The sequence below is a fragment of the Collinsella sp. OF02-10 genome (assembly GCF_003463445.1).
Classification (GTDB): Bacteria; Actinomycetota; Coriobacteriia; order Coriobacteriales; family Coriobacteriaceae; genus Collinsella.
On sequence record NZ_QSCW01000001.1, the window covers coordinates 57,672 to 115,342 of the forward strand.

Genomic DNA, 57,671 nt, shown 5'->3' on the forward strand with positions numbered 1-57,671 from the left:
CAACCTCAAAGTAACGCTGCGCGGGAGCATAGGTGTACACGTAAAAATCGCGCGCTTTACCAAATGTGCCCAGATACCACTCACCGCTGTCGTTAACCAATCTGACCTTACCAGCCAGGCAACGCTCCTTAATGCCGTTGACAACGATGGCATCCGTCGCAGGCAAATCGAACACGCCTGACACGGCGGGCTCAACAGCGTTGGTCGCAACGACCTTACCGTCGTTTTCGATCACGATATTGCCGCTATCGATGGTCTCATAACCATCGAGCAAGCTCTGCAACTTGAGCGTATTGCTCGCGACCGCCTTGGCGCTCTGGTGCCTCACCGCGACAACGATGCCCTCACCGTCCCGCCGGGCCACGCAGCCAATGCCTGCGACCGAATCGTCCGCAAGCGTAATGCGAGCGGTATAGGACTTAAGCGGATGGGCTGCCACCTCCAGCACAGGCGCCTCTTTGAGATTCGCGGCGAGCGACTCGTAGCCCACGTCATCCTTCGAGGACTCGGACACCAAGTTGCCCGATGCATCCGTTACGATCAGCGCTGTCACATTAAACTGGTCAGCATATTGCTCCAACGTAGCGTTATCCACCGAGCCGTCGCGCTCCATATCGCGCGCCGCCTCTCCGGCGATCTCCATAACGCGAATCAGGTTTTTGGTCGCATAGGCGCTGTTGAACGCATCGTAGGAAAGGCTCTGTGTCGCCACGTAATCGACAACGTCGGCAAAGCGCTGCTCGGCCTGAGCTGTCGTGTAGGCGTAGCTCGTCACGCCGGCAACAATCGAGAGCGCTATCCCCAACAGGACGACGATGAGCCATTCCCGTGCCGAACGATCGCCCCGCTCCTGAGCGGTGTGGTCGGACGCATCAATCATGACAGGCCCTCCACATTCAAAAAGGGCGAAGGGTCATCAAAATACTTTGACACCAGGCGCTCCATGGTGCCATCGGCAAGCATTTCTTGGTAGGCATGGGTGAGCTTAACGTCGATGCCGCGTGTGTCGTTGATATCGAAAGCGGTGCCCAAACCAACCTCTAGCAGCGGCTCAGACAAAATGCGATACGTCACGCCATAGTCTTTTTCGTAGGTGAGCAGCGAGGACTCATGCGCGGCGATGGCGTCGACTAGGCCCTCGACAAGCGCCGGGTTCAGGTACGAGCGGTCCGAAAAGCTGTAGAGCTCCTTAATCTGCGGAACGTTTTCATTGGTGTGATTGAGCAGAATCGATTCGGGCTTGGTGGTGGACTGGACCGCCACGACCCTACCCTCAAGATCGGCAAGCGTGTAGATATCGCTTTCGGGATCGACAGCAACCACCTGTCGGCTCGCAAGGTACGGCCCCGCCCAGCGATACTCGCCTTCGCGGCCCGTCATACTAAAGCTGCCCATGACGCAATCGAGCTCGCCGCTCGCCAGCAGCTCTTTCTTCTTTTCCCAGTCGATCAGCTGGTACTTTGGCTTGTAGCCAATGCGGCCCAAAGCCTCGGTCAAAATATCGACATCCAGGCCAACAATATCGCCGTACTCGTTGCTATACACAAACGGTGGATAGAGGTCGCTGCCAACGTTGAGCGTCTTAAGGTTGTCGTCTTTGACCTGCGAGGCGGCCGCGCCTTCTGATGCAGACGCCGCGGCCCCATCATTCAACCCGGAACAGCCAGCTATCGCCACGACAAAGGCGCCCACCACTGCAAGCGCAACAAACAACGATATGGCGGCCGAGCGACGAGGTCTTTTCATCGAGCTCCAGACGATCCTGTTTACAGACTCAAGAGCAAAGATATTAGCAGACAAAACCGCGCTTGCGCTCAATGGTTACAGATGCTTTACCATACGGGGCCTTCCAGCCAATCTGGCAGACAGCCCCGCATGCAGCACTCACTTACCGTGCATTAAAAACGTAGCGGTCCAAGCGGTCGCACGCCTCCCTTACACGCGAAAGCGGCAGCGCCAGATTCACGCGAATGTGGCAAGGTCCATGGAATGGACGGCCGTCCTGATAGCCCACGCCCACACGCGCCCCCTCGTCGAGCAGCCACTGAATATCGTGCCCATGCACGCAGCACCACTCCGTGCAGTCCAGGAACACCATATAGGTGCCCTGCGGGCGCGAATAGGACACGCCCTCAAAATGCTCGTCCACGTAATCGCAGAAGTAGTCAATGTTGCCCTCGATAACCTCGTTGAGCTCATCGAGCCACTCGTAGCCCTGCGGCTGGTAGGCGCCGATAAGCGCATGCATCGAAAGGACATTCATCTCGTTGTAGTGGGTCTTATTGGACACGGCGCACACGCGGTCGCGCAGCGTCTCGTTATAGATGATGTGGTAGCTGCCGACCAGGCCCGCCAGGTTAAACGTCTTGCTGGGCGCATAGAGGGCGACCGTGCGCATGCGGGCATCCTCGCTCACCGACTGCGTCGGGATATGCTTGTGACCGGGCAAGATGATGTCGGACCAAATCTCGTCCGAAATCACCACGCAATCGTGCCGGCGATAGATGTCCATGGCGCGCTCGATCTCGTCGCGCTCCCATACGCGGCCACAAGGATTGTGCGGCGAGCAGAACACCGCGGCGTGGATGTGGTTTTGGGTGAGCTTGCGTTCCATGTCCTCAAAGTCCATGCGCCACACGCCCTGGTCGTCGAGCTTAAGCGGGCTGTGGACAATGCGATAGCCCGCGGCTTCGATGGACTTGGTAAAGCCGATGTAGGTAGGGCTGTGGACCAGCACCGCATCGCCCGGCTGGACATACGCCCGCAGGGTCGACACGACACCGCCCAGCACGCCGTTTTCGTAGCCGATATGCTCCGGGAGCAGACCCTCGACGCCATTACGTCGGCTCTGCCATTCGATGATGCGGTCGAAGTACTCGTCGCGCGGATCGAAATAGCCAAACATGGGATGCTGGGCGCGCTGAATGATGTGCTCCTGGACCGTGGGCACCGTGGCAAAATTCATGTCCGCCACCCACATGGGGATGCGGTCGAAGCCCTCGTCGGGCGCGTTCGGAGCCATGCCAGGGATCTCGCCCCAGGAGTCAACGGCGATGGCGTCCATGCCGTGGCGGTCGATAAGCGAAGTAAAGTCGTATTTCATGCTGAGCTCCCGTGCAAAGCGGATTGTTTTGATAGGCGTTATTGTCCACCAGCGTGGGCGATTTTGGCACGGGGTTTGGCGTTGAATTTGGCGAGCGCCATCGAATGGCTGGCTAGTCCCGCGCGTCGTTGACGGCGGTTACCGTCAACTTGGATCCGTCAACCGTAAAGGATATGTCGAGCCCAGCGTAAGCCAAGTGGTAAATGCGGTTTGGCTCGTGCTTGCTACCCGCGCGGCGCGGATCTTGGCGAAGGACCTCGACCAACCCGGGGAGCTTCGTGGGCGGGACCATCTCCTGCAGCGCTTGCGGGAAGTCAACGTCGAGCTCTTGCCACGGCGCATCCTCAATCCAGCCGCCGGTCGCATCCGAGTGGCAGTCCGCAAACGGAATGTAGGGCTTAATGTCGTAGATGGGCGTGCCGTCACGCAGATCGGCCCCTAGCACATGGATGATGGGGCCATCGTCGGTAAGCCCGACATGATCGAGTTTGACGCAGGTAAGCCCAATGGGATTAGGTCGAAACGGGCTGCGCGTGGCAAATACGCCCACGCGCTCGGCTCCACCCAAGCGCGGCGGACGCACGGTCTTCGACCACTTGGCGTTGGTGCCGGACCTATCCTGTGTCTTGGCATCGGCGGCGATGTCTTCGGCCGCGCCGCCGGGTGTTCCGTTTTCAAAGCGCCAGAGCAGCCACAGGTGAGAGAAGGAGTCCAGACCCTCAACTGCCGCGCTGGAGGCAAATTCCGGCTCAAAGACGATGCGTCCCTCAAGATGGAGCGCCAAAAAGCTGTTGCGCGGGATGCCGAACTTTTGCGGCAGGTCGGTATGTATGTGTGCAATAGGTTTCATGCCGGTCATTGTACGGCATGAGGGCATGCGCGATGCGCGTAATCCCTCACCGCGACCGCCCCTTTTGCAACCAACGGTTGCTTGGAAGGGCGTCGGCCGCCGCGTATGCTTAAGCCAACAAGCAGCAGAAAGGAGCCGTTATGGCCTTTGCAGAAAAACTCATCGCCGTCCGTCGCGCCAACAACCTTACCCAAGAGCAGCTTGCCGCCAAGCTCTATGTCACGCGCCAAGCCGTCAGCCGCTGGGAGCACGGCGAAGTCACCCCGGGCATCGACATGATGAAGCTCATTGCCGCCGTAACCGGAGAACCGCTGTCCCACCTGCTCGAAATGCCCGAGCACTATTGCCAGAGCTGCGGCATGGTGCTCACACCCGACGACTGCGGCACCGATGCTGCGGGCACCGCGACCGATCATTACTGCAAGTGGTGCTACGACCACGGCAAGTACACCTACGACACTACGATGGAGGCAATGATCGAGGATTGTGCCCCGCGCCTGGCACAAAACACCGGTATGTCGCTCGACGAAGCTGTCTCGCTCATGGGCGCCGTGCTGCCGCAACTGGAACGCTGGCGCGCCGTGCAAGAAAACGAGGAGCGCTACGGCGCCGAAGCGCGGGCGCGCTATGGCGATGAGGCTATCGATGCAGCAAACGAAACGTTACTGGATATGGATCCTCAGACATGGAACGACATGAAGGAACTTGAACGCGCTATTCTGGGCCAGCTCTCGATTGCCATGAGCGACGGCGAACCGGATGGAAGCGAGGCTCGCAAGCTTGTCGCGATGCATCGTCGCTGGATTGCTCTCAACTGGGGATGCGAGCCCCAAGACGAGGCGTACTTGGGCCTCGCCCACGGCTATCTTGCCGACCAGCGCTTTGTTGACTACTACGACAAGCCCTGCGGCACCGGCGCCACGGCGTTTCTGGTACAGGCAATCGAGTCGTCGTTGACGCGTGCATAGACCGCGGCGGCTTTGGGTATTTCAATCGAAACCTCAACCGATTGGAGACCTATGGCTACTGATCACGAGCTCGCGCTCTACGTTATGACCGGCTGCCCGTATTGCATAAAGGTCAAGCGTTTCCTGGCCGATAACGGCGTGACCATCCCCGAGCGTAATATCTCGACCGATTCCGATGCCGAGCAGACGCTCATCGCCGTCGGCGGCAAGCGCCAGGTTCCCTGCCTGTTCATCGACGGCAAGCCACTCTACGAGTCGAGCGACATTATCGCCTGGGTACAAGAACATCTGCTCTAGCACTCATTGGGTCATTGGGGACGCACTTAAATGAGCAGTTTCACTCATTGGGGACGTACTTAAATGAGTAGTCGTTAAAGAACGTCCCCAACGACTAACTAGCCGTGAAAGCGGGCTACGGGCGCAAGTGGCTGTTCGCGGAAGACGTACTCGACGGCGGCGCGGTATTCGTCGACCTTTTTGGTCTTGCGAACGAGCTTGTGAACGGTCGCGGGATCGGCGAAGGCGCATTTGGCGTAGAACCACCACTCCTTCATGCGAAAGACCGCGTTGCCCCCAATCTCGTCCGCATAGGCCGCAAACAGCATGTCGTGGAAGCGCTGCAGCTCAGCGGCCGTGGCAGCAGGGCCGCCCTTAACCATGCGAGGCAGCGCGGGGTTCGCAAGCAAGCCACGCCCCAACATCACATGGCGCGTGCCGGGATAAGCCTCCACCAGCGCATCCATGTCCCCTAAATCAAAAATGTCACCGTTATAGGCGACCGAAAACGGCGCCCGCTCCAGCGTCTCGCCATAAAACTCTTTGCGCGGCGAGCCCGTATAACGGTCCTTTTGCACGCGCGGGTGCACAATCAGCTCTGCTAACGGCATGCGACAGTAGAGGTCGAGCACGCGCTTGTACTCGTCGTCGCTTTCCAACCCCAACCTGGTCTTGACCGACACCGGCAAGGGCGAGCGTTCGCACACGTCGCTCAAGAACAACTCGAGCTCATCCAGGTTGTGCAGAAAGCCCGAACCCTTACCCTTCGCGACAACCGTGCCCGAGGGGCAGCCAAGGTTAAGATCGACCTCGCGGTAACCCATGTCGGCGAGCACCTGCGCCGCCCACACAAACTCGTCCGCGTTTTTGGACATCAGCTGAGGCACCACGTTGAGCCCCTGGTTATTGGCGGGATCGACCTCTTTAAACGCCTTGCCGCCAAAGCGGTTGCCCACCCGTGGCGGAGGCAAAAACGGCGTGTAATAACAATCGAGCGCACCGAAGCACTCCGCATGCACGCGACGGAACACATGCCCGGTAATCCCCTCCATAGGGGCCAGCGATAAATACATCAACATCCACTCTCAACTCAATGTGACAAAGGGACAGTCCCTTTGTCACATTGCAAATCATCATACGAGTGCTTATTTTGGCACACATACGTATCGGGCGGCATCATCGCGTGGGCACAGGAGCACCCGCTCTAAACCAGGGCAGTCGTGGCACTTTTGCCGTATGACCATGCGCTCATCGATGGCGGGATTCCCTATACTGAGTCACATATGACGGCATCGCGCCACAACGACCGCCACGACACCAAGGACCAGCTATGGCAACACTCTCCGAACAAGAACGTAAGCGCATCCAGCGATACTGCATCTGCCCCAAGGTTGCCGGCGCGGCGCTTGCCATGGCATTCGTGCTGCCCTTATCGATCATACCTTTCGAAATGATCGACGACATCGTCTTCCATCACGAAGGCTTCCATGAGACGGGCATGATGACCGCCTTGGTGCTCACCGCCATCGAGCTCGTCATATTCTGTTATTGCGCTCTCGCCCCGCGCTTTGGCATGCGTGGCAAGCAGTGGAAGGAAATGCAGTATCGGCTCGCCGTCGAGCAGAGCGAGAAAGACCGCTCGACACAGATCGCGAGCGTTGTTGGCACGCAGGCCGCCGCACGCCTGCTCAAGAACAGCGACAACGAGGCTGCACGCAACCTGGGCGGCGCGGCAGAAGTCGCCGCTGCCGCAGGCGCCGTCGCCACCGCGGCAGACGTGCTTGCCGAGAGCTTTGCCAACGCGAAGGCCATGGCAGAGGCCTGTGGCGTGCCCATCCCCCATGCAAAAAAGTGGATCGTCGCGCTTGTGGCGCTGCCCCTCGCAATCGTGTGCGGCGTCTATATCCCACAGCTGGCGCAGGGAAACATCGAGATGCAAGAAAACGCCGCAGCCGCGGCCGAGCAGATCGCCATCGCTCGCAAGGCGCTCGAGTCCTCATGCGAGTACGTGTCCGCCGATGACCCCTACGAGCGATATCAAGACTACGGCTATCACGTCCGCGGCTATCTGCACGACGGCGGCTCCGATGCCCAGAAGACCTATACGTACCTGGATTTTGACAACAAGGGAACGCTCACGGAAGTGAGCTACGCGGCAGAAGTCGACCCCGGCGCGAGCCTCGAGGACAACCTTACCCGTATCGAGCTCGACCTTGACGAGCTTTCCTCTGCCGTCCAAACCATAGACGTCAAGACCACAAGCCCCGAGCTCCTAGCAGCGCAGAAGCTCCCCGAAGAGTTTAGGCAGGCTTTTTTGAACGGCTCGCTCTACGAGAGAATCTCTATCAGGACGAGTGACGACCCCATTAAAGCGTATTACTCGTTTGATACGGATCCTAAGGACGAGTTTGACGAGTACACCCATCCAACCATCCGCATTACGCTGATGAGCAAAACGAACTAGGTGTAGGGAGATGAATGTGACAAAGGACTGTCCCTTTGTCACATTATTCGGAGCGCAGGGCTTCTACGGGGTCTTTCTTGGATGCGCTACGGGCCGGCAGCAGGCCGGCGACAACCGTCAACAGCACCGAAATCGCGATGAGCACCAGCGCATCCTGCACGGGCAGGCTCATCAGGTTGGGGACCTGTTTGGCCGCAAGCGCCCAGGCATTGACCGGGAAGCTCACGAGCACCACAACGACAATGGCAAAGACGCCGGCAATGAGGCCTTCAATAAAGGTCTCGGCATTGAATACGTTGGCCACGTTGCGCTTTGACGCGCCGATCGCGCGCAGGATGCCAATCTCCTTTTTGCGCTCCAGCACGCTGATGTAGGTGATGATGCCGATCATGATGGAGCTCACCACCAGACTGATACTCACGAATGCGATGAGCACCAAGCTGATGGTGTTCACGATGTCGGTCACCGAGCCCATGATGATACCCATGTAGTCGGTGTACGAGATTGTCTGCTCGTCGTGGCCAGCGGCTTTGGCCTGCTTGTTGTACGCGTCGATGTGATCAAGCACGCGCTCCTTGGCCTCAAAGTCGCGCGGGAAAATCTTGACCGAGATGGGGTCCGCCTCGTCCGCATAGCCCAACGTGGTCAGGTTGTTGTCGTAGGTGAGCTTTGACGCCTTGGCATAGCTCATCATGAGCGAACTCAGGTCCTCGGCGTCCATGTTGAAGTGGATGGCACGAGCAAAGGCGCTCGCATCCACGCGCATGGCGCTCGCCAGGTTAGCAAAACTCGAAGACATCTGCGTCGCCATCTGGTCCATAAGCCCTGCCGCGCCCGCCTTGAGCTGAGCCGATACCGTCGTCGCGATCTGCTCGCTAATCGTCCTCATCACCTGATCCATAGCCTGCTGCAGATACGGAGCCAGCTGCTTTTGCACATAGTCGGTCATCGCCTGCTGCAGACGCTCGGCCAGGGCATCACCGCCCAGCGCCTTGAGCTGAGCCAGGCGTTGCTGGGCTGCGGCATCATTCTCAAGATACGCCGAGAATGCGGCGGCAAGCTTTGACGCGTCCTTAAGATCTTCGGGCGACAGCGCCTTAAACTGATCGGACTGCAGAAAGCCCTCAAACAGCTGGTTGGCAAGCGTTCCGACCTGCTGCATTTGCTCGGGCGTGAGTTCCAGACCGTCAAAGATGCCCGAGAAATCTGGGGCCGGTGCTTTTGCCATAATGTCGCTGAAGTCGATATCCTTACCTACGCCCGAAAGGTCAATGTCCAGCCCGGACAAGTCAAGACCCGACAGGTCCATACCGCCGGCAGTGCCCGAGAGCGCAGACGTATCGAACGAGAACGCGCCCTTGAGCGCCGCCTCGTCCACGCTGAACATGCTGCCCAGATCCACGCCTTGCTTGGCCTCGCCCTGCAGTTCATCGAAAGACTTGCCCGTAAAGACATCCGTCTCGGGATGGGCAAGTTGCTCTTTTACGATCTGCGAATTGGCGGCGCGCTCCATAAGCTGGCGAGTCAGCGCGTGCGTATAGGCAATACCCGGGGACAACGCGCTCGCGTTGGCCGTCTCGTTCGGTCGCACCACGCCCACAATACGCACGTCAATACCGTCGGCAACCTTGGCCGTCATAAAGTCGGCGTCGCCAGACATGTCAGTCCACATGCCGGTCTCTTCGTTTTTGCGATACGCATCGGCCGGCGACAGCACCTTAAACGTCGTGGACAGCGCATCGTCGTAGGTAAAGTCGGTACCGGTCTCGGGCGCTCCGACGCCACCGTCAGCCGTCATAGCGCTGTTAACCAGGTCGTTGAGCTCATTGATATCCAGCGCACCGATGCTGTAGAGCGTATAGTCGCCCACCGTGCCACGACTCGAAAGCACCATCACGGCTTCGTTGGCAGACGTGGGCCAATGACCGGCGACGACATCGTACTGGCTGTCGAGCAGGCTCTGGTCGTCAATCATCTCGTTAAAGACCGAGGTTCCCATGGATTCCATGCTCACCGTTGCTGCCGAGCTCGCGCCTCCGCTCATGGCCTCGGTCATGGCGTTGGGCACCAGCCGGACAGGCTTCTCATCGCCCTTGCCGGCACGATAGACAACCGGCGATACACCGTAGCCGTACTGAATGGCGTTGACCTCTTTATCGATGCCATCGCCACCGGCATCGAGCCATGCCTTAAAGCTCGTCATGTCGTTGGACTTAACGCTCGCAAACATATCCTTTACGGCCGTGACCACAGGAATCTTATCGGTTCCCTTAGCCTTGCCGCCGGCACTGTCGTCGGACGAATCCACGTTTTCAGGCGAGTCATCATCCGCAGCCCCCTGCCCGCCCATCATGGACGACAGGTCGTAATCCTGCTTGGAAATGGTGAGCGGGTAGCTCGAGAGCGTATCCTCCTCGACCTTTTTGATGTAGCCGTTTACGCCATTGGACAGCGCCAGAATCGCCGCGATACCGATAATGCCAATCGAGCCCGCAAAGGCAGTCATGGCCGTACGGCCCTTCTTGGTCATGAGATTTCGAGCAGAAAGCCCCAGCGCCGTCACAAAACTCATCGAGGTTTTTCGCGTAGGCTTAGCCTCGCGACGCGCGGCCTTGGCAACTTCAAAAGGGTCGGAATCGTCGGTAATCTTGCCGTCCGCCAGGTTGACGATGCGCGTAGCGTATTGGTACGCCAGCTCGGGATTGTGCGTGACCATGATGACCAGACGGTCGCGCGCAACGTCTTTGAGCAAATCCATGACCTGCACGGACGTTGTGGAATCCAAGGCGCCGGTCGGCTCGTCTGCCAACACGATCTCGGGATCGTTGATCAGAGCGCGGGCGATGGCCACGCGCTGCATCTGCCCACCCGAAAGCTGGCTCGGGCGCTTGTTAACGTGCTCCCCCAGGCCGACTTTCTCCAACGCCTCGCGCGCACGCTGGCGGCGCTCGGCATGCCCCACACCCGTGAGCGTGAGCGCCAGCTCCACGTTTTCCAAAATGGTCTGATGCGGAATGAGGTTATAGCTTTGGAACACAAAGCCGATGCGGTTGTTGCGGTAGGCATCCCAATCGCGATCGTGAAAATCCTTGGTCGAAATACCGTCGATCAGCAGGTCGCCCGAGTCAAAGTGGTCGAGTCCGCCGATAACGTTGAGCATCGTGGTCTTACCCGAACCCGAGGGGCCCAGAATGGCCACGAACTCGTTATCGCGAAAAGACAGGCTCACGCTGTCGAGCGCCACCTGCGTAAACGACTGCGTGACGTACCTTTTGCAAATTCCTTTGAGCTCCAGCATGGACGGCAACCTCTCCTGCGCAGGCACCCTGCCCGCTCTCCCCCGCCGTTCGTATTCGACGCGTTTGTCCTACTCTATCCCCATTTTTTGCCGGCGCCAGTGAGGAATGTAGGGAACCGCATCAAAAAACGAACGGGACGGTGCCTAAAAGAAGAGGTCCCGAGCGGGACCTCTATATGGTGGAGATTATCTTGAAAGGCAGCGGACTACTCCGCACAGCGGCGCACGATCCTCGCCATGCTTTACGCGTTTTCTACTGCTCGCTCTTAGCAAGCGCCTGATCGATCAGCTTGTTGAGCGCCTCTCGCTGCTCGGCGGAGTTGATGCCGCCCATGATTGGCTCTCCCACGATGTTGCCGTTCTGGTCGATCACGTAGGTGGTCGGGAACGAGTACAAGTTGGAGGTGAACTTGCCGGCCTCGCTATCCGACTTGAACCAGATGTTCTTGTACGTCACGCCCTTCTTGGAAAGTACGTCCTTGGCGTCTGCCACCTCGTCTTTGTTGCCATCGAGCGTAAAGGAATTAACGCCCACGACCTGGCCGCCCTTCTCGGCAAGCTCCTTGTTGAGCTTCTCCAGATCGCCCAGCTCTCCCACGCACGGCTTGCAGGTGGTAAACCAGAAGTTCATGACGGTGACCTTGTTCTTGGAGAACAGCTCGTCGCTGTTTACATCGTTGCCGTCCAAGTCCTTGCCCTTAAAGCTGGGGAACTTCGTCTCCCCGCTCTCGTCGTTGGTCATGCCTGCGGTCGAGGCATCGACGCTCTCCCCCTCGCCGGGCGTGCTGCCGCATCCGGGAAACTCCTTCTCCAGCGCCATGAGCTTATCCTCGATCTCCTTGATCTGCTGTGCACCGGCCTTGAGTGTCTTAAGCTCATCCGCCGTGAACTCATCCTTGGCGCCGTCGATGGTCTTGAGCAGGAAATCGCCGTAATTGCTGCCGTCCTCAATCATTGCCGAGTCTTTATTTGCCGCATTGAATACCTTTTCCCACAGCGCGTTATCACTCGAAAAGATCTCGTTCTCCTTCTGCATGAGCTTTGCATACAGCTCGGCGGCCTCGTCGGCATTGGCCGGCTTCTGCGCAGTGAGTTCTGCGATCTTAGGATCGGAGCTCGCAGATTCGCTCACATTGCCACCGGGCGCCGAACATGCCACAAGGCACAAGGCCAATACCGGCACCATAAACAGGGCCGCAATCTTAGAAAGCTTCATAGTCATTCCTCCGTTTTGTCGAAGCTTGTTTACTTTTTATCGGCGGTCAAGGGAAGTTTTTCCGCCGACACATCCAGGCCATAGCGATAGCTGATGGCATCGACGGGACAGGCCCCGATGCACTTTCCGCACCGGATACATTCGGCATGATTGGGCGCGCGGACCACATCAACGTCCATCTGACAAACCCTTGAACACTTGCCACACGAGACGCATTTGCACGCGTCAACCTGAATCCCCAGTAGGGATACCTTATTCATGAGCGCGTAGAATGCGCCGAGGGGGCAGATCCATTTGCAGAAGGGGCGGTAGAACAACACGCTCAGCACCGCAACCGCAATGAGAATCGCGAGCTTCCAGGTAAAGAGCTTTCCCAGCGCGGAGCGGATTCCCGTATTCATGATGGACAGCGGAATCGCACCCTCGAGCACGCCCTGCGGGCAGATGTACTTGCAAAAGAACGGGTCGCCCATGCCCACATCGTTGACCACCAAGACAGGCAGCAGCACCACGGCAAACAGCAGCACGGCATACTTGATGTACGTGAGCGGCTTGAGCTTTTTCGTTGATAGCTTTTTGCCGGGAATCTTGTGTAGAAGTTCCTGCAGCCATCCAAACGGGCACAAAAAGCCGCATACAAAACGCCCCAACAGCACACTGATCAGAATGAGCGTTCCGGTGACGTAATACGAAAAGCTAAACTTAGACGAGCCCACCACCGACTGAAACGAGCCGATGGGACACGCACCCGAGGCCGCCGGACACGAGTAGCAGTTGAGTCCCGGCACACAGACGGCCTTGCCCGCCCCTTGGTAAATGCCTCCCTTGGCAAAATTGGGCAGATGAATATTGGTCGCAAGCGTCGCCGCCGCCTGAATGAATCCGCGAAATCGGGCCAAAACATGCGACGCAGTGTTTTCTCTTTTATCCAATTCCGATACACTCCAAGCACAGCCTAATCGCTTTGGCCAGCACGGCATCCGCCTCGCCACGCATAACACCAAAGCACACCATGGTAATTCCGACGATCAACAAAGCGACCTGTACCACGGGTTTTACCGCTTTGAACAACACGACCACTCCTTTCGTTACGCGACCATTGGACCATATCGGCTATAAAATCCGTGTTAAGCGCGATATGGAATGTGCAAGGAGACTGTTATGCGTATTTTGATCGTCGAAGACGAGCGAGCACTGTGCGATGCAATCGCGCGCAGCTTGCGAAACCAGGCGTACAGCGTCGACTGCTGTCACGATGGACAGGAGGCGCTCGACCTGCTGGGCGTCGAAGTCTTTGACCTCGTGGTGCTCGACCTCAATCTCCCCCGTATCGACGGCATGACCGTGCTCAGGGAACTTAGGAAAACCGACTGCGAGACCAAGGTACTGATTCTGTCCGCACGTGGCGAAGTATCCGATAAAGTCGCCGGACTCGATGCCGGCGCCAACGATTACCTTACCAAGCCGTTTCATCTGGACGAACTTGCGGCAAGGATCCGCAGCCTTACCCTCAGGCGCTTCGCACAAAGCGACATAGTATTAACCTGCGGAAAGCTCAACTTTGACACCAAGGCGCGCATCGCTTCCGTGGACAGTGAGGCCCTATCCCTCACACGTAAGGAGACCGGCATCTTGGAATACCTGATGCTTAACCAGGGGCGACCGGTGAGCCAGGAGGAGCTCATCGAGCATGTATGGGACAGCAGCGTTAACAGCTTTAGCAACGCAACCCGCGTGCACATCTCGTCGCTGCGCAAAAAGCTGCGCGGCACTTTGGGATACGACCCGATTCGCAATCGGATTGGAGAGGGCTACGTTATGGAGGATGGAGAATGAAAGGGCTTTCGCTGCAATGGCGCATAACGATTATGACGGCACTGCTGACGTGTGCGGCATGCGTACTGACGAACTGCTTGGTCGGCTATACGGGCATGCGCTACATGGATGCCATCGGCAGCGACATCTCGGCCTTTAACGCAACCGGCGAAGATTCGCTCCAGGCGTTCGACCCAACGAAAGCGGCCCTCGATGACAAGGTCACAATCGTCGTAAATGACGCACAGGAGTCTTTTGGCACGACAGCCTGGTACATCACGGCTGGAGTCACACTCCTTGGCGGCGCGCTGGCATACTTTGTGAGCGGCCGTGCACTCAAACCGCTACGGGCTTTTGCAGCTCAGGTTGAGCGTGTGCAGCCTGACAACCTAAGCGAAATCAGACTCAATGAAGATGTGCCCACCGAGCTACAACGATGCAGCGCCTCTTTCAACGACATGATCGCTCGTCTTGGCGAAGGGTTCTCTGCACAGCGTCAGTTTACCGGCAACGCCGCACACGAGTTGCGCACCCCGCTCGCCCTTATGCAAGCACAGATTGAACTATTCATCTCCGAACACTCCGGTTTGCAACCCGAAACAGCCGAGCTGCTCGGCCTGCTACAAGAACAAACTGAGCGGATGTCGCGGATGACCAAGGTGTTGCTCGAGATGAGTGAGCTCCGCAGCGTTCCTTGCGAGGACGATGTGGAACTTGGTCCCTTGTCCGAAGAGGTCCTCACCGACCTTGCGCCACTTGCCGAAAAAAAGGGCATAGCCCTCAATTGTGCTGGAGACGCTTTAGTAATCGGGAGCGACACGCTCCTCTATCGGCTGGTGTTTAACCTGGTCGAAAATGCCATCCGTTACAGCCGCCCCGGCTCGACTGTCAACGTCTCCATCTGCGACAACAACAGCCGCGTGTTCCTGCGAGTCGAGGACCAGGGCCCGGGAATACCCAAGCAGTACCGCGAGAGCATCTTCCAACCGTTCTTTCGCCTGGATAAATCCCGCTGCAGGGCATACGGCGGCGCAGGACTCGGGCTAGCGCTTGTTTGGGAAATTGCAGCGCTTCACGGTGGCACGGTAGAGGTCGAAACAAGTTCCGAGAACGGGACCACTATGCTCGCAAGCCTTCCAAAACGATCCGCAGCATTAACCGAACAGTAAAACGAAAGGGGTCCCGCACACGTTTGCGCGGGACCCCCTCCCTGTCAATGCAATTCGCCCAAAAGAGTAGAAGCCTACTCAAACTCTACAAAGACTAACGCTTTTTGTTTAGGAATTATTCTCTGTAATGTTTCTCGTTCTTTTGATTATTTGATATATCCATATTATCCTGCCTATACGAGCTAATGTTATCATTTTGTTATCGGCATTGATAACACCTACTCGATAACTGTGGATAATAACTATATGTAGCATGTCAAATTATAAGCTATTTTGCTTAGAGATTCAACACAAAACTGAAATTTTACTTTTCCTTATATTCATCTGGTATTGCTATTTGAAATGTTTCACACAACAGCATCACATCATGCACATCATTTTTATCGTGTTCATATCCCAAATGAAGCATTACCTGACTCAATGGTTCAATACAAGAAACAGTTATATCTCCAACTTTTCCAATACCGGAAAAAGTTTTTGATGGAAATATATCTCCCTCATAAACAATTCCGTCATCTGTAAATTCAAAACAATGTAAATCAATGATTCTTTGTTTATCATCTTTCCAGACAGTATGACCATCCGTTGTATAATCAGTATTTACTTCCTCAAATCCATGCTGCTTAATCACATAAATATAATCATGATAATGTTTCAGTTCAACAAACAAATCAATATCATTGTGTATTCTTGATTCTCTTTTAAGAAGTGCATCAACACCCCATCCGCCATCTAAATATACTTTAATTTCGTTTTGCAAAGCATATTTTATAATTTCACATGCATCTTCTGTACGTACCATAATCTATCCTCCAAATTCAAATCTTTGTATGCTTTCCAACTCACTAAAAGCCTGAAATTTGTCAGTCTTTCATCCTTTTTGTTATCAATCACCAATTAGCTGTAATCCATTAGGATTTAGCTGATATATTTTATCGCACACCTCTTCAATATACTTTCTATCGTGAGAAATGCTAATGACAGCCCCCGGAAATTCTCGGAGCATTTTTCTTATTACCGGACCGGACAATGGTGAAAAATTTCTTGTCGGTTCATCCAGAATAAGAACATTTGCACCACTTAAGCTCATCCTCAAGAGAAGCACTTTCGCCTTTTGTCCGCCTGATAACTCCCGAATCGGATGCTCCATTTCATCTGGTGTGTATTTAAGTGAACCAAGGTATGTTCTAATTCTTGTACGCTCTTCTTTATCTCCTGTTTTATCAAGGTAATCAACCGGTGTAACATCCAAATCCAGCAGGTCTTCATAAGTTTGAGGCATATATTCTGCTTTAATGTCATTCCGATTTAGGAGTTCTTCCGCTATCTTTTTTAGAAGAGTCGTTTTTCCTGCCCCGTTGGCTCCTATCATACAGATTTTTTCTGAACCTTTTATTTTTAAATGAATTCCTTCTGCTAAAATTCTTTTGCCATCCGGAGTCACAAGCTTTGAAAGTTCATATTCTATGACCGTTTTTCCTGCGGGAATGTGTGAGTTTTCATCCCCTAATTTGACAAAGATTGCTTCTTCCTGTTCCGGCATCTGAGTCATATTTTCATCTTCTTTTTCAAATCTTCGTTCCATTGCCTTAACCGTATACATTTTTTCAGACTAATGCGTGGTATGACACAAAAGTATCTCGGTACAGCAATCGGTTTTCCAGAAAAGAGTGCTGATGTGCGTTTGGCACAGTACGAAACTGGTACACGCAAACCGAAAGCAGACCTTACAAATGCATTGGCACAGGTGCTTGATGTTTCTCCACAGGCTCTTGATGTTCCTGACATAGACAGCTATATCGGTCTTATGCACACTCTGTTTACCCTTGAAGATATTTACGGTCTTACTGTCAGTGAAGCAGACGGAGAGGTATGCTTAAAGGTCAACAAGGACAAAGGCAGAGAAGCATATGAACTCCTCAAAATGCTGTATGCTTGGAAAGAACAGGCAGACAAGCTATCTTCCGAAGAAATCAACAGAGAAGAATACGATAACTGGCGTTACCATTATCCAGAGTTCGACACCACACAGCGTTGGGCAAAAGTTCCATCACAGGAATTAAGTGACGCTCTCGTGGAAGCATTCAAAGACCACTTGAAAGATAAATAAGCACCTACAGGACCTGCCACTGGCAGCTCCCTACAGATGCTTTGGCAACGACAAAAAAGCCCTTAACTATGGTTATTAACCACAGCTAAGGGCTTAGTTTATAATATGGAATTTGTTCAGAGCCAAGCTCCGAACTTTAGTCTGCAAGCCACCTGTTAATTGTTCCGTTACCCATAAACCACTGGATAACAAGAATAATGGCACTTGCTATGACTGTTATCAATTTGTTATCAAAAGACTAATCGAAATCGCTGAAACCCGCATAAACACTGGCTTTTTTAAGCAACTCGATTTATTCCCACTCGACCGTGCCAACGGGCTTCGGCGTGAGGTCGTAGCAAACGCGGCAAATACCGGGGACCTCGGCGGTCACGCGAGCGGTAATGCGCTTGAGCAGCGCCCAGTCGAGCTCAGGCACCTCGGCGGTCATGACATCGACGGTGTTGATGCAGCGGATGATACAGGGCCAATCGTAGGCGCGCTTGCCCTCGCGCACGCCGGTGGCGCGGAAGTCGGGCACGACGGCAAAATACTGCCAGATGGTCAGACCCGCCTTGTCGATCTCCTCGCGCACGATCGCGTCGGCTTCGCGCAGCGCCTCAAGACGGTCGCGGGTGATGGCACCAAGGCAGCGGACGCCCAGGCCGGGACCGGGGAACGGCTGGCGCTCGACCATGTTCTCGGGCAGGCCGAGCTCGCGACCCACGACGCGGACCTCGTCCTTGTACAGCAGTTTGACGGGCTCGCAGAGCTCAAACTGCAGATCCTCGGGCAGACCGCCCACGTTGTGGTGAGCCTTCACGCCGTCTTGGGACTCAAGAATGTCGGGATAGATGGTGCCCTGGGCGAGGAAACTGACCTCGTCGCCAACCTTGCGGGCCTCCTCCTCGAACACGCGGATAAACTCGGCACCGATGATCTTGCGCTTGGCCTCGGGCTCCTCGACGTCCACGAGCTTATCCAGGAAGCGATCGGTCGCGTCCACATAGACCAGGTTAGCGTCCATCTGGTTCTTGAAGACGTCGATGACCTGTTCGCTCTCACCCTTGCGCATCAGGCCGTGGTTCACATGCACGCAAATGAGCTGCTTGCCGATGGCCTTGATGAGCAGGGCCGCGACAACCGAACTGTCGACGCCGCCGGAAAGAGCCAGCAGGACCTTCTTGTCGCCGATCTGCTCGCGGATTGCAGCGACCTGCTCATCGATGAACACCTGGGCAAGTCCGGGAGTGGTGATACGCACCATGTCGTCGGGACGCTTGTTGGGATCCATGCAGAGCTCCTTCTCGGTTCGATGGAAATGCGCCGCGCGTATGCAGACGCACCGTCATATGACCTCATTATATGCAGAACGAGATACGTTTCCCATCGCTGCGACAGAGCTTTTTGCAGGGGCGGCAGTTTTTCTATATCCCAAGGTCAGCTAGACTTCGGTAGCCACCTTGGGAGCATCGCCAATAGACTCTTCCTTTATACGTTCGGCACAATCGTAGGCGATACCCACAAATTCCAGTCCCGAGCAACAAGAGTACAATTGCTGCTAGTGTTGCCAGCTGTTGGGAGATGGAAGATGGACTGCGATGGCTACCCATGCGTTCCCATGCCGTTGATGTGCACCGCCTTTGTGCCGGGGCAGATTGACGCTGCGGTTGCAGGCATTTCCGACCCCGATTCACGCGCCATCGCCACGGCAGAAGCGCTGTACTTTCGCGGACAGGCCGCACTCGCCGCCAAGACGGCGCACCCCTATCTTGACGTCACCGATCCCGCGCTGCGCTATTCCGCATGCTTTATCTGCGGATACGCCAGTCTGTCGCTCAACCGTATCGCCGACGCCCGCCGGTGCCTTGCGGGCATCCTCGATACGCCGGCCGACGAGGAATCGCCCGCCGTCCACGCCACGCATATCCTGTTCGCCTCGGCCGCGAGCGTCCTGCTGCACTTGCCTTCCCCGTATTCTGCCGAAGAGTTTTATCCACTTGCGGCGCACCTACCCGAAGGCCTGCGACTGTTCGCCAGCTACGTGATGGCGCACGCCTTGTATCTGCGCGGCGAATACGGCCGCAGCCTGGGCATGGCGGAAAACGCCCTAATTATGAAACAGGGAAGCTATCCCATCTCTGAACTGTTCCTGCACCTGGCAGCTTCCATGGCATGCATGAGCCTCAAGGACATCGACGCCGCAAAAGCGCATTTTGGAGCCGCTTGGGACATTGCGCGCCCCGACGGCCTTATCGAGCTCATTGGCGAGCACCACGGCCTTTTGCAGGGGCTCATCGAGGCATGCCTAAAAACGCAATACCCTGACGACTTCGCACGCATCATCGAGATCACGTACCGCTTCAGCTACGGCTGGCGGCGCATCCACAACCCCGATTCGGGCGAGGACGTTGCCGACGATTTAACGACCACAGAGTTCACCATGGCCATGCTCGCCTGCCGCGGATGGACCAACGCTGAAATCGCACGCCATATGGGAGTATCGCCGGGCACCGTCAAAAACCGCCTATCCGGCGTATACGCAAAGCTTGGCATCGGCACACGCGCCGAGCTGGTCGCGCACATGTTGCGTTAGCGACCGGGCTGCCAAGCGCATCGAACGCGTTCCGGAACCCGGCGCTTCGCTCGATCAATTTGGACATTTTGACCCTTGAACGGCACTACCGCCACGAAGCGTCTTCTCGCAAAATTGGATTATTTCCACCGATATTTGCGGGATGGGAGCCCAAGATGCTTGATCGCCGTTCGTTACTTGTTGCCGGAGCGTCCTCACTAGCGAGCATCATGTTGCCTCGCGTGCCGGGAAGCGAAAATGCCTTCCTGCTGCCGTTCGCGCCCACCGCGGCCTATGCCGACGAAAAAGACCCCTTCAGGGTGCTCGTTCTCTCGCGCACCATGTTTGGTGTGGTCGTGGTCGACGTCGCCAACAAGAATATGCCCATCAAGGGAGCGCAGGTCACGCTCACGTCGCGCTACGCCGCAGGCGAGCAGCTCGCCGCCACGACCGATGACGAAGGCACCGCCATCTTTGAGATTGCCTCGCTTTCGGAAGGCTACGTAGACGAGGCAAAGCTCCTTGACGCGTACGACTTTAACGGCGGCATCTCCATTAGCATGGCGGGCTACCGCGATGTCGAGATTCCCCTTGCGCGTATCCAGGGCGGCACCGCCATAACCGCGCCCACGCGTCCGCTTTCCGACGGCGAGCCGTACTTCCGCCAGCTCACATTCGACGAATGGGACATCCAGTACGCTGAAGCCACGTTCATGGCATTGCCGAAGGACGACACGGCAAACGAGCAGCCCGATACGCACGCATTTACCGTGCAGGCTCATCTGCCGCAGGGCGGGCAGGCAACATTGCATATCAATAAAGTGATGCCCGCTGCGGGCAGCTCAACCGAAACCGTCACGCAGATTGGTCAGATCAAGGCCAGCGCATCGAGCGCGGATAATCTGGCGACGTTCACACTCGAAGACAAGTTCCTCGATGCAGCGTCGAGCCTTCTGGAAGAAGGATGCAAGCTGCGCTTTGTCCTCGACTACCAGGACAAAACCTACACGCTCTCCTCCCCCATGGCCGTTGTTACCGCGCCGGCGGCAAAGGCGGAATCCGGATCGACCACTATCGTCCCCACCACTATGGACCAAGAGATCACTCCGTTTGATTTCCCCGCATCGTTTCCCGGCATCGGTGGTAATAAGTTCACGTGCTGGATGCCCTCGTTCCCCATTCTGTTCGATTTCTCGTTTGCCGGGTACGTACTGTTTGGCGGAGGATACAAACCAGCCAGCTATATGAACGATTCGGGCAACCCTGATCCGGAATACTGGAAGAAATCGCCGCGTGAGTCGGGCGCCAAGCAGGCAAACCGCTACCTCGACGAGATGGAGGGGAAGTGGAATCAGTACAAAAGTATGAGTGCCGGTTCGGGCACCGATCCAAGAAACACCAAGCTCCTTCGCCACCATTGCACGCCGCTGTTCACGATGGATATCGCCACACAGCTGTACGGCTCGCTCGCCTACGATTGGGTGGGCAAAACCTGGGGTAACAACAACGACCCTGCATACGGCAATATTAAGGCCCTCTTCCAGGTAAGAACTGACCTCAATTGGACCGAGCAGTTTACCCTAGGACCGGTGCCATTTTTCCTAAACGTCAACCCTTGGGTGCTGGCGAAGCTGGCGCTCGCTGTGGGTGCCCACACGCACGGCAGCGGCGCGGCGTTTTTCAAGAACATTTCGCTCGACTATTCCAACACGTCGGGCTCGTTCACCATCCAGATCGGACTTGCCGTCACCTTTGGAGCCGGCGTTGCAGGCGTCGCTTCGTCTGCCGTGCGCGGTGCCGCATCCCTCACGCTGTTCATTGGGTACGAGAAGGCAGATGGACACCAGCTTCCGCGGCTGCGCGTGGGTGCAGACGTCGATGTCGATGTGATACTCCAGTTCGTAATGTTCAAGTGGACCACCAAGGCTTGGTCGGGGTCGTGGCCCACACTCATCGATTCGTGGAATATGTCGGTGAACAATGACGACCGGTATGTGCCCCAACGCTCTGAGCTGGCATTGGGTGGAGATACGCCTTACACGCTGGATGCCTGCTTCGGCACGCCCGGCAACACCGAGGCAGGTGGTGTGCCGCAGTTTATCGCGTCGGCCACCATCGTCACCAATTCCGAGCTGCTCGCACGCGCCGAGGTTGCAGCCGCCGCGATAAACGTCGCGCCTGTCGTGCGCGATTGGGATCAAGCGGTCACGCGCATTGAGCTCGAGGCGGATGCAGAAAGCGACGACACGGGACAGGTCGAACATTTCGTCCATGCGCTGATGGAGAACGACGAAAATGCCGCACCGATGTATGAGTACACCTACATCGGTCAGTCAACGAACGCCGTTGCGGACCCGAACGCCAATTCTGCCAGCGTGTCGGAGGACGAGCGTGGCGGCATAAAACCCTCGAGCGACAACGTGCTGTTTTCCGGCGTGCTCAGCGAAGCCCACATGAAGCTAACGATGATTGCCGGCGTAGAATGCCTGTTCCGTATCGCCTCGGTGCGCTACGGCGACAATGGCCGCTCGCGCCTGGTGGTGCACACAAAGGCAAACGGCACGTGGTCCGCTCCCACGCCCGTGGACTTTCCCCTTGGGTTTGGCGAGGGCGACGTGGAGCGCGACGGCATATTCGATTACGACTTCGACGTGGTGGAATATACGGACGGAAGAGGAAACCAGGACGCCTACGTGCTGCTGGTCTCGGGCGAGCGCCCCGCCGGCGACAACACCCTTTTCGATACGGCAAGCACAGCCGGCATACTGTCCGTTGTGCGCCTGCGCATAAGCAACGACGGAGTTCGCGTGATATCGCACACGTCGTGGCGCAGCATCTCGCGCGGCCGCCTTCAGGAGGATGGCTACCATTGCCTGCAGTGCCCGCGCATCACGGTAGGCAAGACGCTGGTCGACGGACGCCTGTCGGGCGCCTACCTCCACCGCCGCGGAACCACCGCAGAGAAGGCACTCGGCAGCGAGGCCGAGGTTGCGCTGGAATGCTTTACCCTGTGGTCGGATGATTTGGGCGACAGCCTGACGTTCCGCCAAGTTCTTCGCTTTCCGCAAGCACCGTCGAGTATCGAGCTGAGCGAGCCCGAGAATATCAACGGCAAAATGGTGGTGCCCGTTGCGTACGAGACCGCAGACGGTTGCGGCTGCGCATCGTACGCCGTGATCGGCCAGTCCATTGCGGGCTGGGGCGTTATGCCACCAGACGCCACGGTGCCCCATGCGGTGCCGTGGCCACAACATTCGGGCTTTTTGGCCACCGTCAACGAGCAGCTGCAGCATATTACTTGGACGCGAGGCGCATTGGCATTTGCAACGCAGCCCGTGGGTGCCGCAGGCTGTGGCCCGGCATCGTTTAGCGTAAGCAACAACGGCAGGTGCGCGCTCTATGTAGAGAACACCGATGGCAAGGTGGGGCAAACCTACGACGAAGAAGGCAACCCGGTAGCAGTAATGGGCAAGCACTTCCGCATCTTCGTCAGCACCTTGGCAGGCGATCTGTTCACGGAGCCGTTCGTGATGTGCGAGCTGGACCATCCCGTCGATCAGATAACGACATTTTTGACGTCGGGAGGCATGCTCTCCGCGCTCGCCACGCACATTGTGAGCGCGGAGAAGAGCGAGGCAGAGCTGCACGGCATCGAAGTGCCTCTGGTGGCGTGTGCCACTCCGACGGGCGCGGTCGCCACCTCGGGCGCGGTGGTGCCCGGAGCAGCAGGCGAATCCTTCATGGTCACGGTGCGAAACGACGGCAACACTTTGCTGACTGCCGGCACAATCGATCTGTACCGAGAGGGCTCCAGCCAGCCGTTCTCCAGCGCATCCATCGGATTCGGAGCGAACGCACGCATGGCTTCGATCTACGATCCAGAGCTTGCCGAAGACGCTTCGGCCAACGACATGGCACACGTAAAGTACGCGCTCGAGACGCTGGGCGCACGTTTTGCAACGCACCCGCTGGTAGCCGACAACGGCAACGCCGTGCTGGCACCGGGTTGCACGGCACAGTTCCGCATGAGCTTCGCCATCCCCGAGAGTTGGAGCGACGAAGTGGGCAAACGCGTCACGCTGTATGCGAAGGCGCGTAATCTGGTGGCGCTCGATCCCGTAACGCTCGAGGAGATCCGACCGGGCGCAAACTCGGCGCTGAGTGCCGTTCTGCACGAGCTTCATGTGCCCGACGCGGCATGCGAACGCTCAGAAGTGCAGGTCGGCGTATGCGACAGCGCGGATACGACAGGACTTCACGACGCCCCGATGACGGCAGACGGCGATGGTGGCTCGAGTGGCAGCGGTACTGACGAGGGCGGCGGCTCCGGCGGAAGCAGCTCCGGCAGCGGCAAGGACCACGGCAATAACAAGCGCTCCGGAAAAGCGGGCGCGCTTGCGGGCACGGGCGATGTCAACGCTGCCCTTACGGCAGCCGCTGCAGCACTCGCCGCGGCAGGCGCGGGCCTCATCGCCTACAGCGCCCGCCGCACGGCGCTCGAAAAAGACGCCGCCGATGAGGTCAATTCGGATAAGCCTCGCTAGCTCCAAGTTACTTTTGCGAGAGACGCCGACCCGGCTCATCGAACACCAAAATGGGCTGGTTCTGAATACCCAGAGCCAGCCCATTGCGCATTAGATGTCGCCAGCGGAGTCGAGCTCGGCTTCCTCGCCCCGCATTCCACCGAGGACAGTGGGGCACTATCGTTTAAGGGCTTCGTTATTGTTCGATGGTCTTCTTGACGACTGCGGGGACGCCTGCCGCCACCACGTTGTCTGGAAGGTCTTCCGTCACGACGCTGCCCGCGGCAATTACGCAACCGCTGCCGATGGTAACTCCCTGCAGCACTGACACGTTCGCGCCAAACCAGCAGTTATCGCCGACAACGATGGGCAGAGCCTTCTCGAGACCCAAGTTGCGGTCCTTTGCCTTTAGGGGGTGCGAAGCGGTGTAGAAGCCGCAAAACGGCCCGATAAACACGTTGCCACCAAAGGTGATAGAGCCGCCGTCCATAAAGTAGCAGCCATGGTTTACAAAACAGCCCTCACCAAAGGTCGTCTTGCTCCCGTAGTCAAAGTAGGCAGGCGAAAGGACCGTCAGCCCCCCGGGAAGATCGGTATCGAGCAAGGACTTCAAAGCATCGAGCTGTGCGTCGCTTCCAGGTTTTGCCATATTAAAGTCATAGCAGAGCGCCTCCGCCTTCGCGCGTTGCGCCAGGAGCTCCTCGTCAAAGTTGGCATCATGCCACTCACCGCGCTCCATCTTCTCTTTCTCGGTCATTGCGCCCCCTCAAACAACATGCAGTCTTGATGCGGCAATTCTACCAGCCGATAAGCCACGGTTTTAACACGAGCACCACACCGCGCAGGGAATGACCGCAGAAGCCAAAGGTGCCCGACTCCGAACGATTGTTCGATGGATTTCGTGTTGGTTGGAATCGCCTATGGGCCGGGCTATGCTACCTTGACTATCTATATTGACTTAAACGCAGCAAAGGAGCATCGAGAGAGCGAGCATGGCAAAAAACACCGCAAACTATGGTAACGACAGTATTCGTCAGCTCAAGGACGAGGAGCGCGTACGCCTGCGCCCCGCCGTCATCTTTGGCTCTGACGGGCTCGACGGCTGCGCGCATGCCGCCTTCGAGATCCTGTCCAACGCCGTTGACGAGGCGCGCCAGGGCTACGGCAAGCTCATCACCCTTACCGCCTTTCGCGATGGCTCCATTCAGGTAGAGGACAACGGCCGTGGCTGCCCGCTCGACTGGAACCCTTCCGAGAAGCGCTTTAACTGGGAGCTCGTCTTCTGCGAGCTCTACGCCGGCGGCAAGTACAACAACAACCAGGGCGGCGACTACGACTTCTCGCTCGGCACCAACGGCCTGGGCTCGTGCGCGACCCAGTACGCTTCCGAGTACATGGACGTCACCGTTTGGCGCGACGGTAACAAGTACTCTCTGCACTTTAAGAAAGGCAAGGTCGTCGGCGCCAAAAAGAAGGCACTCGAGATTGAGCCCAGCGACGAGGACCGCACCGGCACCACCATCAAGTGGCGCCCCGATCTTGAGGTCTTTACCTCGATCAGCATTCCCCACGACTGGTATCGCGAGACCATGCGCCGCCAGGCCGTGGTCAACGCCAACGTGACCTTCCGCCTGCGCATCGAGGACGACAACGGCGAGTTTTCCGAAGAGGATTTTTGCTACCCCAAGGGTATCGAGGACTACGTGCTCGAGAAGGTCGGTACCGACTACCTTACCGAACCCTTCTTTATCGAGGCCGACCGCCGCGGTCGCGATCGCGAGGACCTGCCCGACTACAACGTAAAGATCACCGCGTGCATGTGCTTCTCGCGCACCTTCATGATGCAGGAGTATTACCACAACTCATCGTGGCTCGAGAACGGCGGCTCGCCCGAGAAGGCCGCGCGCAGCGCTCTGACCAGCGCCATCGATGCCTATATTAAGCAACAGGGCAAGTACAACAAAAACGAGACCGGCATTAAGTGGCAAGACGTCCAGGACTGCCTGGTACTGGTGACCAACTGCTTCTCCACCCAGACGTCCTACGAAAACCAGACCAAGAAGGCTATCAATAACCGCTTTATCCAGCAGGCCATGACCGCCTTCTTTAAGGAGCGCCTCTCGACCTACTTGATCGAGAACAAAGACGCTGCCAACAAGATCGTGGAGCAGGTGCTCATCAACAAGCGCTCGCGCGAGAACGCCGAGAAGACGCGCCAGAGCATCAAGACCAATCTGCAGCAGAAGACCGACATGGCCAACCGCGTGCAGAAGTTCATCGACTGCCGCTCCAAGGACAAGAGCCGTCGCGAGATCTACATCGTAGAGGGCGACTCGGCAGCAGGCGCCATCCGCACCTCGCGCGATGCCGAGTTCCAGGGTGTTATGCCCGTCCGAGGCAAGATCCTCAACTGTCTGAAAGAGGACTACCCACGCATCTTTAAGTCCGACATCATCATGGACCTTATGCGCGTGCTGGGCTGCGGTGTGGAGATCAAGGACAAGCGCATCAAGAACCTTGGTGCCTTCGACCTGGACAACCTCAACTGGAACAAGGTCATCATCTGTACGGACGCCGACGTCGACGGTTATCACATCCGCACGCTCGTGCTCACCATGCTCTACCGCCTGGTGCCCACGCTTATCGACGAGGGCTACGTGTATATCGCCGAGTCACCGCTCTACGAGATCAACTGCAAAGAGAAGACCTACTTTGCCTACACCGAACTCGAGAAGAACGGCATTCTTAAGGAGATCGGCGACCAGAAGTGCTCGATCAACCGCTCCAAGGGTCTTGGTGAGAACGATCCGGACATGATGTGGCTCACCACCATGAACCCCGAGACGCGTCGCCTGATCAAGGTGGAGCCCGAGGACGTCACCAAGATGGAAACCATGTTCAACCTGTTGCTGGGCAACGACGAGGCGGGCCGCAAGCGCCATATCTCCGAGCACGGCAAGGAATACCTGGACCAGCTGGACCTGCAATAGCAGCAAATCGATAACGACGGCCCATAAGAAGTTCAAGAGGAAATCGTGGCAAAGAAGAAGACGAAGAACCAGCCAAAGAAAAAGCAGGTCAACGCCGAGAACGTCATCGGCCTGCACTCCGAGGTCACCGACCAGCCGATCACGCAGACGCTCGAGGTCAACTACATGCCCTACGCCATGAGCGTCAACGTCTCGCGCGCATTCCCCGAGATTGATGGCTTTAAGCCCTCGCACCGCAAGCTGCTCTACACTATGTACAAGATGGGCCTGCTCAAGGGCGAGCGCCAAAAGAGCGCCAACATAGTGGGCCAGACCATGAAGCTCAACCCACACGGCGACGCCGCCATCTACGAGACGATGGTGCGCCTGGCCACGGGCAACGAGGCGCTGCTTGCTCCTTTCGTGGAGTCGAAGGGCAACTTTGGCAAGTACTATTCGGGCGACCTGAGCTACGCCGCCTCGCGTTATACCGAGGCCAAGCTCTCCCCCATCAGCGCCGAGATCTTCAAAGACATCGACAAGGACCCGGTCGACTTCGTTGACAGCTACGACGGTGCCATGAAGGAGCCGCGTCTGCTGCCCACCACGTTCCCCAACATCCTCGTCTCGGCCAACAAGGGCATCGGCGTCGCCATGGCGTCCGACATCTGCGGTTTCAACCTCAACGAGGTCTGCACCGCCACGATGCACTACCTGCAGGATCCCGACTGCGACCTGCTCGAGTACATGCCCATGCCCGACTTCTCGACCGGCGGCGAAATTATCTACCGCCGCGAGGAGATGGAGAAGATCGTCGAGACCGGCCTGGGCAGCTTCCAGATTCGCTCCCGCTGGCGCTGGATTCCCGAAGAGCGCATCATCGAGGTCTACGAGATCCCCTACACCACCAAGACCGATGTCATCATCGAGCGCATCGTCAAGCTCTCCAAGGAGGGCAAGGTCAAGGAGATCGCAGACATCCGCGATGAAACCGACCTTTCGGGTCTGCGTATCGCCATCGACCTTAAGCGCGGTGTCGACCCCGACAAGCTCATGGCCAAGCTCTATCGCTCGACCACGCTGCAGGATTCGTTCTCGTGCAACTTCAACGTGCTCGTCGACGGCTATCCCCGTGTTATGGGCGTGCGCCAGATTCTGCACGAGTGGGTCAAGTGGCGTATTGAGTCCACGCGTCGCCGCATTAACTTTGACCTGGGCAAAAAGTCCGAGCGCCTGCACCTGCTGCACGGCCTTGAGGCAATTCTGCTCGACATCGACAAGGCCATCGCCATCATCCGCGGCACTAAGCTCGAGGCAGAGGTTGTACCCAACCTTATGAAGGGTTTCGACATCGACGAGACCCAGGCCGAGTTTGTCGCCGAGCTCAAGCTCCGCAACATCAACGAGGAGTACATCCTCAACCGCACCAAGGACATCGCCAAGCTCGAGGGTGAGATCGCCGAACTCGAGGAGATCCTCTCGAGCGAGGACAACATCAAGAAGGTCATCAGCGACGAGCTGGCCGCGGTTAACAAGAAGTACGTGATGCCGCGCCGCACGGGCAGGATCGAGCCCCATGAGGTTATCGAGGTAAGCTTGGAGCCCGAGGTCGAGGAGTACCCGGTTACCATCATGCTTTCGCGCGATGGCTACCTCAAGAAGATGACGGACCGCGTGCTCAAGAAGGCGACCACGCTCAAGTACAAGGACGGCGACAAACCCTTTATCGAGTTCCCGTCCTCCAACACGCACGAGCTGCTGGTCTTTACCAACAAGAGCCAGGTGTACAAGTGCAAGGTCGCGGCGTTTGAGGATACCAAGTCGGCCCAGCTGGGCTCGTACCTTCCGACCGATCTCGAGATGGAACCCGACGAGAGCGTCATCTGGGTCATCGACCCCGAGGACTACAAGGCCGACGTGCTGTTCGTCTTTGAGAACGGCCGCGTGGTGCGTGTCGCGCTTTCTGGATACGTTACCAAGACCAACCGCAAGCGCCTTAAGAACGCCATCTACGGCGGCAGCAAGCTGCTGTATGCGCAGGTGCTCAAGGAGGACCGCGACCTCGCGCTGGTCTCGAGCGACTACCGCCTGATGAACTTCAACACGTCGCTGCTCAAGACCAAGACGACCACCAACACGCAGGGCGTCCAGGCCTTTACGGCCAAGAAGGGCCGCTCGGTCACCACCGTCGGCACGACCGAGGAGATCCTCGGCGCCGGCGTCTCGGCCGAAAAGTTCACCGCGCAGAGCCTACCTTCCGCCGGTGCCCTCATGAAGGAAAACGACATGCCGAGCCTGTTTGACTAAAACAACGGCGACCAAACCGTCATGGTTTTACAAAGCAGCGGGGCCCGGAGCGCAGTAAACGCTGCGCCCTGGGCCCCATGCATTACACCAGCATCATCCCTATAGACAAAATGCCGCATAAAGTGGAACAGACATAAGCCCATCATTCATTCCAAAGGGCTTAGTCGATAGCCTGATAAGGCGTACGCCCGGATGGGTCTTTTTAAGTGAGGACAGGCTTCGAGATCTTGTGTTCTCTCCCGCCTTGACTTCAATCGCAGACAAGCATCCCTGCTTCTCTACTACAAAGTCGATTTCCGCACGATTATCTCGCGCCCAATAATGCAGCGGATAGCCCATGGCTGAAAGCTGTTGGGCGACGTAGTTTTCGGTAAGTGCACCCATGAATGTGCCGCCGATGCCGGCAAGAATATCGGCGCGTTGAGCACCGGCCTTGGAGACGAGCAGCCCTGTATCCGCCTGATAGATTTTAAAAGCAGAAGGGTTAACGAAGGCCTCTAAAGGGCTTTCGATCTGCCCGACTAGGCTGCAGCGCGCCACCGTACCCGACAATACAAGCCAGTCGAGAGCATCTCCAAAGAGAGACGCATTGCCCCCCGCTCGCACTACCTTGTATTGAAATTTGCGATTCTCTTTGGCAAGCTGCTGTGGAATGGAATCGAAGCACGCACGCGTCTTTGCGCTCAAGCGTTCATCAGCATATTTATTGGTGTCGGCGGAATATCCGTCGAGAATAATCCGATGCTTTTCGGCCACATCAATGATTGACTGATCATCGATGTACGTTTGGACCGCCTCGGGCATTCCGCCAACAACAAGATACTGTCGATAGAGCCCAAGCGCCTTTTCATGAAGGCTTGGCGCAAGAGGACCCATTATCTCGAATGATGAGCGTATCTCGTCGACCAGCTGATCGTGCCCCATCGCCCAGAGAAACTCCTCGAAATCGAGTGGAGTCATCTCAATCAAGTCGGTCTTTCCGACGGGGAACGAATACGACTGATGGTTAATGGCAACCCCAAGAAGCGACCCGGCAGCCGCAACGTAATACTCGGGAGCATCTTCGCAAAAGTATTTAAGGGAAGTGAGCGCTTCCTCGCATGCCTGGATCTCGTCAATGAACAATAAGGTTTTGCCAGGCACGATACGCTGTCCCGTACGAGCCTCGATCGCACGTACGATCGAATGAGGGTCAAGACCGCCCGAAAAATCCGCTCGCGCCGACCGGTCGTTCTCAAGATTAACGTAGACAACCGATTCGAAAAGATCCTGGGCGTACGTTCTGAGCAAATAGGTCTTGCCACACTGGCGCACGCCTTTGACCAGCAAAGGTTTTCTATCAGCTCTGTCTCGCCATTCCCTAAGGAGCTCGTCTGCCTTGCGACGCATACGTAACCTTCCCTCATGAACTTCTATTTGACAATATTTTAACGCGGATTAATTTGTTTTCAGTTATTTTTCTGCGTTTAAAAATTGTTCTATACGGCACTTGAGGGAATTCGCCCCTATTCATGTACTCGCGCTACATTCGATTGCACGAGACACCAGCGAAAGGGACCCAATGCAGAACGATAAAAACGGCATTGCACAGCTCACCCCGGAGCAGATCACGCTCTTCAACGCCATGTTCGGTATGCAGAGCTAGCCAAAATGGATGCAAGCGGTGGCTGACGGAATTGTCCGCGGGAGCATCAACGCATGGCAATCAGCACTCCTCTTGGTAAGGGCAGCAAGCATTTCCGCTAGTGCTGATTGCCATGCAATCTTCTTGTTCATAGCTGCGTCGCCTGCCTGAAATGACCCGCAGTCAAGATGAACTGCAGGAATCATGGCGAGTCGTAACCGCTCGCAAGCCTCCTTCGGAATAGGTGCTGAGCAGTTCCTGGGCATGGGTGAACTCGGGTCCCCGCCTCCAACCGAGCAGGCGGTTGACCGCGAGATTTCCCTGAACGCTGTGGACAAAGAGCAGATAAGCGTCCTCGCGCGAAAGCCCGGTCTTCTCCATCATCTGGGGAACGACCTGCTCTGCCCCGCGCTCGATGACGCGCTGCGCCACGCGGGCGTACGCGTCGTCATCCGAGTAGAGCAGATAATAGTCATCGTTTGCCGGTGCCCGCTGGCAAAGGGCCCCCGACTCCGCCCCCTCGAGCGGAGGTGCCGCCGCCAGAGCCTCATCGATAAGCACATCAAGCAGCGCAAACTTATCCTCGTAATGCAGATAGAACGTACCGCGGTTGATATCCGCGCGGCGGCAGATATCCGCCACCGTCATCTTTGCGAAGCCGACCTCGGCCAGCAGCGCAAAGAACGCCTCCCGTATGACCGAAAGCGTATAGCGTCGGCGACGATCGATCTTCCCCGCTTCCATGGCTCCTCCAATTGCAACGCTCAACAATGCCCGGCAGACGTTTGTTTATCGACAGCGCCTCAAAGCTGTTCATTGCTCTCACGCAAATCAACATTGATACTTTTTATAGACACCTGTTCATTGTAGCCGAAAGAGAGCTTTGCATGACTTTTTACGAGAAACTCGTCGTCGAACTCACCAACCGGTCGTTTTCCCATCAGGCAGCCTACCGCGGCGGTGGCACGCCCTACGACCTGAGTGACTGCGAGCCTAAACCCTACGACCGGCAGATCGAGGACTTTGCCCGCATGATCGATGAGGCCGATTGCGTGCTTGTGGGCGGTGCCTCCGGTCTCTCCGCGGCGGGCGGCGGCGACTTCTACTACGAGGACAACGCGACCTATCGCAGGCATTTCGGCAAGTTCGCCGAGCGCTATGGCTTCAAGGGTGCTTTCGAGGGTTCATTCTATCGCTGGCCTACCGCCGAGGCGCGCTGGGGCTATCTTGCCACCTTCCTCGACACCACGCTCAACGCCCCGCTGCGCAAGCCCTACAAGGACCTCGACGCCATCCTTGCTCAGAAGGACTTCTTCGTGCTCACCACCAACCAGGACACGCAGTTTGTGAAGCTCTATCCCTGGGAGAAAGTGGCAGAGATCCAAGGCGACCACCGCTTCTTTCAGTGCTCCCACTGTTGCACCGACGCGGTGTGGGATGCGGTCGAGCCGGTCTCCCGCATGGTAGAGGCCATGGGAGACGGCCTTGAGGTTCCGACAGAGCTCGTGCCGCGCTGCCCGCACTGCGGGGCAGAGGCGTTCCCCTGGGTTCGCGGCTACGGCAACTTCCTGCAGGGCGAACTCTACGAGGAGCAGTACCGCAAGGTGTCCGACTGGCTCGACGCGCACGCACGGCAGAGGATCCTCTTCCTCGAGCTGGGTGTGGGCCGCATGACGCCCGCGTTTATCCAGGAGCCGTTCTGGGCCCTCACGGCGCAGTTACCGCAGGCCAGCTACATCGCCGTAAACAACAAGACGCAGTTTCTCCCCCGCGCGATCGAGGATCGGGGGCTCGCCGTTCGCGCCGACATCGCCGACGTGCTTGCCGACGTGCGCAAGACGCTGGGGAGGTAGCGCATGGAGACGGCGAAAGCAGTTCGCATAGGCAGGGCGCTAGCCGAAGCGGATCTTGTCATCATCGGCGCTAGCAACGGACTCGACATGGCGGAGGGGCTCAACCTTTTCTGCGCCGATGCTCATTTCCAAGAGGCGTACGGCGACCTCGCTCAGGCAGACGGCATCGGCTGCATACTGCAGGGGCTCGCTTCCCCGGATGCCAGCGTGCGACGCCGATGGGCCGAGCGGTTCCATCAAAAGGAGTATCTCGAATATGAGCCCGGCTCGCTCATGAACGGGCTGCGGCGTCTTACGGAGCACGCCGACACCTTCGTGGTCACATGCAACATCGACGGGCACTTCGCGCGCGCCGGGTTCGACGAGGAGCGCGTGCTCGAGACTGAGGGGAGCACGCGCACGTCGGTTGACGAGCGGCGCCTCGCCCATCCAGACGCCCTCGCCATGACCCAGCTCGAGGAGCTCGAGCGCCTTGTGCAAGCCCATCGCAACGGCAGGGTCGCCATCCTCGAACTTGGCGTGGGACTGCGCAACGGCATCATAAAGCACATGCTCGCCCAGATCGCGAACGTCTGCGAGCACGCCACCTACATCGTGTTCAACTACAGCCAGGCTATGGCGCCCGATGCATCGTGCGAGACGATTCTCGTTGACGGCGATATGGCCCTGGCTTTCGAGGAGATTGCCCAATGCCGTCTCTAGAGAGGGAAGCGTATAGGCTTCGAAGCCTTATCGACGATGCCGACGCCATCATCGTCGGCATCGGCTCGGGCATGTCAAGCGCCGCCGGGTTCAACCATTACAACCGCTCAGGCATGGCGCGCGCCGGAATGACGGACTGGCAGCAAGCCTTTGGCTTCAAGAGTCTTTTTGACGGCTTTTACCACCTCTACCCCAGCCTCGAGCAGCAATGGGCCTACTACGCGCGATATATCGATTTCATGCTGCGCGAGCCGACCTCGCAGCCCTATCTCGACCTACGGTCCCTCATCGGCCATAAGGACTACTTCATCCTGAGCACCAATGTAGACACCCAAGTCGAGAAGACGCTTCCCACCGAGAGGATCTGCAACTATCAGGGAAGCTTCGCGCACCTTCAGTGCAAGCAGCCATGCTGCGACGAGCTCTTCGACGCGAGCCCCTACGTCGAGCGCATGCTCGCGGGCATGGCGGGGTTCGAGGTCCTCAGCGAGGATGTCCCCCGATGCCCGCATTGCGGCTGGCAGCTTGTGCCGTGGGTGCGCGATGACACGTTTCTGCAGGGTGCGGCCTGGCGCGAGAGCCTCGGACGATACGAGCGCTTTGTGTGCGAGCACAGCGATCACCGCGTGCTGTTGTTGGAGCTCGGCGTGGGCGAGATGACCCCCGGCATCATCACGCTCCCGTTCTGGAGCATGACCGCGAAGCTACCGGATGCGCATCTGTTAAGCGTAAACATCTCGGGCGACTCGGCGCCGCTGCAGCTTGGAAGCAAGGCAGGGGCGATCCAAGCCGATTTGGGCGCCCTGCTCTCGGCGGCGCGGGCAGGTGGCGAGTAACGCGGAGCGGTAGACGCGCAATGAGGTTTTAGCCGCAGCCTCCGAACGAGAGGGCTCGGAGGCTGGTATTCCTGAATCGCAGGTCACGATGGGTTATCGGAATCGCGAAGAGCGGATACCGCCAGTAAGCCCCCTTCGGAATAGGCGTTGAGCAGCTCCTGGGCATGGGCGAACTCGGGGCCTCGTCTCCAGCCGAGCAGGCGGTTGACGGCCAGATTGCCCTGGACGTTGTGGACGAAGAGCAGGAAGGCGTCTTCGCGTGAAAGCCCTGTTTTCACCATGACCCAGGGAACCATCTGCTCCGCTCCGCGTTCTATGACGCGCTGGGCTACGCGAGCGTATGCGTCGCTGTCCGAATAAAGCAGGCGATAATCGTCGTCTGCCGGCGGACGCTGGCAAAGCGTTGCCGATTCAACCCCCTCAAGCGGGGGAGCCGCTGCCAATGCCTCGTCGATAAGCGCATCGAGCAGCGCGTACTTATCCTCGTAATGCAGATAGAACGTTCCCCGGTTGATCTCGGCGCGGCGTCAGATGTCCGCCACCGTCATCTTCGCGAAGCCGACCTCGGCCAGCAGCGCGAAGAACGCCTCCCGTATGACCGAGAGGGTGTAGCGCCGCCGGCGGTCGATCTTGGTTTCTCCCATCGCCTCTCCAATCTGAGTCGTTTGACAATGTCCAGTAGCTGTTCGTTTATCGACAGGTGCACGCGTTTGTTCATTGCCCCTGCGAAAATCAACAAGGATACTGTTTATAGACATCTGTTTTTTATAGCTGAAAGGGAGCACGGATGACCCTGTGCGAGAAGCTCGGCATCGGGCTTGTCAGCCGATCGTTTTCCCATCGGGCCGTCTATCGAAACGGCGGCACGTCATACGATTTGAGCGATTGCGAGCCTGCTGCTTGCAAGCAAGATATCGAGGCTTTTGCCCGCAAGGTGGGGGAGGCTGATTGCGTGTTTACGGGAGAGGCGGGTAGGCAGGCGTTATGAGCATCTGCATCAAAAATCAGATTCAGAATATGAATATCGTCATCGGCTGCACGGTGGGGTGTCCATATTGCTATGCCCGTAACAATGTGAAACGTTGGCATATGATTGACGACTTCGCTGATCCTGCGTTCTTCCCGAGCAAGCTCAAGATGATGGAAAAGAAACGCCCGCAGAACTTTCTCCTTACCGGCATGAGCGATCTCTCCGGGTGGAAGCTGGAATGGCGAGACGAGGTATTTGCAAAGATCCATGAGAATCCACAGCATCAGTTCCTGTTCCTGACCAAGAGACCCGATTTGCTGGATTTAGATACCGACCTGGAAAACGCATGGTTCGGCGTTACGGTGACGAGGAAAGCGGAGCTGTGGCGTATCGACGCCCTTCGGAAAAACGTCAATGCAAATCACTTCTTCGTTACTTTTGAGCCGCTATTCGACGATCCCGGTACGGTCGACCTTTCCGGAATCAACTGGATCGTCGTCGGTACCATGACCGGGACGCAGAGCAGGAAGGTTCATACGGAACCGGAGTGGGCATGGTCTTTGACGGACCAGGCGCACGCGCTTGGCATTCCAATGTTTATGAAGGAAGACCTCGTCTCTGTCATAGGGGACGAAAACATGATTCAGGAATTGCCGGAAGAATTCGAAAGAGTGCTGGAGGTGCAGAGAACATGGCGGAAGTGATCGATGGAATCCTCATCAATGAGGTGGAAGCAAAGAACATCATGACCAAGTCCAGCCTGCCGGTAGGCGGCTACTCGGTCAATCCCTATGTAGGCTGCACGCATGCCTGCAAGTATTGCTATGCCTCCTTTATGAAGCGCTTTACCGGACACAAGGAGGAATGGGGCACCTTTCTTGATGTGAAGCATTGGCCGGAAATCAAGAATCCGAAGAAATACGCTGGACAGCGGGTGGTTATCGGTTCTGTGACGGATGGCTACAATCCACAGGAGGAGCGATTCGGGAATACCAGGAAACTCCTGGAACAGCTGATTGGCAGCGATGCAGATATTCTGATCTGCACAAAGTCCGATCTTGTGGTACGGGATATCGATCTGCTGAAGAGGCTTGGACGAGTGACCGTTTCATGGTCGATCAACACGCTGGATGAGAACTTCAAGAACGATATGGACTCCGCGTCGAGCATCGAGCGTCGTATCGCTGCTATGAAGCAGGTGTATGACGAAGGTATCCGTACGGTCTGCTTCGTGTCCCCGGTATTTCCCGGCATCACGGATTTTGAGATGATTTTTGAGCGAGTAAAAGATCGGTGCGATTTGTTTTGGCTCGAAAATCTCAATCTTCGGGGTGGTTTCAAAAAAGCGATCCTGGATTATATCGCCGAGAAACATCCCAATCTCGTACCGCTTTACGATGAGATCTATAACAAGCGCAACCGTAGCTATTTTGAAGCGCTTGAAGTAAAAGCCGAGGAAATGGCCAAGAAGTACGATTGCCCCTTTGTGGACAACGAAATGCCTTATGGCAGAGTCCCCCAGGGGCATCCGGTGATCGTGGACTACTTCTATCACGAGGAAGTCCGAGGGTCGGATAATAGCGGAAAAAGAAATCGTTAAACGGAAACCGACGACGATTCGCTCGAGCGATTAGCGTCCACGCGTGGCTTCTGCCGATTGGCGCAACGGGCGACGGATTAAGGGATCGCTCGGGCGGATGATCCCGCTGCAGTACAGGCAGTCGCTCAATTTAGCGGCATGAGCGTTTTCGCACGGAAAACCAGTATCCCCTGTGCCGAGTTTAATCGTAGCGAATACAATGGGCACTGAGCATCAATCGAAAGTAGTCAAGAGGCTTTTCGACGGCTTCTACCACCTCTACCCCAGCCTCGAGCAGCAGTGGGCATACTATGCGCGATACATCGACTTCATGCTGCGCGAGCTGGCCTCGCAGCCCTATCTCGACCTACGGTCCCTCATCGGCCATAAGGACTACTTCATCCTGAGCACCAATGTGGACACCCAGGCCAAGAAGACGTTTCCCGACGAGAGAACCTGTAACTATCAGGGAAGCTTCGCGCACCTTCAGTGCAAGCAGCCATGCTGTGACGAGCTCTTCGACGCGAGCCCCTACGTCGAACGCATGCTCGCGGGCATGGCGGGGTTCGAGGTCCTCAGCGAGGATATCCCCCGATGCCCGCATTGCAGCTGGCAGCTTGTGCCGTGGGTGCGCGACGACACGTTTCTGCAGGGTGCGGCCTGGCGCGAGAGCCTCGGACGATACGAACGCTTTGTGTGCGAGCACAGCGATCGCCGCGTGCTGTTGTTGGAGCTCGGCGTAGGCGAGATGACCCCCGGCATCATCACGCTCCCGTTCTGGAGCATGACCGCAAAGCTGCCGGATGCGCACCTGTTGAGCGTCAACATCTCGAACGGCTCGGCTCCGCTGCAGCTCGGAAGCAAGGCAGAGGCGATTCAGGCAGATTTGGGCGCGCTGCTCTCGGCGGCGCGGACGGCGAAGGTATTTAAGCCTCCTTGTTAGTCTCTTTGAGATATTCCCCGTCGCCCACGGGCTCTAACCACTCGTTGGAGGCCTCCTCGCCCGGAACCTCCAGCGCGAGATGGGAGAACCAGCTCTCGGGCGCGGCTCCGTGCCAATGTTTCACACCCGGGGCGATGTTGACCACATCGCCAGGGCGCAGCTCCTGTGCCGGTTTACCCCATTCCTGGTAGAACCCTCGACCAGCCACGCAGATGAGAATCTGTCCGCCGCCGTTTTTGGCGTGGTGCACGTGCCAGTTGTTGCGGCAGCCGGGCTCGAACGTCACGTTGTAGACGCCAACCTGCTCGGTTGATAGAGGCGCGAGGTAGCTTTGCCCGATAAAGTACTTCGCGAATGCATCGTTGGGGGCACCGATGGGAAAGGCCATCTCGTTTTGGTGCTCGGCTTTTGCATCAGCGGCATCGTCATCCGCCCAGACCTCCTTCGCCATGCGAAAGGCCGCCCATGCCTTGGGCCACCCCGCGTAAAACGCGGCGTGGGTAAGGATTTCCGCTATTTCCGCCCTGGTTACACCGTTATTCTTTGCGGACATCAGATGGTATTGGAACGAGGAATCCGTCAGTCCCTGCGCCATCAGCGCCACCACCGTCACCACGCTGCGGTCTCGAAGGGAAAGCTCGCCCTCTCGGCTCCACACCTCGCCAAACAGCACATCGTCATTGAGCTGTGCGAATTTGGGGGCAAAGTCCCCTAGGGCATCTCTGCCCGCCGTCTGTTTAATCGTCATGTTTGATTCCTCCTGTCGATGGCTTTGAGTACAAAACTGCTTCCGCGCTGCTAAGCCGCGCCTAGACTCCCATGCCCATTCGTTACGCCTGCTCCAGAGCAGAATGCCCCGTGATTTCGCCCACACCGTTCACGCCGCCGGCGAAAACCGTTCCGGCAAGCGTGCGCCTTTGGCGAAAGCATCCACCAACGTCTCGGAATTGCCATCCTTTCGAGGGCTTGAAGAGACTATCAAAACCGTTTTGCTCATTACGGAATACCCCTTGCACTCCTTATATATATTGACGAAAATAAAGGTAATACATAAACCTAACTTTAGGTCAAGGAGTAAATTCGAGATTCGTCCGGAGGGACCATGTACACAATCGGACAGGTAGCGGAGATGTTCGGTCTGCCCGTTTCCACGCTGCGGTATTACGACAAACAGGGATTGTTTCCGGAATTGGAGCGGACGTCCGGCATTCGCCGATTCGGCGATACGGAACTCGAGGCGCTTCGGGTCATCGAATGCCTGAAGAAGGCTGGGATGGAGATCAAGGACATCCGGCTGTTCATGGAATGGTGTTCGGAGGGCCCATCGACATATCCCAAACGCAAGGCCATGTTCGAGGAGCGGAAGGCCCACATGGAGTCGGAGATCGCAAACATGAACCGTGCGCTGGATATGTTGAAGTTCAAATGCTGGTACTACGAGCAGGCAATCCAAGATGGCAACGAGGATAGAGTGAAGGCGCTGATTCCCGACAATTTGCCAGAAGAAATCAAAGATACCTACGATAACGCCCACACTCAATAATGCCGCCCGATGCTCAACGGGCTTTGGCAAGGGGCTCTTTCCGAGCAGAACGAAAAAGAAAGCCTCCGAACCAGAGGGTCCGGAGGCTTTTATTCCCGTTATTTCGCTGGTGGCTTTGCTCTATGGCGGCGCCGAAACAGCATCAGGCGGTACTCGACGGTATCAAAACGCGAGTTCAAAAGCCAGTTTCCGCTATTCCCGCTCAGTGACTAATCCAGTCCGAGTGTTGTCGATGCGTGTCGCGTCGTACCGCCTAAGGGCCAATTCGTGCGCAATTTGGGCGAATCAGGCCCTTGATTCGCGATTTTGTGAATGACTCAATTGATTCGCAAAACCGCAGCTCGCCTTTTTAATCACTCCCTAGTTTCCGCCGGGGTTCGTAGCGGGTGGCGTGAAAAGGGGTAATTCAAAGGGTCGGAGAGATGTCTATAGCGCAATCTTCTGGTATTGGCGCAGTGAGGGACTTCCCACCTCCATCAGTCCAAATCGTCAAGCTCCGAAAGACGTCGAGCTAGAGAAAAGGACCTATTGCCCGTCATGGATTGGGTTTACCTGCATGACTAGAGCCCTGGTGTAATTGGCTGGATCACCGTTCCGGGAACCGGTATCGACCTACCTGTCCGCCAAGTTCCTTCTTCAGCTCCAGCCTAGTATCTGACTCGCGCCGCTATAAGCGAAAACCGAAGAGATGCGTCTTAGCCAAGAAAAGAAGGTTAGCCTCATCTTACTGCATGATTCGTGTGTTATAGTTAGATGGCTCTAACTGTTTGGGGGGCGTCAGCCATGCACGAACGCGAGGGTTTCTGGGACAAGAACGCCGGTCGGTATGACCGTTTCATGCGAAACGACCGGGCGGCGTATGAGAAGATGTATGGGCTGATTCGGCCGGTAGTGAAAGCAAAAACCGTACTGGAGGTCGCCACCGGCACGGGGCTTATCGCAAAGAGCATCGTGAATGCGGCGGCGCACATCGAGGCTACGGACGCCTCTGCAAAGATGATCCTTGAAGCAAAGCGGGACAATCAATCCGCAAAGCTGCACTTTTCCGTACAAGATATGTTCCGCCTGCCCTATGCACAGAAGTCCTTCGAAGTGGTGATCGTGTCCAACGCGCTTCACATAGTGCCGCATCCGGAAAAGGCCCTGCAAGAAATCAGGCGGGTGCTGAAGGACGACGGCGTGCTCATCGCTCCAACCTTCACCCACGCGGGGAACTCGGTTTCCGGCAAGGCAAAAGCCTTTTTCATGAGTATGGCGGGATTCCCTCTCCACAGCAGGTGGACAAGCGAGGAATACCTACGTTTCCTGCGTCAAAACGGCTGGGCGGTGCAGAAAAGCGCGGTGCTGAAGGCCTCGTTCCCGTTGACCTATGCGGAATGCACAAAATCGGAGGGGCCAGATGTCGTTCTTTGAAAACACCCGCAAGCCCGTGGGCCTCGGCGGAAAACTTATGGTTGCCATGATGAATCTGGGCCACAGCCCTGTGGCGCGGTGGGGACTTCGATTTCTACGACTTGCGCCAAACGCCAAGGTGCTAGATTGCGGCTGCGGCGGCGGGGCAAACATAAAACGGCTGCTGAAAAAATGCCCGTATGGCGTCGTCAAGGGCATCGACTATTCGCCCGTCAGCGTGGAGAAGGCTAGAAAGCTCAACCGAACTGCACTTCAGGAGGGGCGTTGCGCCGTTCTGCAAGGCAGTGTGGCGGATATGGCGTTTGAGGATAGCTACTTCGATGCTGCCACGGCCTTTGAAACCGTCTATTTTTGGCCTGATTTGCCCCGATGCTTCCGTGAGGTCTGGCGGACGCTGAAGCCAGGCGGGACAATTCTTATCTGCAACGAGAGCAATGGCGATACGGACAAGGACGAGAGGTGGACGCAGATCATCGGCGGCATGACCATCTACAAGGACATTGAATTAGAGGCATGTCTGGAGCAGGCGGGTTTTCACGAGGTGCAGATACACAAAAAGAAAAAGTGGCTCTGCGTCACGGCGCGGAAGTAGGGGCATCAAGCACGGGTATTTTTGCATCCATCCTGCACATGGCGATAGGCATGACGGTCATAGCGGCTATGCTGGCGGCAATTATGACAGTTTTTATTCACTGAGGAAGAAACCTATGAAATGTAAAATTGAGAAAAACACCGTGCAGGAGACGCTGATCCTCCCGCTGTATTCCCGGAAGCTGTGTACGGAGTTGTACCCGACCCTTTACAGGGATGAAACAGCGGTTCGTCTGCTCGACCAGATCGACTACGACTTTTCAGAGGCAGAGAAAAACTCCCGCAGCCTGATGCAGCGCTTTGGTGCGCTGGAGGTGGCCACACGGCAGAGTGATCTTGCTTTCGAGGTGCGGGATTACCTGAAAGGCCACCCCAATGCGGCGGTGGTCAATCTGGGCTGCGGGCTGGACAACACCGGCAGAACCTGCGACAACGGTAGATGCAAGATCTACAATCTGGACTTCCCGGATGTGATTGCCTTGCGGCAGCAGCTACTGCCCGCCGGGGATCGAGAACAAAATATCCCCTGCGACCTGAAAGACACCGCATGGTTTAGCAAAATCGATGCCTCCCGCGGGGCGGTGTTCTTTGCCTCCGGGGTGTTCTATTACTTTCTGACCCAGCAGGTCCGGGAACTGGTGCGGGGGATGGCGGACGCTTTCCCCGGCAGTGTGCTGGTCTTTGATGCTGCCAATCGGACGGCAGTAAAGATGATTGCAAAAACATGGCTTAAGACTGCAAAAATCAAAGATGTGGGGGCATATTTTGCGGTTTCGGATGCCGCCAAGGAAATCGGCACGTGGGACAGCCGTCTGCAGGTCACAAGTCGCGGCTATATGCTGGGTTACAACGATTTGAGAGACCCTTCTGTCAGCGGCTTTTTCCGGTTTCTCGCAAGGGTCGGTGACAACGGGATGAAAATGCAAATCGTGAAAATAAGATTTTGAGAGGCAAAAACGAAGCGCATTCACTTTGACGTCGAAGAAGACGGCTTTTACGGCGCATATTGGGCATGCAAGGACACGCATACAGCAGCGGGCACGGATTCAATTGAAACCGTGCCCGCTATCTGATACTATATTATTTTATCGAACGTCTGTTCTATTCCCACTCAATCGTCGCGGGCGGCTTGGACGTGATGTCGTAGCACACGCGGTTGGCGCCGGGGACCTCGGCCACGATGCGGCCGGAGATGCGGGCCAGCACGTCGTAGGGCAGCTTGGCCCAGTCGGCGGTCATGGCATCGCTGGACTCGACGGCGCGCAGGATGATCGGGCGCTGATAGGTGCGCTCGTCGCCCATAACGCCAACGGACTTAATGTCGGGCAGGACCGCGAAATACTGCCAGCAGCTGTGCTCGGAGTTACGCTCGCCGGTCTGTTCAAACAGACGCTGGTTGTAGGCATCGAGCTCCTCGCGCACGATGGCGTCGGCATTCTTGAGGATCTCGAGCTTCTCCTTGTCGACCGCGCCGATGATGCGGATGGCCAGACCCGGGCCCGGGAAAGGCTGGCGGAACACGATGTGACCCGGCAGGCCCAGCGCCAGACCAAGCGCGCGGACCTCGTCCTTAAAGAAGTGATCGAGCGGCTCAATAAGGTCGAAGTGCACACCCTCGGGGAACGGGATCAGGTTGTGATGACTCTTGATGGTGGCCGTCTTGCCGCCCGTCTTGCGAGCGCCAGACTCGATGATGTCGGGGTAGATGGTGCCCTGAGCCAGGTACTTGACCGGCTTACCATCGGTCTCGAGCTGCTGCGCCACGGCGAAGAACTCTTTCCAGAACTGCGTACCGATGATGCGGCGCTTCTCCTCGGGCTCGGTCACGCCGGCCAGAAGCTCGGCATAACGGTCCTCGGCGTGGACGTGAATAAAGTCGACGTCAAACTGCTTGGTGAAGACCTCCTCCACCTGCTCGGGCTCGCCCTTGCGCAGCAGGCCGTGGTTGATGAACACACAGGTCATCTGCTTGCCCACGGCGCGGGCGCCCAGCGCAGCCACGACGGAGGAGTCGACGCCGCCGGACAGGGCCAGAATCACGCGGTCGTCGCCGACCTTCTCGCGGAACTCGGCCGTCATGGTCTCGACCAGGTTGTCCATGCTCCAGTTGGGCTCCAGGCCGCAGATCTCAAACAGGAAGTTGCTCAGCAGCTGCTGACCGTACTCGGAATGCTTGACCTCGGGGTGGAACTGCGTGGTGAAGATCTTGCGCTCGACGCATTCCATGGCGGCAACCGGGCACACGTCGGTGCTGGCGGTAACGGTAAAGCCCTCGGGCACCTCGGACACGGCGTCGCGGTGGCTCATCCACACGGTCTGCTCCATGGGCGTGGAGTTAAAGAGCTTGGCGCCGGCAGTGCGCGTAATAGTGGCGCGGCCGTACTCGCCCACCTCGGAGTGACCGACCTTGCCGCCGAGCGTCACGGCCGTGATCTGATGGCCGTAGCAAAAGCCCAGGACGGGAAGGCCCAGGTCAAAGATGGCGGGGTCGATGGACGGAGCGTCCTCGGCGTACACGGAGGCCGGGCCGCCAGAAAGGATGAGCGCAGAGGCGTTCATCTCGCGAATCTCATCGGCCGAGATGTCACAGGGAACGATCTCGGAATACACGTTGAGGTCGCGGACGCGACGGGCAATGAGCTGACCGTACTGCGCACCAAAGTCGAGTACGAGGACCTTTGCGGAAGCCTTTTGATCCATGGTTTCCCCCTCTTGTTGGCGGGGAGCCGGTGCCCACCCGCGTGAATGAACGAAAATAACTTTCATAGTGTACACGTTATATGGGGTTTCTCGTCCCTCGCAGCCATCAGCGCACGGCAAACGCACGACCTGGGCCCCTATTTGACGGCAATTGGAGTGTTACCAAACGTTACAGATGATGTAATACGTTTGAACATTGGACGCCCTGTGCCACAATACTGCCGAACGACTCCGCCTCTGCGGCGGCAAATACGATAGGAATACCAGCATGAAGCGCATCCTTCTCATCGCCACGGGCGGCACCATCGCATCGACCGAGGACGGCAACGGCCTCTCCCCCGCCCTGACCGGTGAGGAGCTCGCCCAGAGCGTCCCCGAGATTTCGGGCCTCTGCGAGCTCGACGTTGTGCAGCCCATGAACATCGACAGCACCAATATGCGCCCCAGTGACTGGATGCGTATCCGCGACGTCATCGTCGAGGGTTATGCCGACCACGACGGCTTCGTGATTCTGCACGGCACCGACACCATGAGCTACACCGCGGCGGCGCTTTCCTACCTGATTCAGGACAGCCCCAAGCCCATCGTACTCACCGGCTCGCAAAAGCCCATGGGCAATCCCTTTACCGACGCCAAGCTCAACCTGTACCAGAGCCTGCTCTATGCGCTCGACGAGCACTCGCACGACGTCTCGATCGTGTTTGGCGGCGTAGCCATTGCCGGCACGCGTGCCCGCAAGCAGCGCACCATGAGCTTTAATGCGTTCATTAGCGTCAACTATCCGCCCATTGCCTATATCCGCAACGACCGCATCGTTCGCAACGGACTCCACGGCACTCACCAGAACGAGAACCCGGTTCGTTTCTACGACAGCATCGACCCGCGCGTATTTGTACTCAAGCTTACGCCCGGCGTAAACCCGGGCATCCTCGACGCCCTTGCCGATAGCTACGACGCCGTGATTCTGGAGACCTTTGGCATTGGCGGTATCCCCGAGTTTGGTGAGTCGGGCGAGTCGTTCCAAGAGGCAATTTTCCGCTGGGTCGATTCGGGTCGCACCGTCGTTATGACCACGCAGGTCCCCGAAGAGGGCCTCGATCTGGGCGTTTACGAGGTCGGCCGTGCTTACGCCGATCATCCGGGCATTCTGCGCGGCGACGATATGACAACCGAGACGCTCGTGGCCAAAACCATGTGGGCACTCGGCCAGTCACGTGATGCCGCCGAGATCCAGCGCCTGTTCTACAGCCAAGTCAACCACGACCGCATCCCGATGGCGTAATTCAGTTGTCGACGGGTATCCCCTATTCGATGCCCTCGAGAAGCTCTGATACCGTCATGCCGAGTGCGGGCGCGATCTTAAATAGAACCTTGAGCGTGAAATTTGCCGTTCCATCTTCGATTCGGTCGAGGTAGGGTCGGCTGATTCCTGTCGCCACACAAAAATCAACCTTGGAGATACCAAGGTCTCTGCGTGTCTCTTCGACCCGCCTGCCAAGAATCTGTTTCGCACGTTCGTCCATGCAGCCGAGTTTGAAATGGAGCTGAACAAAAACGTAAACTATAGTTTACGTTTTGCCGAATACACAGGAGTTTTCTATGTCGGGTTCTTCGGTCCGCATGTACCGAGCCATGCTTCGCACAAACAGCGCACCGCCCAAGCTCGTCGTCGTTGAAGCTGAATGCCTTTCGCCCGATGAGCGCACAGCATTTGCATTGCTATCAAGTCGCGTCGCCGCCGTTCTGGTCCCTTGCCCGGCGCAAGGTGAACTTGCCATCCAATGCCAAGCGCACAGCTGCTCGCTCAATCAGGCTGCCGTAATCGCAACCAGCCAACGCGGTCTGCCCCTTCTCCTGGAAGCCGGTATCGCGCTCGCCCTTCGCGGCGCCGGATACGAAAACGAGGCCGCCGCCGACATGGTCTTTAAACCACGATCGAGCGGCGGCCTCGCAGCAGCCATTGAATATATGTGCAGGCTCGTTGCCTAAAGGCGCAAGCTAAAAGCCTAGGCCAAAGCCCGTTCCAGTAATCGCCGAGTACATAAAGTAAACGTTAACCACGTTGAGGAACACACCCGTGATGCAACCGTTGCGCAGGTAGCGTTCGCACACGATACGCGCCATGGCGGCGGAGTCATCATTGTTTTTAGCCTGGCGTCCTGCCGTAAAGTACGTCGCCACGCTCAGCAGCAGGTTGAGCACCGGCAGTGCCAGCAACTCGTAGCTCTTGCCCCAGCGCGTCGCCTCGCCGGCGGCATTAAACTTTGTTGCCACCTCGGGACCGATGTTGGGGATAACACACGCTGCGACCACCAGCGGAATCACCGCAAGCACCAGCAGCGCAATACCCATGTAGCCGGCTTTTTTGCCATATTTAAACATGTGCGTCGTCCTTACACGTTAAAGCGGAAGTGCACGACGTCGCCATCGGCCATGACATAGTCCTTGCCCTCAATACGCAGCTTGCCGGCGGCCTTGGCGCCCTGCTCACCGCCGAGCTCGATGTAGTCGTCATAGCCAATGACCTCGGCCTTAATAAAGCCGCGCTCAAAGTCGGTGTGGATGACACCGGCAGCCTGCGGAGCGGTCGCACCCTGACGCACCGTCCAGGCCTTGACCTCCATCTCGCCGGCCGTAAAGAACGACTGCAGGCCGAGCAGCTTATAGGCCGCCTGCGCGAGCACGTCCAGGCCGGGCTGCTCCAAGCCCAGGCTCTCCAGGTAGTCGGCGGCGTCCTCGGGATCGAGCTCGGAAAGCTCGGCCTCGATCTTGGCGCAGATGGGCAGCGGCTTGACGCCATCGATGGGCGCCAGGTCCTCGTTGAGCATGTCCTCGTCTACGTTGGCCACATACAGGATGGGCTTCATGGTGAGCAGGAACAGGCCCTTGGCGGCGGCGCGCTCCTCATCGGTCATCTCCATGGACGCGGCGCGCTTACCCTCGTTGAGCCAGGCGAGCAGGCGCTTGGCGACCTCGAACTTGGGCATGAGCTCCTTGTCGCGCTTGGCCTCCTTCTCGAGCTTAGGCAGCTGCTTCTCGAGCGTGCCCATGTCGGCCAGGATGAGCTCGGTCATGATGGTGTCGGCATCGCCGGCGGGATCGACGAACTCGCCCGTGCGGCCCACCTCACGCATGACGTTGGGGTCCTTAAAGTAGCGCACGACCTCGCAGATGGCGTCGGTCTCGCGAATGTTGGCCAGGAACTGGTTGCCCAGGCCCTCGCCCTCGTTGGCGCCCTTCACCAGACCTGCAATGTCGACGAACTCGACCGTTGCCGGCACAATGCGACCCGGGTTGACGATGTCGGCGAGCTTTTGCAGGCGGCTATCGGGCACGTCGACGATACCCACGTTGGGGTCGATCGTGGCGAACGGATAGTTGGCGGCAAGGCCGGTCTTTTTGGTAAGCGCGGTGAACAGCGTCGACTTGCCCACGTTGGGCAGGCCCACGATACCGATGGAAAGGGACACGACAGCTCCTTTTGGTACAAGCATTTCAAACTGCATAAGTATAGCGCCGCTGCAGCATCTGGGCGAACCCGGACGCCACGGCGGCACGAATGAAGCAGAGATAGAGGTCGCTGACTAGTCCGCGAGCTTTTCCACCTGGTCGAGCATCTTGTCAAGCTTGGCCTTTGCCTCGGCCTTGACCTTCTCAGCTTCTTCGTGAGCCTTCGCCTTCTGGGCGGCCTTTTCCTCGGCTTCGGGATCGACGACGACCAGATTGGACGCGTCATGCTTAACTAACTTGAGCGCATGCTCGGGGCATACCTTGACGCAGGCACCACAGCCCAAACAATACGTGGACTCCAACACAAAGCGGCCGCTTCCCACCAAATCGCAGGCGAACGTGGGACATACATTGACACACTCGCCACACGACGTGCACTTGTCAAAATCGCACTCCGGCGTGCTCACCTGCATGTTCTGGGCAAGCTCGGGGTGGTTTTGCAGCGTCGAGAGCACCAGCTGCCGCCCGTGCGTGAGCGAACGGCGACGCTTGGTCGTCGTGGTGCCGCACATGGTGTTGAGCGTACGCTCCAACTGGGTAATCTGATGGCGATGGGCTTTGAGCTTCTGCGTCACCGAGGCCAGTGCCGCCGTTGCCGGATTGAGCTTTGTCACGGTAAGGCCCGTGGTGCGGGCGATCTTTTCCATGTACTCCTTGCGCTCGTACTCGCGGCGCTTATGACATTTGAGGCTCTTGGGATCGACCTCCAGACCCATGCCCGTGCCGGCCCACTCCTCGGCCTTCGCAATCGCCTCGCCCAGGATGTCCTCACCGCCGGTGTTGCGGCACTTATCGCACACGCCCAGTGGCAGGTACACGCTCACGTTGGGATAGTCCGCCAGTACCGAGAACCAGGTCTCGGCCGTAATATCGCCCACGCAGGCGACAACAACCTCGTTCTCGCGCGGCATGCGCTTAAGGGCACGCGTGCAGGTAACGTAGGCGGTCTCGTGGCTCGTAGCGGCCGAGACAATGTCGTCGTAAAGGTTTTTGGGCGCCAGACGCGGCGAAATAATCGCCTCAGTCGGACAGGCGGCAGCGCACAGGCCGCACTTGCGGCAGGTATCGAGGATCTCGATGGCGTCTTCCTCGACCTCGATGGCGTTGACCGGGCACACGTCCATGCACGCGGTGCAGCCGCTCTTTTCATTTTTGCAGGTCAGACACGGAATCGTGTTGCCGCGCGGACGCTCCTTGTAGTCGGCAGGATTCCACTGCGGCGCCGACGGATCGAGCGCGTCGGTCACGCCGCCAAGCGGGTTTTTAAGAAAGTCGAAACCCTTGCTGATCTCGATAATGTCATCAAACAGATCGTGTTCCTGCGCCATGCGCGGCCCCTCCCTGAGCAGTGCAAACAAGCAAGAGATAATGATACGCTATCGGCCCACGCCTCGGGCAAATTACACGCGGAGCATCTTTGCGGCAAATAGCCCATGGCCTATCGCTGCCTCGATTGCACAAGATCAATCAAGCGCCAAACTATGCCTCGCACATGAGCTGCACGAGCTTTTGTTTGGTCACCTTGGCCTGCTCGTTGGCCATATTACGCCCGTTTCTAAAGACCGCATTTGCAACACCCTGCAGATCGGCATCGGAAATCTCGCCAAGACCCAGCTCCTCGAGCGTCGTCGGCAGACCAACGCGCTGGCAAAACTCGAGCACCTGATCAAGCTCGGGAGCACGCTCCAGGCGCAGCTGCACCACCAGACCAAATGCCACGGCCTCGCCATGCATCGCCCTGCACTCGGGCAGAATCGTCAGACCGTTGGCGATGGCATGTGCCAACGCCAAGCCACCGCTCTCAAAGCCGACGCCCGAGAGCAGAATATTGCACTCGATCAGGCGCTCAACCGCCGGCGATATACGCCCCTTCTTGAGATCGCGCTTGGCAGCGACACCGCACTCCATGAGCGTGTCGTAGCAGGCACGTGCCGCGACCAGGGCCAAGTGTCCCGGCGCGCCACCGTGCTCGTTGGCACCGTGCGCCGCGGCGCACGAACGCGCCTCGAAGTACGTTGCCAGCGCATCGCCCATACCAGCAACCGTCATACGCAGTGGGGCCGCCGCGACCACGTTGGTATCGACCACGACCAGGTCTGGATTCTTCTCGAGCATCAGGTAACGGTCGAACGACCCATCCTCGTGATACAGCACCGAAATCGCACTGCACGGACCATCCATCGAGGCCGCCGTGGGACATACGCACAACGGCAACTCGGCATAAAACGCTACTGCCTTGGCGATATCGAGCATTTTGCCACCGCCAATACCCACCACCATGTCGCAATACTCAGCCTGGGCTTCCTTAGCCATTTTTACAACGGCCTCTTCCGTACACGGACCGTCATAAATCTTAAAGAACGGCTCGCTTAGATCTTCATCCAGAAATCCATCGACGATCTGCCTGCACAGCCGATCCTCGGTGCCCTGGTCAAACAAGACATAGGCAGCGCAGCCCAACCATGACAAATACCTGCCCTGACGCGAAAGTTCGCCCGGCCCCTGAACATACCGGCCGGGACCGCCATAAACCATAGGAAGCGCCATACGAGAATCCGCCCTTCATCAAACAACGATTGGTGCAAAGTAACCTGCCCCCTTTGCACCATAGCAAAAAGGGGCAAAGCCATCTGCTGGCTTTGCCCCTTCCTTAGCTTGATTTACTCATCCATAAGATAGTAGTGACCCAGCGCGTCGGCACCCAGGATGGCGTTTGCGACCATCTCGGGCGTCACCTCAAACGGCATGTTGCACATGGTGTCATCGGGCGCGCAGGCGGCCTCGGCAACAATCATGGCCTGCTCGCGCGTAAGCTCGGCAACGCCAAGCTCCTTCATCGTGACCGGCAGGCCCAGCTCAATGCAGAAGCCCAAGACTTCCTCGAGTTTCTCAGTCGGGGCATCCTCGAGTACCAGCTGGACGATAGTGCCAAAGGCGACCTTCTCGCCGTGATACATGCCGTGGCACTCGGGCAGCATCGTCAGGCCATTGTGGATGGCATGAGCAGCAGCAAGGCCCGAGCTCTCAAAGCCAATGCCCGAAAGCAGCGTATTGGCCTCGATGATATGCTCGACGGCAGGCGTCAACGCTCCCTTCTCCAGCGCAACCTTGGCCTTGACGCCGTCGGTCATAAGCGTCTCGTAGCAGAGCTTGGCGAGTGCCAGGCCGGCCATGCCGCCCTTGCCGCCAGCGCAGGTGCCACCGTCGGCATCGTGCGTTGCCTGGGCCTCGAAATAGGTTGCGAGCGCATCGCCCATACCGGAAACCGTCAGGCGCACCGGGCTCGCCGCGATAACCGTCGTGTCCATAAGGACAATGTTGGGGTTTGCCTTAAGGAAGAGATACTTGTCGAACTGGCCGTCATCGGTATAGAGCACCGAAAGCGCCGAACACGGGGCATCGGTCGAAGCAATGGTGGGGCAAATGATAACCGGGGACTCCAGGTAATAGGCGACGGCCTTCGCGGTGTCGAGGATCTTGCCGCCACCGACGCCGACGATGATGTCGCAACCGTTGTCGCGAGCGAGCGCAACCAGGCGATCGACCTCGCCCTTGGAGCACTCGCCGTTAAAGTCCTCAAACAGCAGCTCGGCCTTAGCCTCGGCAAAGCCGCCCTCGATCTTGGCACCGACGCGCTTCTTGCCCGAAGGCGTCACGATGACGAGGGCCTTAGCGCCAAGCGGCTCAACATAAGAGCCGAGCTTGGCCAGCTCGTCCGGGCCCTGGATGTACTTGCTGGGGCTATTGAAAATTGCAGCCATAACTATCCCATTCTCTAAAAGAAAAAAGAAAGGGGCTCCGTACGGATACGTGCGGAGCCCCTCGTTACGATAACAAGAGTCGATTAGAAATCGATGTCGGTGTCGTAGTAGCAGGCCTTGAGGATCTTCTCGAAGTCGGCAGCCTTGGTCTCACGCGGGTTCTCGGGCGTGCAGGCGTCGGTCTCGGCGTTCGCAGCGATCTCGGGCAGCTTGGCGAGGAACTCCTCCTCGGAAACCATCTGCGGGTTCTCGGCGTCGACCTTCACGCCACCATTCGCGTAATCCTTGATGGACTGCGGAATGTTGAGCTGGTCATTGAGGTCGCGAATCTTCTGGACGAGCGCAGCGATGAGCTCCTCGTTGGTCTCGCCGGGAAGGTGCAGGATCTCCTTGGCCACGTAAGCGTAACGCTCAGCAGCACGCGGGTCCTTGGAGTTCCACTGGATAACCTTGCCCAGATACATGGCGTTAGCGGCACCGTGGATGATGTGGCCGTTCTCGAAGGCAGCACCGGTCTTGTGAGCCATGGAGTGAACGATGCCGAGCAGGCCCGAGGAGAAGGCGATACCGGCGATGCACTGAGCCTCGTGCATGTGCTGACGGGCCTCATGGTCGCCAGCATAGGACTTGGGCAGCCACTCGACGATCTCGCGGATGCCGTGCAGGGCGTTGGCGTCGGTGAACATAGAGGCGCAGGTGGAAACGTAGGCCTCCATGCAGTGGGTCAGAGCATCCATGCCGGTGTGAGCGCACAGCTTGGCGGGCATGGTGTAGGTGAGCTCGGGGTCGACGATGGCGACATCAGGGGTGATGTTGAAGTCGGCCAGCGGGTACTTGATGCCCTTGGCGTAGTCGGTAATGACGGAGAACGCGGTGACCTCGGTAGCGGTGCCGGAGGTAGAGGAGATGGCGCAGAAATGAGCCTTCTGACGCAGCTCCGGGAAGCTGAACGGCTGGATGATGTTATCGAAGGACTCCTCGGGATACTCGTAGAAGACCCACATGGCCTTAGCGGCATCGATGGGCGAGCCGCCACCGATGGCGATAATCCAGTCGGGCTCGAACTCGCGCATGGCCTCGGCGCCCTTCATGACCGTCTCGATGGACGGGTCGGACTCGACGCCCTCGAACAGCTTGACCTCGAAACCGCCTTCCTTAAGGTCGTTCTCGACGTCCTGCAGGAACCCGCCGCGGCGCATAGAGCTGCCGCCAGAAACGATGATGGCCTTCTTGCCCTTGAGGTTCTTCACCTCGTGGCGAGCGCCCTCACCAAAGTACAGATCGCGAGGATTGGTAAAACGTCCCATACTGTGCCTCCTAAACAAGCCCCTCTTAGACTTGCGTATATAACGGAGCACCCAATTGGCTCCGTTAGGACCGTTTTGCGCGTTGCCGGCGATGACAATGCGCGACGTCTAAACGTCTCAACGCTCAGACAAACACTATTCTACCGTTCTGGTTGGTCAGTTATTCACCTAAAGCCGACAATGATGAAACGTTTTTTCTATCCCTGAAGACCCTTGTGGGGCATTCATACTCCCAAGCTGGGCAAACGTTTTATCAAGGTTGACCACATATCCCGGGCAGGACGGTGCCCCTCCAAAATGCGCCCCGTTCGCCGCCAAAAATCGACCGTTTGCGGCACCGTGATACCACTCAGTCGTCCAAGGTGCCGACATTTGTGCGACATCCGTCTTCGTGGTGCAAAGGTGCATGTCCAAGTGCGGCACCCCCGGTGTGCCACATGCGGGTAAACTAGAACCTTATATAGAGACATTTGAACCCTAACCGCAGCAAAGGAGGCCCCATGGCATTCGATCCCATTCAAGAGGATTGCCATCGCCTCGTTCTTGAGGCCTTGCGCCGCGACAATATCCCGCTCACCGACGGTGCCGCCGTAGAGCGTCTGATGGAACAATTCACCCGCAACCCCGCACCGCTCATCGTGCACGACCGCGACCGCGCCGGGCACCTCATTGCCAAGGTGGTCGAGGCCGTCGATTACCGCATTCCCTTTATCCCTGACGATACCCAGGCAGAGCAGGAAGAGGCAGCTGCCGAGAACATGCTCCGCGAGGCAGCCGCACTCGATCCGGCCAACTGGGATGCCCAGCGCATGCTGACGGCGCTCACCGCCGAATCCAACGAGGAATACGTGCAGTATCTGGTGTCCAAGTGCGACGAGGTGGAGCACGATCTGGCGCTCAAGATCGCCTCGGCGCAGGACCCCTACGAGCGCGAGGCCGCAGGCGACCTTACGTGCCGCCCCTATCTGCGCTGGCTTGCCGCCTTGGCATCGCGCGCCCTCATTAGCGGCCGCTATCGCATGTCGCTCGAAGCCGCAAACCGCAGCCTCGACTTTGCCCCCAACGATCCGGCCGGCGTCCGCCACACCGCGATGCTCGCCATGGCAAAGCTCGAATACCCCGCCGAGGAGCTCAAAAGATTTCGCTCCGCCCACTCCGTACCCTATCTCGCGAATACCCCGCTGCGCCGCCGCCCCAAAGATGCGGAGCGCGACTTGGACCCGTGGACGCTCATCGCACTGATGAGCGCAGCCTGGCGCGAGCTGGACTACGAGGGCGCCGAGCACTACCTGCGTATCCTTGCGCGCTCGTGTCCGCACGCGGCCGAGGCGCTCTACTTCCAAACCGAGTTTCCCGATGGCGTCTATGCCCGCGTCAACGTGGGTGCAGGCTCCACCGACGAGCTCGTCCTTGCACTGTCCGAGGCGACGCCGGTACTGCAGGAGGGCCTGGGCGCTCCCGACAACGCCAGCTTTGCCGCCTGGGTCGCCACCAACGACATCGTGCGTTCCCAGATCGACGAGCGCATCCTGCGCGCAGCCGAGCAGGGGCTTCCATTTAAGGGAGGAGACCTCTAATGGATCCGAGCGTCTACATCCCCGCCTACCTGGAGCGCACCTATCTGGCGTCGCACCCCGAGCTCACCGATGCAGCACGCGAGCTTGTCCATAACGACATGAGCGCGAATCCCCAAAAGTATGCGCAGTCCGAGCATGCCCAGGCGCTGCTGTCCTATGCCGGTGTTCATCGCCACCTGCTCGACGAGCTCCATCGCATCGAGGACATGGGCAGCGACGAGGAGTTCGAGCAGACGCGCAATCGCCTGTTCGACGACATGCGCGATGAGCTGCTCAAGATTGTCCGCGTCGATGCACTGGCCGTCGACGCGCAGCTGCTCGCCATCATCCTGGCCGACACGCCCGTTGACGCCTGCCTGGGCGACCTGATGAAGCTCGAGGTGACCACGGCCGATTACCTGCGGCAAAGCGTGCCCGGGTTCGATATGGAGGCCCCACACTACTGGGCCAACAAGGTTTTGACGGACGGCGTGACAGCGGCAGATCTCACCGTGAACGAGCCGGCTCTTATCGGGTGGCTCCACACGCTCGAGGCTATCTCGCAGCTGTGCATGGCGAGCGCTCGCTACCGTGCTGCCGCCGACTACGCCCGCCGCGTCCTTAAGGCAGAAGGCTATCCCACCCGAGCCGCAGGCACCGTGCTGCTCGCCCTCGCTCGCTTGGAAGATCAGGACGGCTTTTTTGCCCTAGCCCACCAGCTCGAGGAACAGATGGGGGCAGACGCACTCGAAAACTCTCCTTGGTACCTGCTCGCCCGCACGATTCTGCTGTTCAAAACAAACAAGATGCGTCCAGCGGTGCGTGCACTACGTGAGTTCGCCAACCGCTGCGAGGGCGGCGCGTTCTTCTTGCTGAATCCCATGTACCAGACACCGTACCTTCCCTGCCGGCCCGAGCCACGCGATCCCTGGGATCTTTCGCACCAGGCCGTTTGGGAAGCGGACGGCATTATCTCGGACACTCCCGACTTTGCCCCCTGGGCCAATGCCTGCGAAGACGTGTCGCAGCTTGCCCAGGAATTTGCGCGCCGCTATGGATTTTAGTGACGCACTCGACCCGACCATGTCGTTTACGTTAGGAACGGTTTCATGAACCTCCGCTCATCTCTTGCCTGCACCTCGAGCGATATCGCTCGCTGGGGACTGCGCTCCGTCCTCAAGCGCCAGGGTGGCGTACTCCCCGGCCGCATCGCCATGAAGATCGACCCCGAGCTGCTAAGCGACCTCGCGAGCCTGGTCGATCGCAGCGTGGTGATCACCGGCACCAACGGTAAGACCACCACCTCCAACCTCATCGCCGACGCCGTTGCTGCCAGCGGTGCTACCGTGGTGTGCAACCGTGCCGGCAACAATATGGAGCCTGGTGTGGTGGGTGCCCTGCTCGAGGCCCGCGGCGGCCTTAAGCACACTGACAGCGGCAAGCGCGTGGGTGTTTTTGAATGCGATGAGCTCTACACCGTGCGCGTCCTGCCCAAGCTCAAGCCGACGTACTTCGTGCTGCTCAACCTGTTCCGTGACCAGCTAGATCGCTATGGCGAGATCGATCACACCCAGGAGGTCATCGCCCACGCGTTGGAGCTTTCGCCGGCAACGACGCTCATCTACAACGCCGACGACCCGCTGTGCGCCTCGATTGCCGCGCGCGTTCCCAACGCGAGTATTGCCTTTGGCATCGATGGCGCCACGGGCACCGAGTCCGACCGCATTAGCGACTCGCGCTTTTGCTCGCAGTGCAACGCCCCGTTGGAGTACGACTACGTACAGTATGGTCAACTCGGCGCCTACCATTGCCCCTCGTGCGGCTGGGCCCGCCCTGCGCTTGTCCGTCGCGTGACGGGCGTGGAACTCGGCTGCGACGGCTACGGCTTTGACCTTGTCTTTGGACCCGATACCGACGCACCCGCAACGCACATCGCCACGCGCTACAACGGTCTGTACATGGTCTATAACGTTGCCGCCGCCTTCTTTGCCACACACGAGTTGGGCGTGAACACGGCGCTTCTACAGCCTACGCTCGATGCCTATGTGCCTGCCGGCGGTCGTATGGGGCGCTGGGATATCGCCGGCCGCACCGTCAAGGCCAACCTGGCCAAGAATCCCGTAGGCTTCGATCGACAAATCCAGTCCATCAAGACGGCAGGCGGCAGACTCTGCGCTTTCTTCCTCAATGACAACGACGCCGACGGCCACGATGTCTCATGGATCTACGACGTCGACTTCGAGCGCATCGCCGATACCCCAGGGCTTGTCGCCTTTGTCGGAGGTACGCGCGCGCACGATATGCAGGTACGCCTGAAGTACGCCGGCATCGACGCCGCCATCATCTCGGATATCGAGCAGGCGATCGGCGCCGTGGCAGACGAGGCCGCCAATGACACCTTCTACGCCGTCGCCAACTACACGGCCTTCCCGCCGCTGGTCAAGGAGCTCGACGGACTGAAGGGCGCCACTTCCGACGCTGTTGCCGGGCGCGCCGTAGCCCGTGCCGACGGCAGCGCTCTTCCTGTCGGCATCGCACCAGTCGAGCTTTCGCGCCCGCTGCGCATCGTCTACCTGTATCCCGATGCCCTTAACCTCTACGGCGACGGCGGCAATGTTATCGCGCTCGAGCGCCGTTGCGCCTGGCGTGGCATTCCCGCGCGTGTAGACGAGGTCCGTATGGGCGAGGTGCTCGACCTGACGGACGCCGACATCGTCATGATGGGCGGCGGCTCCGACCGCGACCAGCTAGCCGTGGCACACGAACTGCTCGCCCAAAAAGACAAGGTCGCGGCCTATGTTGAGGATGGCGGCTCGCTGCTTGCCATCTGTGGCAGCTATCAGCTGCTCGGCCGTTCGTACTATATGGGCGAGGATCGCATCGAGGGTCTGGGGGTCATTGCCGCCGAAACCGTACGCGGCTCCGACCGCCTGATCGGCAACGTAGCCGTCGAAACCAATCTGGCACCCGAGCCCTTTGTGGGATTCGAGAACCACGGCGGCCGCACCCTGCTCGATACAGCGGCCACGCCGCTCGGAACATCCGTCGTCACGGGCACCGGCAACAACGGCGACGATGGCTTTGAGGGCCTCATCTACAAGGGAGTCATCGGCACGTACTTACACGGGCCGGCACTGCCCAAGAACCCCGAACTCGCCGAC

General features: G+C 57.9%; 51 protein-coding genes (2 of these 51 cut by a window edge). 26 read left to right on the plus strand and 25 right to left on the minus strand.

The features are described 5' to 3' along the window. The 4 genes from DXA43_RS00250 to DXA43_RS00265 all read right to left on the minus strand — a co-directional run. Positions 1–880, minus strand: the start of a protein-coding gene (locus tag DXA43_RS00250; RefSeq protein WP_117805926.1) for an ATP-binding protein. It extends 1,313 nt beyond the left edge of the window; only the first 880 of its 2,193 coding nucleotides appear in the window; the start codon lies at positions 878–880; the stop codon falls past the left edge of the window. Further along, on the minus strand, positions 877–1,746 hold the full coding sequence (locus DXA43_RS00255) for an ABC transporter substrate-binding protein (protein WP_117635835.1): 870 nt from the start codon (positions 1,744–1,746) through the stop codon (positions 877–879). Before DXA43_RS00255 ends, DXA43_RS00250 begins: the two co-directional genes overlap by 4 nt. A gap of 142 nt (positions 1,747–1,888) precedes the next feature. After that, positions 1,889–3,103 (minus strand): MalY/PatB family protein, encoded by a 1,215-nt coding sequence (locus DXA43_RS00260; RefSeq protein WP_117635836.1) that lies wholly within the window; start codon positions 3,101–3,103, stop codon positions 1,889–1,891. 112 nt (positions 3,104–3,215) lie between these two features. Continuing rightward, positions 3,216–3,953 carry a tRNA (N6-threonylcarbamoyladenosine(37)-N6)-methyltransferase TrmO gene (locus tag DXA43_RS00265; RefSeq protein WP_233539976.1) on the minus strand — a complete coding sequence of 246 codons (738 nt, stop codon included), beginning with the start codon at positions 3,951–3,953 and terminating at the stop codon, positions 3,216–3,218. Between the two features lie 140 nt (positions 3,954–4,093). On the opposite strand from DXA43_RS00265, the gene DXA43_RS10230 reads away from it, so the two are divergent. Both DXA43_RS10230 and DXA43_RS00275 read left to right on the plus strand, forming a co-directional pair. Next, positions 4,094–4,921, plus strand: coding sequence for a TipAS antibiotic-recognition domain-containing protein (locus DXA43_RS10230; protein WP_158564910.1), 828 nt, complete (start codon positions 4,094–4,096; stop codon positions 4,919–4,921). Between the two features lie 51 nt (positions 4,922–4,972). Next, on the plus strand, positions 4,973–5,218 hold the full coding sequence (locus DXA43_RS00275; RefSeq protein WP_117805928.1) for a glutaredoxin: 246 nt from the start codon (positions 4,973–4,975) through the stop codon (positions 5,216–5,218). A 98-nt stretch (positions 5,219–5,316) separates the two neighbouring features. Here the strand turns inward: DXA43_RS00275 and DXA43_RS00280 are convergent, their stop codons facing one another. Continuing rightward, the gene (locus DXA43_RS00280; RefSeq protein WP_117806070.1) at positions 5,317–6,270 is read right to left on the minus strand and encodes a tRNA-dihydrouridine synthase; all 954 of its coding nucleotides are present in this window, start codon (positions 6,268–6,270) and stop codon (positions 5,317–5,319) included. Between the two features lie 257 nt (positions 6,271–6,527). Between DXA43_RS00280 and DXA43_RS00285 the strand changes: the two genes are divergently transcribed. After that, positions 6,528–7,661 (plus strand): hypothetical protein, encoded by a 1,134-nt coding sequence (locus DXA43_RS00285; protein WP_117805929.1) that lies wholly within the window; start codon positions 6,528–6,530, stop codon positions 7,659–7,661. A 43-nt stretch (positions 7,662–7,704) separates the two neighbouring features. Here DXA43_RS00285 and DXA43_RS00290 read toward each other — a convergent pair whose 3' ends face one another. The 4 genes from DXA43_RS00290 to DXA43_RS10330 all read right to left on the minus strand — a co-directional run bounded on the left by DXA43_RS00290 (position 7,705) and on the right by DXA43_RS10330 (position 13,246). Next, positions 7,705–10,959 (minus strand): ATP-binding cassette domain-containing protein, encoded by a 3,255-nt coding sequence (locus DXA43_RS00290; protein WP_117805930.1) that lies wholly within the window; start codon positions 10,957–10,959, stop codon positions 7,705–7,707. Positions 10,960–11,212: 253 nt separating this feature from the next. Beyond that, positions 11,213–12,175, minus strand: coding sequence for a TlpA disulfide reductase family protein (locus DXA43_RS00295; protein ID WP_117805931.1), 963 nt, complete (start codon positions 12,173–12,175; stop codon positions 11,213–11,215). Positions 12,176–12,204: 29 nt separating this feature from the next. Further along, positions 12,205–12,963, minus strand: coding sequence for a 4Fe-4S binding protein (locus tag DXA43_RS00300; protein WP_233539977.1), 759 nt, complete (start codon positions 12,961–12,963; stop codon positions 12,205–12,207). Positions 12,964–13,099: 136 nt separating this feature from the next. Then, a complete protein-coding gene (locus DXA43_RS10330) occupies positions 13,100–13,246 on the minus strand; it encodes a CD1871A family CXXC motif-containing protein (protein WP_035136962.1) in 147 nt (48 codons plus the stop codon). 90 nt (positions 13,247–13,336) lie between these two features. Here DXA43_RS10330 and DXA43_RS00310 point away from each other — a divergent pair, with 90 nt between their 5' ends. Both DXA43_RS00310 and DXA43_RS00315 read left to right on the plus strand, forming a co-directional pair. Further along, positions 13,337–14,011, plus strand: a complete 675-nt coding sequence (locus DXA43_RS00310) for a response regulator transcription factor (RefSeq protein WP_304999796.1) — start codon at positions 13,337–13,339, stop codon at positions 14,009–14,011. Continuing rightward, positions 14,008–15,159 (plus strand): cell wall metabolism sensor histidine kinase WalK, encoded by a 1,152-nt coding sequence (locus tag DXA43_RS00315; protein ID WP_117805934.1) that lies wholly within the window; start codon positions 14,008–14,010, stop codon positions 15,157–15,159. The genes DXA43_RS00310 and DXA43_RS00315 overlap by 4 nt, the downstream gene beginning before the upstream one ends. 304 nt (positions 15,160–15,463) lie before the next feature. On the opposite strand, the gene DXA43_RS00320 is transcribed toward DXA43_RS00315, so the two are convergent. Both DXA43_RS00320 and DXA43_RS00325 read right to left on the minus strand, forming a co-directional pair. Continuing rightward, positions 15,464–15,961 carry a nucleotidyltransferase domain-containing protein gene (locus DXA43_RS00320; protein ID WP_009247521.1) on the minus strand — a complete coding sequence of 166 codons (498 nt, stop codon included), beginning with the start codon at positions 15,959–15,961 and terminating at the stop codon, positions 15,464–15,466. An 84-nt stretch (positions 15,962–16,045) separates the two neighbouring features. Further along, a complete protein-coding gene (locus tag DXA43_RS00325; protein WP_233539978.1) occupies positions 16,046–16,744 on the minus strand; it encodes an ATP-binding cassette domain-containing protein in 699 nt (232 codons plus the stop codon). 39 nt (positions 16,745–16,783) lie between these two features. On the opposite strand from DXA43_RS00325, the gene DXA43_RS00330 reads away from it, so the two are divergent. Further along, on the plus strand, positions 16,784–17,269 hold the full coding sequence (locus tag DXA43_RS00330) for a helix-turn-helix transcriptional regulator (protein WP_233539979.1): 486 nt from the start codon (positions 16,784–16,786) through the stop codon (positions 17,267–17,269). Between the two features lie 292 nt (positions 17,270–17,561). On the opposite strand, the gene guaA (DXA43_RS00335) is transcribed toward DXA43_RS00330, so the two are convergent. Next, complete coding sequence (gene guaA, locus DXA43_RS00335) at positions 17,562–18,542, minus strand: glutamine-hydrolyzing GMP synthase (protein WP_117805936.1); 981 nt, start codon at positions 18,540–18,542, stop codon at positions 17,562–17,564. 297 nt (positions 18,543–18,839) lie between these two features. Here guaA (DXA43_RS00335) and DXA43_RS10335 point away from each other — a divergent pair, with 297 nt between their 5' ends. Continuing rightward, positions 18,840–19,844 (plus strand): helix-turn-helix transcriptional regulator, encoded by a 1,005-nt coding sequence (locus DXA43_RS10335; RefSeq protein WP_199408678.1) that lies wholly within the window; start codon positions 18,840–18,842, stop codon positions 19,842–19,844. Between the two features lie 155 nt (positions 19,845–19,999). Then, entirely contained in the window at positions 20,000–24,367 is a 4,368-nt protein-coding gene (locus tag DXA43_RS00345) for a hypothetical protein (protein WP_147344701.1), read from the plus strand. A gap of 175 nt (positions 24,368–24,542) precedes the next feature. Here DXA43_RS00345 and DXA43_RS00350 read toward each other — a convergent pair whose 3' ends face one another. Continuing rightward, positions 24,543–25,103 carry a sugar O-acetyltransferase gene (locus DXA43_RS00350; protein ID WP_117635853.1) on the minus strand — a complete coding sequence of 187 codons (561 nt, stop codon included), beginning with the start codon at positions 25,101–25,103 and terminating at the stop codon, positions 24,543–24,545. A gap of 235 nt (positions 25,104–25,338) precedes the next feature. Here DXA43_RS00350 and DXA43_RS00355 point away from each other — a divergent pair, with 235 nt between their 5' ends. Together DXA43_RS00355 and DXA43_RS00360 are read left to right on the plus strand one after the other, a co-directional pair. Then, positions 25,339–27,336, plus strand: coding sequence for a type IIA DNA topoisomerase subunit B (locus DXA43_RS00355; protein ID WP_117805938.1), 1,998 nt, complete (start codon positions 25,339–25,341; stop codon positions 27,334–27,336). A gap of 45 nt (positions 27,337–27,381) precedes the next feature. Then, positions 27,382–29,622: a DNA gyrase subunit A gene (locus tag DXA43_RS00360; protein ID WP_117805939.1), complete on the plus strand. Its 2,241-nt coding sequence runs from the start codon at positions 27,382–27,384 to the stop codon at positions 29,620–29,622. Positions 29,623–29,721: 99 nt separating this feature from the next. Here DXA43_RS00360 and DXA43_RS00365 read toward each other — a convergent pair whose 3' ends face one another. Together DXA43_RS00365 and DXA43_RS00370 are read right to left on the minus strand one after the other, a co-directional pair. Further along, positions 29,722–31,011, minus strand: a complete 1,290-nt coding sequence (locus DXA43_RS00365) for an ATP-binding protein (RefSeq protein WP_089572817.1) — start codon at positions 31,009–31,011, stop codon at positions 29,722–29,724. 418 nt (positions 31,012–31,429) lie between these two features. Further along, positions 31,430–31,990 carry a TetR/AcrR family transcriptional regulator gene (locus tag DXA43_RS00370; RefSeq protein WP_117805940.1) on the minus strand — a complete coding sequence of 187 codons (561 nt, stop codon included), beginning with the start codon at positions 31,988–31,990 and terminating at the stop codon, positions 31,430–31,432. Positions 31,991–32,133: 143 nt separating this feature from the next. Here DXA43_RS00370 and DXA43_RS00375 point away from each other — a divergent pair, with 143 nt between their 5' ends. Genes DXA43_RS00375 through DXA43_RS00390 form a run of 3 tightly spaced genes read left to right on the plus strand, consistent with a single transcriptional unit; the run spans position 32,134 to position 34,637 of the window. Next, on the plus strand, positions 32,134–33,099 hold the full coding sequence (locus DXA43_RS00375) for an NAD-dependent protein deacetylase (RefSeq protein WP_117805941.1): 966 nt from the start codon (positions 32,134–32,136) through the stop codon (positions 33,097–33,099). Between the two features lie 3 nt (positions 33,100–33,102). Next, positions 33,103–33,801, plus strand: a complete 699-nt coding sequence (locus DXA43_RS00385) for a hypothetical protein (protein WP_158564911.1) — start codon at positions 33,103–33,105, stop codon at positions 33,799–33,801. Then, entirely contained in the window at positions 33,789–34,637 is an 849-nt protein-coding gene (locus tag DXA43_RS00390; protein ID WP_117805944.1) for an NAD-dependent protein deacetylase, SIR2 family, read from the plus strand. The genes DXA43_RS00385 and DXA43_RS00390 overlap by 13 nt, the downstream gene beginning before the upstream one ends. Before the next feature lie 83 nt (positions 34,638–34,720). Here DXA43_RS00390 and DXA43_RS00395 read toward each other — a convergent pair whose 3' ends face one another. Continuing rightward, positions 34,721–35,080, minus strand: coding sequence for a hypothetical protein (locus tag DXA43_RS00395; protein WP_117805945.1), 360 nt, complete (start codon positions 35,078–35,080; stop codon positions 34,721–34,723). A gap of 344 nt (positions 35,081–35,424) precedes the next feature. On the opposite strand from DXA43_RS00395, the gene DXA43_RS00400 reads away from it, so the two are divergent. The 4 genes from DXA43_RS00400 (at position 35,425) to DXA43_RS00415 (ending at position 38,129) form a co-directional block, all read left to right on the plus strand. Further along, a complete protein-coding gene (locus tag DXA43_RS00400; protein WP_089572807.1) occupies positions 35,425–35,625 on the plus strand; it encodes a hypothetical protein in 201 nt (66 codons plus the stop codon). Beyond that, on the plus strand, positions 35,622–36,311 hold the full coding sequence (locus DXA43_RS00405) for a radical SAM mobile pair protein A (protein ID WP_117805946.1): 690 nt from the start codon (positions 35,622–35,624) through the stop codon (positions 36,309–36,311). Before DXA43_RS00400 ends, DXA43_RS00405 begins: the two co-directional genes overlap by 4 nt. Further along, positions 36,299–37,207 (plus strand): radical SAM mobile pair protein B, encoded by a 909-nt coding sequence (locus tag DXA43_RS00410; protein WP_055252675.1) that lies wholly within the window; start codon positions 36,299–36,301, stop codon positions 37,205–37,207. Before DXA43_RS00405 ends, DXA43_RS00410 begins: the two co-directional genes overlap by 13 nt. A 199-nt stretch (positions 37,208–37,406) precedes the next feature. Then, entirely contained in the window at positions 37,407–38,129 is a 723-nt protein-coding gene (locus DXA43_RS00415) for an NAD-dependent protein deacetylase, SIR2 family (protein WP_117805947.1), read from the plus strand. Here the strand turns inward: DXA43_RS00415 and DXA43_RS00420 are convergent. Further along, a complete protein-coding gene (locus DXA43_RS00420) occupies positions 38,113–38,877 on the minus strand; it encodes a carboxymuconolactone decarboxylase family protein (RefSeq protein WP_117805948.1) in 765 nt (254 codons plus the stop codon). The genes DXA43_RS00415 and DXA43_RS00420 overlap by 17 nt on opposite strands. A gap of 354 nt (positions 38,878–39,231) precedes the next feature. On the opposite strand from DXA43_RS00420, the gene DXA43_RS00435 reads away from it, so the two are divergent. The 4 genes from DXA43_RS00435 to DXA43_RS00450 all read left to right on the plus strand — a co-directional run bounded on the left by DXA43_RS00435 (position 39,232) and on the right by DXA43_RS00450 (position 42,623). Continuing rightward, positions 39,232–39,672, plus strand: a complete 441-nt coding sequence (locus DXA43_RS00435) for a MerR family transcriptional regulator (protein ID WP_117805949.1) — start codon at positions 39,232–39,234, stop codon at positions 39,670–39,672. A 783-nt stretch (positions 39,673–40,455) separates the two neighbouring features. After that, the gene (locus DXA43_RS00440) at positions 40,456–41,085 is read left to right on the plus strand and encodes a class I SAM-dependent methyltransferase (protein WP_117805950.1); all 630 of its coding nucleotides are present in this window, start codon (positions 40,456–40,458) and stop codon (positions 41,083–41,085) included. Then, positions 41,072–41,677: a class I SAM-dependent methyltransferase gene (locus DXA43_RS00445; protein WP_117805951.1), complete on the plus strand. Its 606-nt coding sequence runs from the start codon at positions 41,072–41,074 to the stop codon at positions 41,675–41,677. The genes DXA43_RS00440 and DXA43_RS00445 overlap by 14 nt, the downstream gene beginning before the upstream one ends. A 115-nt stretch (positions 41,678–41,792) precedes the next feature. Continuing rightward, on the plus strand, positions 41,793–42,623 hold the full coding sequence (locus DXA43_RS00450; RefSeq protein WP_117805952.1) for a class I SAM-dependent methyltransferase: 831 nt from the start codon (positions 41,793–41,795) through the stop codon (positions 42,621–42,623). Positions 42,624–42,777: 154 nt separating this feature from the next. Here DXA43_RS00450 and guaA (DXA43_RS00455) read toward each other — a convergent pair whose 3' ends face one another. Continuing rightward, complete coding sequence (gene guaA, locus DXA43_RS00455) at positions 42,778–44,376, minus strand: glutamine-hydrolyzing GMP synthase (protein WP_035136929.1); 1,599 nt, start codon at positions 44,374–44,376, stop codon at positions 42,778–42,780. A gap of 268 nt (positions 44,377–44,644) precedes the next feature. On the opposite strand from guaA (DXA43_RS00455), the gene DXA43_RS00460 reads away from it, so the two are divergent. Further along, on the plus strand, positions 44,645–45,658 hold the full coding sequence (locus DXA43_RS00460) for an asparaginase (RefSeq protein ID WP_117786451.1): 1,014 nt from the start codon (positions 44,645–44,647) through the stop codon (positions 45,656–45,658). A gap of 22 nt (positions 45,659–45,680) precedes the next feature. Here DXA43_RS00460 and DXA43_RS00465 read toward each other — a convergent pair whose 3' ends face one another. Next, positions 45,681–45,899 (minus strand): helix-turn-helix domain-containing protein, encoded by a 219-nt coding sequence (locus tag DXA43_RS00465; RefSeq protein ID WP_035136926.1) that lies wholly within the window; start codon positions 45,897–45,899, stop codon positions 45,681–45,683. A 76-nt stretch (positions 45,900–45,975) separates the two neighbouring features. On the opposite strand from DXA43_RS00465, the gene DXA43_RS00470 reads away from it, so the two are divergent. Then, positions 45,976–46,365 (plus strand): hypothetical protein, encoded by a 390-nt coding sequence (locus DXA43_RS00470; RefSeq protein WP_117805953.1) that lies wholly within the window; start codon positions 45,976–45,978, stop codon positions 46,363–46,365. Between the two features lie 9 nt (positions 46,366–46,374). Here DXA43_RS00470 and DXA43_RS00475 read toward each other — a convergent pair whose 3' ends face one another. From DXA43_RS00475 to DXA43_RS00500, 6 genes are all read right to left on the minus strand, one after another. Beyond that, positions 46,375–46,758, minus strand: coding sequence for a DUF1648 domain-containing protein (locus tag DXA43_RS00475; protein ID WP_117640119.1), 384 nt, complete (start codon positions 46,756–46,758; stop codon positions 46,375–46,377). A gap of 11 nt (positions 46,759–46,769) precedes the next feature. Then, positions 46,770–47,846 carry a redox-regulated ATPase YchF gene (ychF, locus tag DXA43_RS00480; protein ID WP_055309950.1) on the minus strand — a complete coding sequence of 359 codons (1,077 nt, stop codon included), beginning with the start codon at positions 47,844–47,846 and terminating at the stop codon, positions 46,770–46,772. Between the two features lie 114 nt (positions 47,847–47,960). Further along, on the minus strand, positions 47,961–49,214 hold the full coding sequence (locus DXA43_RS00485; RefSeq protein WP_117805954.1) for a 4Fe-4S binding protein: 1,254 nt from the start codon (positions 49,212–49,214) through the stop codon (positions 47,961–47,963). Between the two features lie 151 nt (positions 49,215–49,365). After that, positions 49,366–50,433, minus strand: a complete 1,068-nt coding sequence (locus DXA43_RS00490) for a glycerol dehydrogenase (protein WP_117805955.1) — start codon at positions 50,431–50,433, stop codon at positions 49,366–49,368. A gap of 113 nt (positions 50,434–50,546) precedes the next feature. Beyond that, positions 50,547–51,647: a glycerol dehydrogenase gene (locus tag DXA43_RS00495; RefSeq protein WP_117805956.1), complete on the minus strand. Its 1,101-nt coding sequence runs from the start codon at positions 51,645–51,647 to the stop codon at positions 50,547–50,549. An 83-nt stretch (positions 51,648–51,730) separates the two neighbouring features. Then, positions 51,731–52,954, minus strand: coding sequence for an iron-containing alcohol dehydrogenase (locus DXA43_RS00500; RefSeq protein ID WP_089572776.1), 1,224 nt, complete (start codon positions 52,952–52,954; stop codon positions 51,731–51,733). A gap of 500 nt (positions 52,955–53,454) precedes the next feature. Between DXA43_RS00500 and DXA43_RS00505 the strand changes: the two genes are divergently transcribed. The 3 genes in view from DXA43_RS00505 to DXA43_RS10400 are tightly spaced (at most 45 nt apart) and all read left to right on the plus strand, a layout consistent with a single transcriptional unit that may run on beyond the window. Further along, the gene (locus tag DXA43_RS00505) at positions 53,455–54,531 is read left to right on the plus strand and encodes a hypothetical protein (protein ID WP_117805957.1); all 1,077 of its coding nucleotides are present in this window, start codon (positions 53,455–53,457) and stop codon (positions 54,529–54,531) included. Further along, on the plus strand, positions 54,531–55,574 hold the full coding sequence (locus DXA43_RS00510) for a hypothetical protein (RefSeq protein ID WP_117805958.1): 1,044 nt from the start codon (positions 54,531–54,533) through the stop codon (positions 55,572–55,574). Before DXA43_RS00505 ends, DXA43_RS00510 begins: the two co-directional genes overlap by 1 nt. Before the next feature lie 45 nt (positions 55,575–55,619). Beyond that, positions 55,620–57,671 carry the 5' portion of a MurT ligase domain-containing protein gene (locus DXA43_RS10400; protein ID WP_233539980.1) on the plus strand. 126 nt of this gene lie beyond the right edge of the window, so only the first 2,052 of its 2,178 coding nucleotides appear in the window; the start codon lies at positions 55,620–55,622; its stop codon lies off the right edge, out of view.

Excerpts from the sequence above, each read along its gene's own strand:
- DXA43_RS00255 (WP_117635835.1), bottom strand. The coding sequence starts at position 1,746 with ATGAAAAGACCTCGTCGCTCGGCCGCCATATCGTTGTTTGTTGCGCTT.
- DXA43_RS00260 (WP_117635836.1), bottom strand. The coding sequence starts at position 3,103 with ATGAAATACGACTTTACTTCGCTTATCGACCGCCACGGCATGGACGCC.
- DXA43_RS00265 (WP_233539976.1), bottom strand. The coding sequence starts at position 3,953 with ATGAAACCTATTGCACACATACATACCGACCTGCCGCAAAAGTTCGGC.
- DXA43_RS10230 (WP_158564910.1), top strand. The coding sequence starts at position 4,094 with ATGGCCTTTGCAGAAAAACTCATCGCCGTCCGTCGCGCCAACAACCTT.
- DXA43_RS00275 (WP_117805928.1), top strand. The coding sequence starts at position 4,973 with ATGGCTACTGATCACGAGCTCGCGCTCTACGTTATGACCGGCTGCCCG.
- DXA43_RS00280 (WP_117806070.1), bottom strand. The coding sequence starts at position 6,270 with ATGTATTTATCGCTGGCCCCTATGGAGGGGATTACCGGGCATGTGTTC.
- DXA43_RS00285 (WP_117805929.1), top strand. The coding sequence starts at position 6,528 with ATGGCAACACTCTCCGAACAAGAACGTAAGCGCATCCAGCGATACTGC.
- DXA43_RS00290 (WP_117805930.1), bottom strand. The coding sequence starts at position 10,959 with ATGCTGGAGCTCAAAGGAATTTGCAAAAGGTACGTCACGCAGTCGTTT.
- DXA43_RS00295 (WP_117805931.1), bottom strand. The coding sequence starts at position 12,175 with ATGAAGCTTTCTAAGATTGCGGCCCTGTTTATGGTGCCGGTATTGGCC.
- DXA43_RS00310 (WP_304999796.1), top strand. The coding sequence starts at position 13,337 with ATGCGTATTTTGATCGTCGAAGACGAGCGAGCACTGTGCGATGCAATC.
- DXA43_RS00315 (WP_117805934.1), top strand. The coding sequence starts at position 14,008 with ATGAAAGGGCTTTCGCTGCAATGGCGCATAACGATTATGACGGCACTG.
- DXA43_RS00320 (WP_009247521.1), bottom strand. The coding sequence starts at position 15,961 with ATGGTACGTACAGAAGATGCATGTGAAATTATAAAATATGCTTTGCAA.
- DXA43_RS00325 (WP_233539978.1), bottom strand. The coding sequence starts at position 16,744 with ATGGAACGAAGATTTGAAAAAGAAGATGAAAATATGACTCAGATGCCG.
- DXA43_RS00330 (WP_233539979.1), top strand. The coding sequence starts at position 16,784 with ATGACACAAAAGTATCTCGGTACAGCAATCGGTTTTCCAGAAAAGAGT.
- guaA (WP_117805936.1), bottom strand. The coding sequence starts at position 18,542 with ATGGATCCCAACAAGCGTCCCGACGACATGGTGCGTATCACCACTCCC.
- DXA43_RS10335 (WP_199408678.1), top strand. The coding sequence starts at position 18,840 with ATGGACTGCGATGGCTACCCATGCGTTCCCATGCCGTTGATGTGCACC.
- DXA43_RS00345 (WP_147344701.1), top strand. The coding sequence starts at position 20,000 with ATGCTTGATCGCCGTTCGTTACTTGTTGCCGGAGCGTCCTCACTAGCG.
- DXA43_RS00350 (WP_117635853.1), bottom strand. The coding sequence starts at position 25,103 with ATGACCGAGAAAGAGAAGATGGAGCGCGGTGAGTGGCATGATGCCAAC.
- DXA43_RS00355 (WP_117805938.1), top strand. The coding sequence starts at position 25,339 with ATGGCAAAAAACACCGCAAACTATGGTAACGACAGTATTCGTCAGCTC.
- DXA43_RS00365 (WP_089572817.1), bottom strand. The coding sequence starts at position 31,011 with ATGCGTCGCAAGGCAGACGAGCTCCTTAGGGAATGGCGAGACAGAGCT.
- DXA43_RS00370 (WP_117805940.1), bottom strand. The coding sequence starts at position 31,990 with ATGGAAGCGGGGAAGATCGATCGTCGCCGACGCTATACGCTTTCGGTC.
- DXA43_RS00375 (WP_117805941.1), top strand. The coding sequence starts at position 32,134 with ATGACTTTTTACGAGAAACTCGTCGTCGAACTCACCAACCGGTCGTTT.
- DXA43_RS00385 (WP_158564911.1), top strand. The coding sequence starts at position 33,103 with ATGGAGACGGCGAAAGCAGTTCGCATAGGCAGGGCGCTAGCCGAAGCG.
- DXA43_RS00390 (WP_117805944.1), top strand. The coding sequence starts at position 33,789 with ATGCCGTCTCTAGAGAGGGAAGCGTATAGGCTTCGAAGCCTTATCGAC.
- DXA43_RS00400 (WP_089572807.1), top strand. The coding sequence starts at position 35,425 with ATGACCCTGTGCGAGAAGCTCGGCATCGGGCTTGTCAGCCGATCGTTT.
- DXA43_RS00405 (WP_117805946.1), top strand. The coding sequence starts at position 35,622 with ATGAGCATCTGCATCAAAAATCAGATTCAGAATATGAATATCGTCATC.
- DXA43_RS00410 (WP_055252675.1), top strand. The coding sequence starts at position 36,299 with ATGGCGGAAGTGATCGATGGAATCCTCATCAATGAGGTGGAAGCAAAG.
- DXA43_RS00415 (WP_117805947.1), top strand. The coding sequence starts at position 37,407 with ATGGGCACTGAGCATCAATCGAAAGTAGTCAAGAGGCTTTTCGACGGC.
- DXA43_RS00420 (WP_117805948.1), bottom strand. The coding sequence starts at position 38,877 with ATGACGATTAAACAGACGGCGGGCAGAGATGCCCTAGGGGACTTTGCC.
- DXA43_RS00435 (WP_117805949.1), top strand. The coding sequence starts at position 39,232 with ATGTACACAATCGGACAGGTAGCGGAGATGTTCGGTCTGCCCGTTTCC.
- DXA43_RS00440 (WP_117805950.1), top strand. The coding sequence starts at position 40,456 with ATGCACGAACGCGAGGGTTTCTGGGACAAGAACGCCGGTCGGTATGAC.
- DXA43_RS00445 (WP_117805951.1), top strand. The coding sequence starts at position 41,072 with ATGTCGTTCTTTGAAAACACCCGCAAGCCCGTGGGCCTCGGCGGAAAA.
- DXA43_RS00450 (WP_117805952.1), top strand. The coding sequence starts at position 41,793 with ATGAAATGTAAAATTGAGAAAAACACCGTGCAGGAGACGCTGATCCTC.
- guaA (WP_035136929.1), bottom strand. The coding sequence starts at position 44,376 with ATGGATCAAAAGGCTTCCGCAAAGGTCCTCGTACTCGACTTTGGTGCG.
- DXA43_RS00460 (WP_117786451.1), top strand. The coding sequence starts at position 44,645 with ATGAAGCGCATCCTTCTCATCGCCACGGGCGGCACCATCGCATCGACC.
- DXA43_RS00465 (WP_035136926.1), bottom strand. The coding sequence starts at position 45,899 with ATGGACGAACGTGCGAAACAGATTCTTGGCAGGCGGGTCGAAGAGACA.
- DXA43_RS00470 (WP_117805953.1), top strand. The coding sequence starts at position 45,976 with ATGTCGGGTTCTTCGGTCCGCATGTACCGAGCCATGCTTCGCACAAAC.
- DXA43_RS00475 (WP_117640119.1), bottom strand. The coding sequence starts at position 46,758 with ATGTTTAAATATGGCAAAAAAGCCGGCTACATGGGTATTGCGCTGCTG.
- DXA43_RS00485 (WP_117805954.1), bottom strand. The coding sequence starts at position 49,214 with ATGGCGCAGGAACACGATCTGTTTGATGACATTATCGAGATCAGCAAG.
- DXA43_RS00490 (WP_117805955.1), bottom strand. The coding sequence starts at position 50,433 with ATGGCGCTTCCTATGGTTTATGGCGGTCCCGGCCGGTATGTTCAGGGG.
- DXA43_RS00495 (WP_117805956.1), bottom strand. The coding sequence starts at position 51,647 with ATGGCTGCAATTTTCAATAGCCCCAGCAAGTACATCCAGGGCCCGGAC.
- DXA43_RS00500 (WP_089572776.1), bottom strand. The coding sequence starts at position 52,954 with ATGGGACGTTTTACCAATCCTCGCGATCTGTACTTTGGTGAGGGCGCT.
- DXA43_RS00505 (WP_117805957.1), top strand. The coding sequence starts at position 53,455 with ATGGCATTCGATCCCATTCAAGAGGATTGCCATCGCCTCGTTCTTGAG.
- DXA43_RS00510 (WP_117805958.1), top strand. The coding sequence starts at position 54,531 with ATGGATCCGAGCGTCTACATCCCCGCCTACCTGGAGCGCACCTATCTG.